The organism is Staphylococcus sp. GDY8P119P (assembly GCF_017892075.1).
In the GTDB taxonomy this organism is placed as follows: Bacteria; Bacillota; Bacilli; order Staphylococcales; family Staphylococcaceae; genus Staphylococcus; species Staphylococcus ureilyticus.
Window position 1 is genome coordinate 115,344 of sequence record NZ_JAESKJ010000004.1, and the last position, 57,671, is coordinate 173,014.

Genomic DNA, 57,671 nt, shown 5'->3' on the forward strand with positions numbered 1-57,671 from the left:
TTCTTTCTGCCTACGAACTCTGAATTTTTTCCTTTGGTAACTTTTAGCGCTCCATTTATAAAAACATTATAATTATGTGTAATATCGTTTCTATAATTATCTAGCAATTTGCTATTTTTTCCCAATGCTATAACTACATTTCTTCTTTTATACTCTTCTAATTTTTTCACTACATCATTTTTAAACGTAGATTTGGGGTTGATTTCAAACTGATTTACTAAGTTTATATATCTATATAAATAGTCATTTAAGGTACTAATTAGTCTAATTGCATACTGAGCGTTGTATTCAAACCAATATTTTTCAGCATTAAAATCATCAGTTAAATCATACATGCCATTTATATTATCTCTATGTACTAATATTTTGCAATATGTGTTGACTATATCTGCACATAACCTTTGTGCATTTCTTATAAAAACTACTTTTTCATCACCAATTTGAAATTTCAATGCTTTAAAAAAACTGGATTCATCATTATATTCTGTTTCTCTATCTAACCCCCATTCTTTTAAAACATCATTATTCATTAATTTTAAAACATCATATACTTCAAAAAACTTTTTATTAACTATTTGATGATAATAATCTAATTTATCTTCATCTAGATTCCCCCACAAATTCATAGCTTTTCCCCTTTCAATTTATGTACTTTTAATAATAACCTACATGCATTCTCAAAGGTAGTAGTCATATATTTATTCCCTACATAAAAACACCCACCAACACTTCTGCTGATGGGTGGAAATATAACTATTTGTACTCTTTTAGACATAAATTACATTACTATAAATTTTTAAAGTCTCTTATATTTATTTTTTTAACTTTGTCTGGGTATTCAGGAAAATACCATTTAAAATATTCAGTACCCGTTACAAAGGTCATGGTGCCATCACCTTCATTATCTGAATATAGGATATTGATTTTATTAACCAAAGCAGAGTCTAATCTATTCATAATTTCCAATACTCTATCTGAAGACGATAAAGCTCTTTTTATATCATTAAGCATTTTCTTATTATTAATTTTTTCACGGTTATAATGTTTCATTAACTGTATCTCAATAAAATCGTTCAAAAAATAAATTTCGTTAAAAGTACCTCCAATCAATGCGATTTCAGTATCATCCTTAGAATGCAAATACAAATGTGTTGTATCAGTTTTAAGTATCATCACATCTTTTTTTATATCAAAATGCTTTTGTAATAATTCTTCTATTTTAGAAATTTCAATATGCTCATTATTCTTAGGAAGGTTACTAACTACATATTCTAAGGTATATAAAAAACTAATTGAAGACATTACAGTGCTATAACCTAATTTAACAAAATTGTTTATAAAATCAGTTAATTCTTTTTTATTATTTAAATTCTTGATATAATTTTGATTTGCTTCTTCTATCTCTTTTTTATAATTATCCATTTGCTTTTGGTATTCAAAATTTCTTTTCTTCCATTTTCTAGCTGAAAAAGTATTGAAAATCGTTAAAATTGTACCTACTAAAGTTATGCTCACGCCAAATACAGTCATAAATATCCCCTCTGTTATATGTACATATCTTATACATAGGTTAAGTTATAATTAACTATAATTGCAAGCTTTCATCAAAATTTAATATCAATTAAATGATTTGGCACTTAATTCGCATATCCTTCAACGGAACATCATCAATAATTACTGTCCTACCTGTATACTTGTCAGTAGCTTGTTCTATTTCCTTATCCAATTATTCATCATCACTATCCCATTCACCTATTTCAATAACAAATGGTGTGTTTCCAGTCATTTCTTTTTTATCTGTAAATAAGACATGGTATTTACCTAACAAATCACGCGCTTTTAAACGATCACTTATCTTAATAGGTACTTCCACCATCTCAACACTCTCATTATAGATAATGTTGTATTTGCCTGTATCTGGATTTTTGACATATTCACCACGTTTAGTAACGACCTCTTTCATTTCCGTTTCTTCTCCTACTGCTGCATTAGATAATAGATGCAGTATTTCATTCGCAGAAAGCACGTTATCATCAATAACTTGGCTCTTAACTTCATTTATATAATTTGCTATCTTTTCATTCTTAAGTAGTCTATGACCTTGGGTATGAGCACTCTGTGTGCTATAGCCTGCTTTGATAGCCGATTGTGTTAAGTTTAGGGTCTTTAGATATTCAGTTACAAATTTCTCTTGTCTTGGGTTTAAATCACTCATATAATCACCTCTTATTTCAAGACTAGGTGTTACCCTAGCCTAATTTTAATATTATTAAATTTTTCTATTTCTCTTAGCAAGATCAAGTATTTTATCCCCTGAACTCTTTTCGTTTTTTGGCATATTCGCTTTAATATCTGCTACAACAGATTGTTCGATTGCTTCTATAAACTCATCATCTAACTCACAAGCTTTTTTCAATTTCCCTAAAGTATTTTCAGTATTATTTAATTTATAATGAATACTTCAATCATTCCTTGACTGATAAAGATAAGCAAATGATATATAATGTTGTAAAAAATATTCTTAAGAGAGTTTACGAAAATCAATAATTAAATCCTTGGAAGTTAAAAAGAATGTTGCATTTTAAATTCCACAAGACGCATCACAATCAGAAAATGAATAATCCCCCACACAAAGGAGCATTACTGTGGAGTATATTGTAGGTATAGTAATTAAAGTTATAAATTTCATATTAAGTACAATGCTCGATGGTTACTTGTATATTAAGGAGTTTGTTAAAGAGAAAAAGAAAAATAAGGAATAACAGCATCCACTACGTGTCTTTGTACACGTACGCCCTATTTTAAGGTTGTGAGATACACATTAAATTGAATTTTATATAGACTATTGAATCAAATGGAGTGATTTAGATGCAGACATTACAAGTTACTGTTCCAATACCAGAAGATTATGTATTAATTGAAAAATCACACTACCAAGAATTAGAAGAACTGACATTAGATCCTGTATGGGATATGAAAGATTTAAAGAGGAAAATAAAAATGTCATCAGATAGTACCGTAAAAGATAAATTACTTTATCATCCTAGACATGAAAAGACACTGAGAAAAAATGGGATAGTACATTATCCAGATAAAAATTTTAACCGTTGGAGATTCAACGCTAGAAAAATGAATCAATATATCAATGAACATTTTGAAGAGATACATGGAAAATCATATTAGCTATAGGTGACTATAAGATGAAATAAGTATATACTTTTAACGTCCCTACCAAAATTATTAGAATAAAGGTAATAATATAGTCTGATTTAATTAATTTTTTAATTAGTTAACACAAATGATTATTAGTAATACTTAATAATATACATCCTGAACTAAATTTGACGTTATCCGAACAAACTGTAATAAGTTTAAGTTTACCTATATCTTTATTTTTTAGCCGTATATTAGGAGATGATAGTATGAAGAAACTAACTAGCACTAAAGAATTACTAAACAGGGTAAGCCCCTTTGCCCCTATTAACTTATATTAATAGAAAATTGTGCTAATTGCTGAAAACCTATCATTATAACGATCAGCATCTACATTTTATGGTAGTTCAACGACTAAATGCATAATGCCTTAAGCAAGCTATTCTAATTATTTTGGAGGGACTTTTATATGTGGCATGAACAATTCACTAATAAGCATAATCAAACACAGTACCGTTTCTATGAGAAGTACAAAGACCCATACACAGATCAAATGGCTAAAGATATGATGAATAAATTGGAGAAGGTAGGATATTAATTTGAAAAAAATCAGTTCTATTCTTATAGTATTAGTTATAATAATAACAGCATTATTATATTTCACCTTACCGAAAGAACAAAATTTACTTTCATTAACATTAGGTGCCTCTTTGTTATTAGGAACCATTTCCATTATTACTACATTATATAATAACAATCAAATAGACCACCGAAATAGGATAAGCCAAATTGAATCTACACGTCCCAGATTTCTGATTACAGAGAAATCCACACAACAAGAGACTATTATTAAAATTAGTTACGATTGCCCTAAAATTTTAACTCTGGATAAGTTTCTTATAGAGATCGAAAATGGAGAAGATTGGGATGACACGAATATTGCCCTTAGTCGAGTTGAAAATGAGTTATCAAAACACAATGGTAAATTACTACCAAATAGAGTTCTTGAATTTAAATTCCCAAATTTCCCTAATAACAAAACTTTTCTTGATATAGTAAAAAATTCTAACAACGAAATGAAATTAAAAATATCATGTCTTACTTATTATGATGAAAAAATCTCCTATTATTTAGGTCACAATTTAGATCAACACTATGTAAAATTCAGTGATAACAAAGCCACTATAAAAACTCTTGAGAAAAACCTAAAACTCTCTTTTTATAAAAATGCAAATTTTTCAAAATAAAATTTCATGCCCTTTTTCTGCCCTTTTTTTAATTTCAAAAACACAAAAAATACCCCGCAAGCCTTAGCCTACGGGGGTTTCAGATACAATATCTATTATTGTTCTTCTTTAACATATGGTAATAATGCCATATGACGTGCACGTTTAATAGCTAAAGTCAACATACGTTGATATTTAGCTGAAGTACCTGTTACACGACGTGGTAAAATTTTACCGCGTTCTGAGATAAAACGTTTTAATAATTCTGTATCTTTATAGTCGATGTGTGTAATTCCGTTTGCTGTGAAATAACAAACTTTTTTACGACGACGTCCGCCTCTTCTTGGTCCACCTGCCATGGTAACTGCCTCCTTTTAAAATTTTTTTAGTTTTATACGTTCATTATAATTAGAATGGTAAATCATCATCACTAATATCAATAGGGCCGTTTGCATTTGCAAATGGGTTATCTGATTGATTATTGTTTGATGGATTATTGTTGTTATTGTTTTGATAAGAAGACGTATTTTGTCCGGATTGTTGTCCACCAAAATTTTGGAAATTATTATTTCCTTCTTGAGCATGACGCTGATTTTGGTTTTTAGGTTCAAGGAATTGAACGCTATCACAGACAACTTCAGTTACAAATATACGACGACCTTCTTGGTTTTCGTAGCTACGTGATTGAATGCGACCGTCAACGCCAGCTAGACTACCTTTGAATAAGTAGTTATTTACATTTTCTGCTTGTTTTCTAAAAACAACGCAGTTAATGAAATCAGCTTCGCGTTCCCCTTGCGCATTTGTAAACGTACGATTTACTGCTAGAGTAAAAGTCGCAACACTCACGCCTGAGGGTGTTGTTCTATATTCTGGATCTTTCGTTAAACGACCGACTAAAACAACTCTATTTATCATTTAAACGACCCCCATTTATTATTTTCTTGTCTTATCTTCGTCTTCACGAATTACGATATAACGGATGATATCGTCTGTGATTTTAGCTAAACGTTGGAATTCGTCAGTCGCTTCATTGTCTTCAGTTTGGATACGTACGATGTTGTAGTAACCTTCACTGAAATCATTAATTTCATAAGCTAAACGACGTTTGCCCCAATCTTTAGTTTCTAAAACCTCTGATCCGTGAGAAGCTAAGATACCGTTGAAACGTTCAACGACAGCTTTTTTAGCATCTTCTTCAATGTTCGGACGAACGATGTACATAACTTCATATGTTCTCATTTTATAATTGCACCTCCTTGTGGTCTATGCGGCTCACCATCTTTGTGGTAAGCAAGGAATAATTTTCATTACTCACAATCAAGAATTATAGCACAGAGCTTTACATTTTACAATGATTATCAGACGTTCAAAATGACATTTTTATCTCATGTTTCATATGAAACATTTCATTACCTCAGCATCCTACAACTTGGAAATTCACGCGACATTCCATATAACTCATAAAATATTATATTACTTTTTAAATGATTATAAATAAATTTAAAAGTTATTTCAGATAAACTTGATAAATCATTTTAATTCTAATAGCATATCATATACGTTCTTGATTTATATCATTAAAATCCAAGGACATGTTTACATAATTCAAAATTAATCAAAGGAGATTTATATGACTTCAGTTATTAAAAAAGGATTGCTGTCCATGAGTGTCCTGTTTGCAACTACAATAACATTTAATACTGTACATGCGGCTGAAAATACAGCAAGCGAAAAAGGAACCATGGGATATGGCTATCAAAAGTATATTGAAAAACACCCTGAAGAAAAAAATAATGAAACTCAAGAAAGTGCCTTTCGTTCAAACGCCAATACAACCGCTACTGGTGAAAGGGTCTTAGATATTTCCGAATGGCAAGGTAAGCTTTCAGCACAACAAGTCAAAGATTTAAAAGCAAATTATGATTTCATTATTATTCGTGCACAATATGGTTCTGAAAAAGTCGATGCAACATTAGAACATAACTCAAATTTATTAGATAAGTATAACTTGGACTTTGGCGTTTATTCTTATAGTATGTACGAAAATCCCGATGATGCCAGATATGAAGCGCAAACTTTATACAATCGTGCACCTAAAGCCAGTTTTTATATCAATGATTTTGAAGAAAATACTGTGACATCGGGTACCGCTGATGAAAGTACAACTGCCTGGTATGACAAAATGCGTAGCCTTGCTGGAGATAAAAAAATCTTATTTTATTCATATGAAAACTTTATGAAAGAACATGCTTCAGAATCAGTGGGACAATATGATGGTTATTGGCTCGCTAACTATAACCAAGAGCAACCAACACAAGAACATGTGTTATGGCAATATACAGATAGCTATGCTTCACCTGAATTAAACCAAAATGTCGATGCAAATTATACGGGACCTGGTGTAGACACATCATGGTTTACATCTTAAGTTTTTCATCGCAGCATTCATAATGCTATTTTGGTAAGTAAAACTTAGTACAACTAATGTCATGTCACTTTTACCTCTTTAACCAATATTCGTATCACCGTTTGTATTTATTCATACATCAAGGATTAAGAAGTATATATAGTTAAAATTTTAACCTACTACTAGTTAAGTTGAATGAAAATGTATCTATGAACAAAATGAACATTCAAGACTCCCGGCATACTTACTTTCCAAATTTCTGAAAAAAGCTTACGTGTTACCATATTAAGTAACACGTAAGCTTTTATTTTATACATTAAATCTAAAGTGAACGATGTCTCCATCTTTCATAATGTATTCTTTACCTTCTAATCTTTGTTTTCCAGCTTCTTTAGCACCATTTTCACCATTAAATTCTACATAATCATCATAGCTCGTTACTTCTGCACGAATGAAGCCACGTTCAAAGTCAGTATGAATAATCCCTGCACATTGTGGAGCTGTCATGCCTTTAATGAATGTCCATGCACGTACTTCTTGCACACCCGCTGTAAAATAAGTTGCCAAACCTAATAAGTCATAAGTTGTGCGAATTAAACGATCTAAACCAGGCTCTTCAATGCCTAAATCTTCTAAGAACATTGCTCTATCATCATCATCCAATGTAGCAATTTCTTCTTCAATCTTAGCACTGATAACAATGACTTCTGAGCTTTCTTTTTCAGCATATTCACGAATAGCTTGAACTTTTTCATTATCTTCATCGCCAATTTCGTCTTCTCCGACATTAGCAATATATAACATTTCTTTAGATGTTAATAATTGTGCTTGGTTTACATATTTTTGGTCTTCTTCCGTAAAATCTAAACTTCTTACTGGATTACCTTCTTCTAAAGCTTCTTTAATTCTTGATAAAATGCGAACTTCGTTAACCGCATCTTTATCTTTTTGTCTTGCCATTTTTTCTAATTTTGGTAGACGTTTCTCAACTGATTCCAAATCTGCCAATACAAGTTCCATATTGATAACTTCAATATCATCAATAGGATTAACGCGACCAGAAACATGCGTCACATTATCATCATCAAACGCACGTACGACTTGGCAAATCGCATCAACTTCACGAATATGTGATAAGAATTTATTTCCTAATCCTTCACCTTTTGAAGCCCCTTTAACAATACCGGCAATATCAGTAAATTCAAAAGTCGTTGGTATTGTTTTTTTGGGTTGTACCATATCTGTCAATACATCTAATCTATGATCTGGAACTTCAACAATCCCTACGTTAGGGTCAATCGTTGCGAATGGATAATTCGCTGCGAGCGCACCCGCTTTAGTAATTGCATTGAAAAGTGTTGACTTCCCTACGTTTGGAAGCCCAACGATACCTGCTGTTAGAGCCATTTATTCATTCTCCTTATTTTTCCGTATCTTGATGAGATACTAATATTTTTTTCATTTTTTTATTAAACGTTTGTCGTGGAATCATAATGCTTCTTTGACAATTTTCACATTTTATTCGGATATCTGCGCCTACACGAATGATTTTAAAGCGATTCGTACCACAGGCGTGTTGCTTTTTCATCTCTACAATGTCATTTAAACCGTAATTTGATGTCATTCTGTCACTCCTCCGAATATTTAAGCGTTATTTTGTTGATTAGGGTCATATTGTAACATCATCGGCTTAGGTGTTTTAATCTCTTTTTGCTTAAACAATTTCAATATCTCTTTTCTTAAAATACGTGCTCCGGAAGCACCCTCACCTGGTATTGTTTCAGCAGACACACTCAATACAATTTCATCTCGACTGATTGAATTGATACCAACGACTTGTGGTGTAGAGATAAACAAATAATAATTTGTTTGTATAGATTGAAAATAGTCTGTGAGTACATTTTCTACTTGATCAATATCTTCCTCTACCGAAACTGGTATTTCGACAATTGCTTCACCATTGGTCACTGAATAATTTGTAATCTCACCCATACTGCCGTTTGGTAATGTCGTTAATTCACCTGTAATTGTATTTATTTTTGTCGATCTTAAACCTATGACTTTAACTGTACCTTCTGCAACAGTTGTACCACCGTTATTTATTTTAACATAATCTCCTACATCAAATTGATTTTCGAATATAATGAAGAAACCAGTGATAATATCTTTAACAACGGTTTGTGCACCAAAACCAACTGCTAAACCAACAACCCCAGCACTTGCGATAATACCTTCAACACTGATACCAAACTTGCTTAAAATGGTTGTTAACACTATAAACCATACCACATACGATACGATATTTTGAACTAATGATATTAATGTTGCTGAACGTTTTTTATTCGCTTTTTTGCCTTTATTTTGTATTTTGAAAAATTGCTCTATTCCTTTATTAATAAAACGCAATACTATCCACGCTACAATGATATATATCACAATCATAATGAGATTTGAAAGTAGCGTTTGATATGTTTCCGGTTTAGTTAAAGGTTCTATTAAGGAATACATAATACTTTTTATTTGATCCAATCATATTTCCTCCCTTAGTCAAAGACTCTTCTCATTTTATTATAATTATTTAAACTGTTAAACACATCCAACTTCCGACTAAATATTAAAATTTGCAAAACAAATAAACAGATCATTTGAAGTGTATATCTGATTTCATTTACATAGAAAGCATACTACAACTTATAGGATGATAATCAGAAACCACCATACTATCATTACTCTCTTTATACTATCAATTTTTAAATATAGTTTATATAATTTTCATGTTTAATTAAATTTAAATTATGTAATTTAAAAAAGACAAAAGAAAAAGAACCATAATTTAAAATTATGATTCTCTATTTCTCAGTAAGTCATATTACTATAAATACACCTTGAAATAAAGGATTTTTCAGTTTTTAGTCATCACTTTCATCAATCATTTTCTTTATTCGGCTATTTTTTTCTCAAGATTATCGTATAGTTTAAATATCATAACACGTTCACCTGTTTTAGAACTCAAATCAGTATGAAAGCCTTTGACTGCTTCACCAGTAACTGAAAAAACAATTTCATCAAGTGCCTCTATACCAGATTCTACAAGCTTAGATCTGGTACGTTTAATTGTTAATAATCCTTCATGTGTCTCACAAACTTTATATTCAGCTTGTGTTAACACACCCTGCAAACTAACAATAATCATATCACGCAAAATATCAGTTTTCACAGACAGTGAACCACGACCAAGGAAGTCTTTTTCCCATTGTGTAATTGCTTTGCTGATTTCAGACTCATAGGTACCTTTAGTTGTTTTCATGTCGAATGCATCTCCCATAGAATCAAAATTAATTGTCGTATTATTTAATAATGCTAACATTATCATTTTTATATACTTTTCTCCATAGTTATGTGCAATTACCCAGAAAATAATATAACTATCGCTTATTTCTTCTGTCCTTTAAGAAATCAGAAAAACGTTTTTTAAGTTAATCAACTGACCAATGTTGCCAATCACCAAATTCATCAATACTTGCCAATTTAAGCCAACCATTGTGCACCTTTTGATAAAAATCATATTGCTCATTTAATAGCTGTTTAATATAAGCATTGGGCGCATGCACGACGATGAGTAGTCTAATCGGAGAATGATATATTTTATTGTCTGCCGACATTACAGATTGCCAAGGTAGACCCGTCAACAAATCGCTCGCATTACCTTGCATAACGCCTATACCTGCCGTAATAGTCTGTGTTGTTTTACTACCGCTACCATAATAATGAGGTGCAACAGTTGAGGCATAATACTGTAGATTAATCCATTGTGCCACGGTGGCTGGACCGCTAATGATATTCGCTAAAAGGCTCCCATCATCATCTTGTTTCCAATCATAATTGTGTAAAAAGGCACGCCCTTTTAAGTCGCTATTTTTTGTTAAATCACGTGAACCTATAATAAATGAAGCGTTTCTCGCTAAGCCCCATTCTGGTCTAATCTCGCTCCAATCATTTGTTAAGCGATGCACTTCTTTAATTGGGTCTTGTTTTAAGATGTGATTGTCTGGTAATGCTTTCAATCGTTGTTCATTTGCGCGATAAGTAATGTCAGGCATTGCGGCTTGAATTTGATTTAAAGCATTTTGTCCAGCTTTTGACATTGTTGGTACGTATATCCATTTTAATTCATCTGTAGATGTTTGGTGCTCCGCTGCCGCAAAGATAGTGTCTTCTGGAATGACAATACCTCGCTCATTTAATGCCGTTCTAACTTCAGTCGAGTTACAAAGCTGTGCTAATACCTTCGCGTTAAAACCACTGGCTGCACCACCACATGCACCACAATCAAGTGAAGAAGCATAAGGATTATTCGCACTTTGACTGCCGTGTCCACACAATACGATTAATGGGGCAAACTCTAATTCCAAACCCATTAAACGCAACGCTTGTTGGACATAGTCCACTTTTTCTTCATTTGTAAAACCAACTGGTATACCTTCTTCATTAATATTGCAATGATCTAATGATAACGTTGTATCATTCGGTTTTTGTAACCAACCATCATAAAATTTTCGTATCAATTTACCGATAGGTCTCGGTGCGAAACTTCTTGAAAACATTTGAAGCGTTAACCAAGGTCCACTTAGTTCTGGTAAAAGTAAGCTCGGTAAAGCATTTTGTTTCATCTTTTTAAATGTATACGTTATCGATTTGAGTATGTGTTGATGCTGGCGAAAAGATGTAGGTTCTTGCTCATGCGTGTATTCTTTAATTTTATGTTGCGGTTGATTCATCACAGGTAAAGATGGGTGACTGTGGGATTGTCCCAGTTCTTCTTTGACAATGGGGAGTCCAAAAAACCCAGCAACACCGATTGTCTCAAATGCACCAGCCGCTTCTATTTGTCGACGAAAAGGTTCCGAGCGTACATCTATACAAAACGCCATTTGTACTTGTGGCTTTTGGCTTTCTTGCTCATTATCTTGGTTTGTGGTCACGGTCGCTTCTAATTGATGCTCGTATGTTGCTTCCCAAGCCGTTAATAAAATTTGTCTGCGACCATGTTTTTCAAATTGTAATGCAAAATTTATATAAGCATTTTTTTCGGATTCAGATAATTGTTGCCATTGTTCACTGGTAAATATCCCAATAGCAAGCCAATGCTCTGCTAATTCATCGTATTCATATGTTATTGAATTTTCTGGTAAATTCACGGGTAAATATGGCTCAACAATTGCCCATTCTATACCAAGACGAATAGCTAAATATGACAATAACATTTGATCAGCATTAGACGTTTGTTCATCTTGCCATAGCATCATACCAGCCCATCCAGGTAACGATAGCAAATGATTTTCCAAATATGTTTGATACTGTGCTTCAGCAATGTCTAACTTTTGTAGGACCATATGAATGAGCGCTTCAGCTTGACTTGGCAGTGTTTTCAACCGTGCGCGTTGTTGCTTGGTCAATGCTGGATCATGTTGTGCCAAACGTTGCCATGCAAAGAATAGACCTTTTTCTCTGTTAGGCATCGTCCATCCGGATTGTGCATCATCTAAATATAATTTGCACCATTTAATAACGTGATAGTCTACAATATCTATCAATCGTCTACCATCTTTATCCATAAGATAGGTGCTCACTAATGGCACTGTATGAGTTTCATCATCTAAATTTATTGTTTCATTGTGTTGATTCACTTGTTTTTTGTTTTCAGAATAACGCGTTACGTCTACAATATTAGACAAATCTAACATTGCTCTAGCATATCTTTCAGCAAATTGTCTATCTATCGAGAGCATCGATTGATTTAGCCATGTTTGTAACTTAAATTCAATCATATCTTTATCAATTTCATCACGTTGATATGCTTGTTCAAACATATGCATTGTAGGATAGATATCTACGTCACGGACATTTGTTAACCATTGCGCCACATCTTGAAATGCATTCTGTTCTAAATTTGACCAAGGGTTTCTTGCGGCAAACACAGAAATAGGTGATAAAGGAACGATAACTCGGCTCGCTTTAGCAATTATTTGATCGATATTATCTTTATGTTGACTTTGGTTTGTCACTGCTTTATGTTTCCCCATTTTAGTGTCCTCCTTTTGACAAATAAGATTTTAAATAATTAGGATGACGTTCAACCGTTTCAATTTTTGCATCTCCTAAACGAACTATCCACATATACAAAATTGAAAATACGACAGAAGATCGGTGACGTGCTACCCACGTACTAATTAAGCTACCGAGCAATAAAATGAATGCTACGGCAATAACGATAAAAGCGGGTGGCTGCACGCTATGAATTGTCAAAGTATGTAATGCATCTGAAAAATAATGATGTACCACAAAATAAACTGCACCAACAACAATGAGTATCGACATACCCATGACACGCCCGAAATTACCTTCACCAAAAGCTACCAACTGTGTCCACGAGACAGATAAGGACCATGCTAAGATGAGACCACTTACCAGACGATAACTTTCTTCTGGTGCACTCAACCAAAAACCTAATCCAATTAGAAACGCTAAAATACGACCACTGACTATCCATACATAAGACATTCTTTCATTTGCACGACTCGGGACACTAAAATGACGCACTGCCGACCCAGAACGTAGAAACAAAGTCGCTTTAAATAAGCCATGTAAAATCAAGTGAATGATCGCAGGAATATATGCACCTAATGCACATTGAATTAGCATGAAGCCCATTTGGCCTATTGTAGAACCGACCAATAATCTTTTATAATCCACATGGACTAAACTAATACCTGCACCGAGTAATACTGAAATACTTGCGAAAATTAATAAAACAATAGATGCGATATCGCCGCTAAAGATACCTGAAAATCTGGTTAACATAATACCACCAGCATTAACGATACCAGCATGCATAATCGCAGAAACCGGTGTAGGTGCTGCTACAGATTCAATTAACCAACGTTGAAAAGGCCATTGTGCCGCTGGAATCATAACAGCTAGTACAATGAGTAAATTAATGCCAAATTGTGCCAAACCACTAATCATGGATAGATGTGCTTCATTTAAGGCTACAGAATAATGCCATTCACCTGTCGATAATCCAATCCACAAAACAGCACTGATTAACGCAACCCAACTTAACAAGAATAATTTTCCTGTAACTTTTGCTGCCTCACGTGTAACTTTCCAGGCACTTGTTAAACTGATTAAAATCGTAAGTCCTAATAGTGTACATCCCCAACTGATTACCATCATTCTCATATCCGCAGTTAACCAAGCAAATGATGCAAAGGTAGTCGTGAAAGTAAATAAAGTGAAGTATTTTTTATAGCTCTTATCACCAGCTAGATAACGAATACAGTAACGTTGGATAATCACACCAATAACGAGGACAAAACCAACCATGAGCCAAGATAATACGTCAGAACGCCATATACCTACCTCTATATTTTTCTGTGACAATATAAGACCTAAGCTAGCTACAATTGTTGGCAATGCTACAATATAAATATGTATTCGAGCATATTTAGACGGTACTTTTTTTATTAAGAAAAAGAGACTACTTAAAATTGAAATAGTTAAAGTTAGAAATAATAATGTTAGAAAAATATGCGCGTCAATCATGATCAATCACCTTACCTTCTGTAATACGACATTTAAATTTATAATAGTAATACAACACTTGATTTAAAATTACATTTTCCACGAAAAAAAGCCGACAATTAATAATAAATCCATACTGACTTATTATCATTGTCGGCTTCATTACAACGCACTTATGACGAGTGTTTTGCTTTGCTACCTATTATATATATATTCATTTATTTGAGAATTTGCTTATTCTACATTTTATGCAGTAAGACGTACAATTCCTTATATTCACCACTATTTATTCACTTTTTCAATTTGCCAATACTTTTATTAACAACTTGCTAAAGCTTTAATTATGTAGAAAAACATAGAAAAGTATGCCTAAATTTTTAACTTTTAATATTAATAAGATATAACGATTATTCGTGTTTGTCAAGATAGACAATAGGTTAAGCCGTGTTGTTTATAACTCTTTATACTTAAATGCTTGTTTCGAAGCAATAAATGAAAGCGCCATAACAATTAAGCCAATCACTGCAAAAATACCACCGTACCACAAGTTTTTACTTATTTCTTCTATAAGATTACCTGTCCCAGATAATATGGCCATACCTACAAAATAGTAAATAAAGAATAAAATGACTACGATAATGGATACAATCATAAATATGACATTTGATTTTTCTGCTCCCATTTTAAAAGTAAATGGGAAAATAAGCGAATACAACGCGATAAATCCTGTACCAAGTAACGCTGAATTCACACCACTTACTATACTCCCCGCAACAATTGCATTAATCACAAGTGATACCACCATACCTGTTAATGCTAATAAGCTATAAAATGCAAAATGACTACTCACATAAGTGTTTCTGCTATAGGGTAATGTAGAAACAAAATACATCCACTTTGAGTCTTTTTCATTTTTTAAATTATCTGTTGCTGGTGATACTAAAAATATCATAGGCATGAAACTAGCCATTATTGGATTTGTAAAAGAGAAAAACAAACAAATTGGAATACTTAACAATAAATATATGTAAATTGATTTTTGATTTGTAAAATAATAACTCATTAAGTAACCTTTCATGCTAATTCTCCTCTCATTAATATTTTTGTGGCATCATCAATATTTTTTAATGGCTGTGCTAAATCTATATCTTTGTTTTGATTTACAAGTGCTTTTCCTGTACCTTTATGTATGCGATACGCAACAACATTACTGTGATTAACATCGAATTCTCCTTCTTCAAATGAAACAATGCCATAATCATTTAATAATGTATCTTTGTGCTCTTGTAATAAAATACGCCCATTTTTCATAAATACTAATTTATCTGCAAGCGTCTCAATATCTTCCGAAATATGAGATGAAATTAAAATACCATTACCTTTATCAACAAAATCTTCAAGTATTTCTAACACTTCCTCACGTCCAGAAACATCCATTCCTGCCGTAGCCTCGTCTAAAATTAAAAGTTTACTATCATGAGATAGTGCAATAGATATTGAGATTTTCATGCTCATACCACGGGAAAAAGTTTTAATCTGACGTTCTTTCGGTAATTCAAAATTCTCCAGCATTTCAAAAAAATGCTGTTCATCCCATGTGCGATAAATATTAGAAAACACTTTACTAATTTGTTTTGCATTAAGTTTATTAGGCAGTCGAAGATCATCAAATACAACGCCTAGATGTTCTTTATACGCATAATCATCACGAGAAATTGGCGTATCAAAAAATTGAATGTCTCCAGCATCTGCAAATCTATTTCCCACCAATGTATTAATCAACGTAGATTTACCAGAACCATTTTTCCCAACAAGCCCTACCACTGTATTGGGTTCAATCGATAGATTAATCTGATTTAAATTAAAATCTGAATCAACGTAAGTCTTGTTTAAATTTTGTACATTGAGCAAATACTCCATAATAATCCCCCTTTTTTGATAAAAGCTTAACCTTTTACATGAAATCACTTTCTAAATTAACATAATACACCTAGCCAATTTACACAATACATTTCCTGAAAATATTTATTTTTATTATTTTTAATTAAATATATATCTAAATGCACAATTACTGGAAACATTAACTGATAATTATATTTAGATGGCAAAGCATCTCAAAAGCCGACACTAGCAAATATCGTAAATTTCATGTTTCCATCTGATAGACATAAATTTTGTTCCTGAATGAACATATTTTTAAAACAAGTAGTGAATCAAGATTGAAATCTGATGTATTTAAAATGACTGCAGACCCCTACTGCATCGAGAAGAACTAGGGATGAATGGGATAAAAGGCTGAGACTATTCTTTTGTCCCAGCCTTTTGCATGTCATATTTATACTTGAGCTATAAATGTTTATGTTTTTTGTATCCAACTTGTATCGCATAAAATGACGAAACCTTTTTATAAAAGCGAATGGCTCTTTTTATATCTTTTTTAAATACTACTTAATTATATCGATCAATTCTTTCTTCGCAGCTGAACGCGCTGGAATCCAACCAAATACGATACCGATCAATGTAGAAACACCTACAGCAATGAGCACTGAGCTTAGACTAACCGCACTCTTAATATAATCTGGTGTTACTGCATCTACTAGACTTGCGACAAGTATGCCTATGATTAGACCTATGATACCGCCAATCACACAAAGTACAACACTTTCTACCAAGAATTGGACTTCAATGTCTCGCGCTTTTGCACCAAATGCACGACGTATCGCAATTTCTTCTGTACGCTCAGTAACTGAAATGTACATCACATTCATAACTCCAATACCAGCGATAAATAGTGAAATACCTGCAACAGCAGCTACAAAGTAAGTAATACCATCAAATACTTTGTTGATATTTTTCATGAATTCTTCCATATCTGTATAACTATAGTTTCCATCGCCTGCGCCTGAACCTTTTTTATTCAATTCTTTAGCGACTTTGTTAGCGACTTCTTTCTTATCAGCGCCATCTACTAATGATAATTGAAGTGATGGAAAATCTTGCGTTAACTGCCCCATATACCTATTAAATGTATTGGAAGGCATATGAACAGCTGAAGGGTTCATCGCATCGTTTACAATGCCTACAACTTCGAAACCTTGATTATCAATGTATAATGTTTTACCTATAGCTTCATTATTGAATACATCTTTGGCAATTTTGTCATCAACGGTAACAACTTTTTTATTTAGTTCATTATCATCTTCATTAAAACCTTTGCCTTTTTCTGGGCTAGTCATTTCTTTTTTCTTTAAAATACTAACGTCGCCTTTTTTCTGGGCATTTGTCATTTTTGCAGAATAACCTTGATCGTCACTTTCTTTGATTTTTGCATCTGTAACACCATTCACTTGTTTAGCAATATCCAAATCTGACTGGCTAAAAGGATTATCTTTCGCACCTTCACCACTACTCGTCATATAGTTTACTGTAGCAGAATCTTTGCCTGCTCCTGTATCTTCAAATTGCTCTGACGCTGTTTGTTTAAACCCATTACCTAACGACATAATCGTAATAACAGCAGCAATACCAATGATGATACCAATCATAGTAAAAATATTACGTCGCTTATTCTTTAAAATGGATTTGAATGAAATGGCGATGATGTTCGATAAATTCTTCATTCAACCACCTCTTCTCTTTGTACACGACCATCTAGTATATGAATAATACGATCTGCCTTATCCGCTACTTTGCGATCATGTGTTACGAGAATCATCGTTGTGCGATGTTCTTTATTTAATTTCATAAACAAATCAATAATATCTTCAGACGTTTTTGAATCAAGTGCCCCTGTAGGTTCGTCAGCAATGATAAATTTCGGGTTATTGATGATTGCACGAGCAATGGCTACACGTTGTTGTTGCCCTCCTGATAATTTGTTAGGTACTAAATTTTCTTTATCATATAGTCCCACATCGTGTAATGTATTGATCACTTTTTCTTTACGTGCTTGAGACCCCAGTCCTGCATAAACTAAAGGAATACTTACATTTTCCAATATCGTATTGTTTTGAATTAATTTAAAGTTTTGGAAAACAAACCCTACTGTTTTATTTCTAATTTCTGCCAATTCGTTATCTGAACTTTTTTTATAATTCTCGCTATTAAACAAATAATCGCCTTCATAACCTCGGTCAATAAAACCTAATATGTTGATGAGTGTACTTTTACCAGAACCTGAAGGCCCCATAATTGCTATGAATTCTCCTTCTTTAATGTTGATATTGATGTCTTTCAAAATGTGATTTTCTTCATCACCGTTTTTGAAATGTCTATTGATATCTACAAGTTCTATCATGATGACACCTCAACTTTGTCTCCATCATTCATAGATTTTTTAGGGTTTTTAATTAGTTTGTCACCTTTTTTCAGACCCTCTTTTACAAATATTTCACCGTTGACTTTATCAATTTTAATATCACGTTTTTCAACTTTATTGTTTTTACCTAGTACAAAAACATTATTGTCTTTAGTTAACACTGATTTTGGTAACTTGATTGCATCTAATGGCACTTCAACTTCCATAGAATAACCTGCACGTACAGGAATATCTATATCGCTAATGACGATTGTATATTTAGATGAATCTGAGTCACTGCCACCGCTCGGGTCCGAAACTGGATTAGAAGCTTGAGCACCACCATCTTCTTCACTACCTGAACTAGCTGCTGCTCCGCCTCCAGATTTACTTAAACTTTCTTCATAACTTTTTGGCAACTCTGAAATTTTCTTGATTTCACCTTTACCTTTTTTACCAGTACTTGTTACTTTAACGTCTACTTTGTCGCCTTCTTTAATCTTTCCTAGATCAAATTCAGTCACTGTTGCTTTGATTTGTGGTTCATCTGCAACAAGTTGTAGAATAGGCTCTCCATCAGAGACATTTTCTCTATTTTGAATATCAATTTTACCGTCAAAAGCAGCATAAATACTGTCGTTCACTTGACGATCATACTGGTTAAGTTGTTGTTGTGCTTCCGCTCTTTCATTTTCATCTTTGGCGTTGTCCACTTTATCAACTAACTGCTGGCGTTTATTATTATTAATTTCATAATTGATGAGTGGGTCACCTTGTTTAACTGATTGACCATCATCAACTTGTGTACTTACGTACGTTCCCAATTGACTGTTATTATTATATGTTTTAACTGATTTAGGTGAAGCTTTACCTTCTAAATTGAGCGGACTTTCTTTCTCCACTTTATATGTATCATAACCATCCTTTTTATCTGAGCTACTATTTGCTTGCCTTAAAATTAATGCAATTGCAATTAATACGATAACGACAATAACACCGATAATCCACATCCACTTTTTCTTCAATGCTAAAACACTCCTTTAAATTATTATTCATTTTAGATACTATCATAATCACACAACAAAAAATATAATGCATAACATTATTTTATATACAATATTTTTTGATAAATATATACCTAACAATATTGTAATATCACCAATAGTAATCGAAAAGATTTTATTTTTTTAATTTTATTTAAAGTTTTTCTTAAAAGTGTTTTAAAATATTGTAGGTAATGTTATGCTTTGGAAAATAATATATATAGGGGGCAAGGGATTCATGGAAAATTCTAACTTACCATTCGCACAACATTTTTCAAAATTACGCGAACAACCTAAATGGGGACTCAAATTAATCATTGCAATCGTCGTCATTGCACTCTCAACAACTGTTGGTGCATTATCTATTGATTACAATGAAATTTATCAAGATGCAGGTGCAAGTGCTCAAGATATGGGCAATATGCAAACGATTGGCTTAATTACTGGCATCATCACTGGTTTAATTGGTGGTATTTTTGGTATTGGTATTACATTTTTAATCTTTTTAGTTATTTCTAAAATAATGAAATCTGATGCAACCGCAAAACCTATCTTTTCTGCAACATTAAGTTTTACTATAATTACTGGCATCGTAGGTTTAATTGTTGCATTAATCCAATGGATTGCTGGTTTATCTCCTACTGATTATAATATTGCAAGCTTAAATGTCTTTGATAAAGGCAACCAAATGTTAGGCGCATTTAACTTACAAACACTAATCAGCGCATATGTATTTGGCATTATGCTCTTTGCGACGAATCGTTTGTCTAAAAAAGCTTCAATTATTTGGGCAATTGCATACATCATTGTATCAATTGGATTTGCCTTAATAGGAGCAAGTTTCCAATAATACATATATTTGCTAAAAAACATGGAACACTCCGTTCCATGTTTTTATTTTGATATAACACTACTCACACACAAAACAAGCGCCCATCATTATTATTGTCAGTATGATAGGCGCTTGCTTTCAAATGAATCAACATTGATTTATAAATATTTTTCTTTTTCCGCTTCTCTTAATTCAATTCGTCTAATTTTACCTGAGTTAGTCTTAGGTAAATCATCTACAAATTCAATTGCTCTCGGATATTTATAAGGTGCTACGTCTTGTTTAACGAAATTTTGTAATTCCTTAACAACTGCTTCATCACCTGTAACGTTATCTTGTAAGATGACAAAAGCTTTGACGATATTCCCTCTGATTTCATGTGGACTCGCTACGACTGCACATTCTTTTACGTATGGATGTTTTGTCAATGAATCTTCTACTTCAAATGGTCCGATAGTATAGCCAGAACTAATGATAATATCATCTCTTCTACCTTCAAACCAGAAATAACCGTCCGCGTCCATTTTTGCTAAATCACCAGTAATAAAGTACTCGCCAATTTGTGGATTTGCAGTACGTGCTTCATCTTTATAATAGCCTTTAAATAAAGCAGGTAAGTCTAACGGCACTGCAATATTGCCTATTTCATTGGGTTGTGCAGGATTACCATCCTCATCGATAACCGTAACATAACTGCCTGGGATAGCTTTACCCATTGATCCAGGACGTCCTTCTGTATCCTTTAAGAAACCGATTAACAATGTACTTTCTGTCTGGCCATAGCCGTCTCTAACAGTTAAGTTAAAGTTTTGTTGAAATTTATCAACAACTTCTCTATTTAATGGTTCCCCAGCAGATACAGCACTATGTAAATGTGACAAATTATAATTTGTTAAATTAGGGGATTTTGCCATTAAACGATATTCAGTTGGCGTACAGCAAAGCACATTGATTTGATACATTTCTAGTAATTCGAGGTATTTCTCAGCATTAAATTTACCATTATAAACAAATGCCGTTGCGCCTGAACCCATGATTGATAAAAATGGACTCCATACCCATTTTTGCCAGCCCGGTGCTGCTGTCGCCCATACGATATCATCTTCAGTTATGCTTAACCAATGCTTCGGAGCCATCTGTAAATGTGCATAGCCCCAACCATGAGAATGTACCACTGCTTTCGGATTACCTGTTGTGCCTGATGTATATGATAATAAAGCAATATCTTCTCTTGAAGTTGCTTCTATATCAAGTGTATCTGAAGCATCAGTTTGCGCTTCTTCAACGTTAATCCAATGATCAACCTTACTGCCAACGATAAATTTAAGTAAGGAGTCATATTCTTGAACGCCTTTGAACTCTTCGATACTATCGCCTGTGGCTACAACTGCCTTAATTTCACCATGCGTTATACGATATTGTAAATCTTTAGTACGCAACATTTCAGAACTAGGTACAATGATAATACCTAATTTCCACGCGGCTAAATATACTTCATATGTCTCAATCGCACGAGGCATCATGATTAATAATTTATCACCTTTTTTCAGACCATATTTTAAAAATACATGGCCAATTTTGTTTGCATTTTTTATCAGTTGGTTATACGTTATATCTCGTTCTTTACCAGTTTGATCATTAAAAATAATCGCTTTTTTTGACGGATCATTTGCATATTTTTCAATTTCGCTAACTATATTATATGTTTCTGGAGCAATTAAATCTGCTTTATTCATTGGTTACTCTCCTTATTTCGGTAATTAATTTTACAATATACATGGCAATATCAAGTTGTATTTTGATTATTCAGAAAATAGCATTGCGTTCACATTCATTTTGTAATGAACTACAACTTAGCACATACTTGATTAGTTCATATATCTTTATCATTGTATCATTATAACAAATGATACTTTAATATACTTGATACAAGCATTTTTATATTGTGTTTCAACTTTAGTTTCTGTGGTATAAAATTTATAGCAAATAATATATGAGGTGGTATTCGTATTATGAATTTTAAAGATTGGGAAAATGAAAAAGACACACTACATTTATTATCACAAATATTAGGTAAATATAAATTAGAAGCAAGTTATCAAGAGCCCCAGTGGTCACACGTGACGCTAAATATAGATGTCCAAGGCTTTTCAACTGGTATGTTAAGTTATGAAACACATACATTTTCGCTAAGCGTTAACCTGATACAACACCACATTGAAGTCGTCGTTGATCAAAACGTGCATGACATTACCTTAAAAAATGGAAGAACTATACAATATTATTATAACGAAATTGAAAAACTGTTAAACCAGTCAGATATTCATTTAAAAATCAATACTTTACCACAGGAAGTAGCAAACCCGATACCATTTGAAAATGACATAGAACATCATCATTATGATGATAAAATTGCCAAAAAAGCATTAGCATTAATGAAATTCGCCTATCATGCTGAAGCAAACTTCGTTAATGGGCTAAGAGTTAGAAAATCTAAACCAGGTTTATTTTGGGGGACTTTTGATATTTCTTGTATGATCGTCAAAGACCAACCAGCACCATTTGAAGATGATAGCAAGGTTATTGAACGTGCAGCTTTTGATGAAGAAATGATTGAATTTGGCTTTTGGTTTGGTGATGATCAGTTTGAAGGACCAACCTTCTTTGTCTTGCCATATCCTTTTGCAGATCAGCCATTTGATACTGACGATCGATTTCCTAAAGATAGTTATTTCGATAAACAATTAATGGAATATCTGATTGAATACCAACAACATCATGACATTGATACAATCACTCAATTTTTCAAAGCATCTTATCTTAAATTCGCAGATTTTTTAAATTGGAATAATGTCGATTATGTTTTTTCTCCTTTAAAAATGAAACCAAACCATTTAAATAATAGATAATCATTTTTAACTAAATACAGTTACTTTTAATAAAATCGAGGGTATGAGACGTCAATCATGTCTCACCCTCATTTATATTTTTATACAACTTTTGATGTATAACAGAGTGGAATTAATATATACTCAACTTAAGAAATCCCTTTCATGACAATATTTCAAACTTATCACAGATAAATTTGAAAAAATAAGTTCAACTTTTAGATTTACGACGATTCGAGTGCTATAATAATTAGATGTGTAATTTGTTAAGAAAGAAGTGAGTATATTGACAGAAACTGGAAACTTCCATGTTGAAAAAAGAATACCTCTGTTTATCGTACTATTATCAGGGGCTTTTATAACAATTTTAAACCAAACTTTACTTGGAACGGCATTACCACCAATAATGAAAGATCTCCAGGTCTCAGAAAGTACAGTACAATGGTTACAATCTATATTTATGTTAGTAAACGGAATTATGATTCCTGTAACTGCATTTTTAATTGAACGCTTTACATCGAGGCAGTTATTCTTAACTGCAATGAGTATTTTTGCAGTCGGTACGTTGTTATGTGCAGTTGGTATTGACTTTTCAATGCTATTAATCGGACGTGTCCTACAAGCAGCAGGCGCAGGTATCATGATGCCACTAATGCAAACAATACTATTTTTAACTTTCCCTAAAGAAAAACGCGGTACAGCAATGGGTCTATTTGGACTTGTTATCGCATTTGCTCCAGCTATTGGACCTACTTTATCAGGTATCTTAGTCGAACACCTCACATGGAGAAGTGTCTTCTATGTTGTATTCCCTATCGCGATTATTATTATTATTGCTTCTATATTCCTATTGAAGAACGTTACAGAAACAACACATCCAAAACTAGATATTGCTTCAGTTATCTTATCTACACTCGGATTTGGTGGCTTACTATATAGTTTCAGTTCTGTTGGTGAAGCAGGTTGGACTAGTGTTCAATTTATTGCACCACTCATCGTTGGTATCGTTTCACTCGTTATATTTATTCGCCGTCAATTAAATTTAAAAGAACCTATGCTTGAGTTTAGAGTATTTAATTACGGAATTTATACGTTAGGTACGATACTAAGTATGTTTGTATTTGGTGTGCTGATTGCAACAAATATCATCTTGCCACTTTATATGCAAAATATGCTACAATACTCAGCCTTAAAATCTGGTTTAGTATTACTACCAGGTGCAATTATTATGGGTATGATGAACCCAATAACTGGTTACTTATTCGATAAATTTGGAGGTAAATGGCTCGCTCGAATCGGTTTATTCGTACTAGTTGTTTCAACATTACCATTTACAATGTTAACAGAGCATACAACATTTACGTATCTCACTACTTCAAATGCATTGAGAATGGTTTCAATTGCTATGGTTATGATGCCGATGACGACATTAGCAATAAACCAACTGCCAAATGAGCTAATCGCACATGGTACTGCCATGAATAACACTTTCAGACAAATGGCTGGTGCTATTGGTACTGCAGTCTTTATTACTTTAATGTCAGTTTCAGCAATACCTCAAGATGGTATTACCGGCATTATTCACGGTGTTAACGTAACATTTATCGTTGCTACAGTTATATCAGCTATTGGATTACTACTATCATTTAAACTTACGGACGATAGCAAACCAAAACGTCGTACCTTATAAACATGCGTAAATAACAATACAATGTTTAGACTATCGATATTATTGATAAAAAACGTCAATTTCTACCTTGATAGAAATTGACGTTTTTGTTTATGATAAATCTCAGCATTTAAGTTTTTCAAAACATGAGCTGCATTGCATTTTTGTTTGCTTACGACCTTAAATCAATGTCTTTCTCCTTCAAAATTTTACAATAGTCCTCTAACTCTTGAATCAGTAACAATTAAATACACTTTGCCGTCATCCATATCACTTTTAAAAGATGCGATTTCACCTTCATCTACGCCTAGCCCAATCAATTTTCTTTTCAATGCATCTCTTTCAGAATCATTTTCTTTTTTTATATCTATTCCTAAAATACTCGTATCTTCTACAATTTTATCAGTTCGAGATTTATCCAATGATAATACATAAATGTCCTGATTACCGATACCTTTATCCTGTAATGCTGCAACATCTACTTCTAATTCACTATCATTCTTATAAGCTTTAACTACTGGTTTCATAAGAAAGACCTCCTCTTAAAATGTCCTTCATCATCATTCACAAGTTCATATTAATTATTACGCTTTAGACTGAATCATTAACTGATCGAAACGTTCTTTTGTCATATAAAAATAGGTGTTCTCTAAAATTTTATCAAATAAGTCTTCTCTTTCATCCTCTTCTTTTAGGGTGAAGTTCGTCTCGACATCTTCCTGATTTGCTTCGTCGACAAAAATAACTTGTTCATTTTTTACATCTAACGTTTTACGATGATAAATTAGCTCTAAATGATCATTTTTCCGGTGAATTGCTTCAATATTTTCAATTTTATACGCACTATGAATAAAATCAATCACTCGTTTCTCTCTATAACGTTTATGCTTTTGATCTTTAAAATCTTTAGCAAAACGTTGTTTCACTAGTAAATAAATTATAATGATTACAGCTATAATTAATAGAAAAATTAACGTGCTCATCAGAATGTCCCCCTTATCACTAACCCCTTAGTTGTGTTATTACGATATTATGCATAATTTTCCCATTTTGCATATTCTTAAACATGCCAAAAGCTTTTATCACAGTCATTAAAGCTATTTTATTTTATAGACATTTAACGAAAAAGCAATGATAAAAATTACATACAATACAACGCAAACCAACACTTTACATCCATCTATAATTTTAAATGCCTTAGTGATAATTATAATGGAAAAGAAAAACATTTATTTATGCAAAAAAATATGAACCCCCTTCAGCTATTAATTACCAGAGAGGATTCATATTTTTATTTATTGTTGATGATAACGAAGATGTAGTGCTTCAATTTTAGGCGACAAGGCTTCGAAAGGCCCTTCAACATTCGCATCTCTAATTACGCTTTCAATAGGTAAATTTTTAAAAGGTGCCGGCGCAACATTGATAGCTTCCAACCATTGACTCAATTGTTTTGAGGAACTCACATATACAATTTTATCTAAATCAACGAGTGCATGTGCAGTCGCACACATCGGGCAATGCTCTCCTGATGTAAAAACAATTGTATGCTTTCTTTCTTCAGGCGTAAGATGAGTTGCTGCCCATTTTGCAATCGCAATTTCAGGGTGTTCAGTCGCATCTCCGCTACTGATTCTATTATAATCTTCAAATAAAACATTACCTTCAACATCCACTAATAGTGAGCCAAAGGGTTCATTACCATAGTTTAACGCTTCCTCGGCAAGCTCGATTGACCTATTTAAATATTTTTCATAATTCAATTAAATGCCCCCTCCTCCATCATCATATGTATTAATCAAAAATTAATTTATAGATTAGCATTTATCTTAACAAATTATTCGATTTTATCTAGTTTTCCGCTTACATGACTATTGTAATTAAGTGATTGAATCATAACTGAAATGACTAATAAACTCCCCATAGTATCAGTAAAATAATGGGCGCCCACGTAAATACGGGAAATTATGATTGAAGCTACTAAAATAATTGCTATACAATATAATATTTTATTCCTTTTTATTAATAATATTAGACTTACCAATATGCACACACTTAAAACATGCATACTGGGAAAACTATAACCTTCAAAATATGCGGTTGGTCTCGGTCGTTGAATGACATATTTCATAAACGTACCTATTAAAAATACTGAAAAGCACCAAAAGCCATACCACAAAAATTTAAATTTATGATAGAAAAACAAACCAGCTAAAACACATATTGTTAAAATCAAACAAATTTTAGGGTCAAAAATAACTGAAACAAAATAGAGATATCGTTTTATAATATCTGTGTTTAAATATGTATGTAACATATTATATACAGTTTGGTCTACGGGTTTTGCTATACCTATTGCAATACTAATCAATATAGCAATAAGCAAAATAACTGGCGATGTAATTTTTAAAATATGCTTCATTTTACAGTATCCTTTCTTTCGTTGTTAATTCTTCTAGCCACTGCTAAGAGTGCACCAAACGCTATGCTGATACTCAACATGGAAGAACCACCATAACTCAATAACGGCAAAGTCACACCAGTTAATGGAATAATACCAGACACACCAGCTAAATTAATAAAAACTTGCATAAATATGTAACTAACCACGCCAACACATATCAATTTATAAAACTGATTATTTGTTTTATTCGCATAAATAAGCCCTTTTACTAAGAGATAACCATAAATTGTAAGTGTGAATAGTACGCCAAGTAGTCCTAACTCTTCTGAAATAACAGTAAATATGAAATCAGTGTGCGGTTCTGGTAAATACCCTAACTTGGCTATCCCATTGCCTAAACCTTTACCCGTCAGTCCACCATTGCCAATCGAGGTTAAGGCACTCGTTAATTGATAACCATCATTATCTTCATATTTAAACGGATCTAACATCACTTTTATCCTTTTTAGTCTATATAAATTTTTAGAATCAAAAATCAGTGTATAAATTCCATAAATAACTAATGGCACGAGTGTAATTCCCATAATTTGAAATTTAATTTTATTTTTTATATCTGAGTATATTAATATACAACCAATAATAGCTACTGTTAGTAACGTTCCGCCTAGATCTCCTTGCATCAACACAAGCAATAAACCAATACCTAATATGGCAAGTGGTGGTAACATATGCTTTAATTGGTAATCTTTGTGACTCCTCACACGTTGATTAATAATGTAAGAAAGATAAAAAATCGAAGCTAATTTCAAAAATTCCGAGGATTGTAAACTAAATATTCCTAAATTAATCCAGTTTCTTGAACCATTAATCTCTTTCCCTATCAAAATTGTAATTAATAGCAAGCATAAGGTGCCAATAACCATCAATTTTTGTATATGAACACTTTTAAAGAAATTTATATTTATGCACAATGCAATAAATATAACGACTACAATACCCATAATCAAAAAGATAAATTGTCTTTTCATAAAATAATTACTTTCAATTGAAACGCCACCAGTTAAAGCGCCTTTAGATGCCGATACCATGCTCGCACTATATATCATGACGACACCTAAAATGCCTAGTATAATAAAACTAATTAGCATCCCATAATCTAGACCTTTTAACCGTTGCTTAATCATTCTTAAAATATTCTTCATTTCTGCACCTCATTATAAACGTCCACCACCTAGTAAACCAGATATAACAAGCATGCTCAATCAGACTTTAGGCTTACCTAATTTAATATGCTATTCGTATATTATGTATTTCTATTTAAATATTTTATCTATACATAAAATGAACAAATTTACTTTTTAAAAAGTATCAATTAATTATCTATAATTTTAAATTATACGAGATAACTGTAAACGTATTGATTTGAAAAGATTATGTCCATTATGCTAAACTCTATTATAGATTTTAAAAGTCTTTAATAACTTTAAAATCTATAATATGGAAATCTACATTAAAGGATGACAAATTTGAATCAATCTCAATTTAATCAAATAGCCCGAAATTATGACAATAACGAAAGAATAAAGCTCGCTAAAACGATCTCTTCCGAATTAAATTTATTATTTAACAAAGGTACGTATGATTCATTATTAGATTATGGTGGCGGCACTGGCCTTGTCACATTCGATATCGAACATCATTTCAATCACATCACTGTTTTAGATGCTTCACCGAAAATGGTTGGAATATGTAATACCAAAATTAAAACATTAAATAAAACTAACATTGCAGCCATTGAAGGTGACTTGCTCGCTTCGAACAATATACTGCTTCATCAAACTTATGATGTGATATTGCTTTCTCTTGTATTGCTTCATAGTGGGAATTACATGGCATTACTACAACAGTTAGTCACGCAATTAAATAGTAATGGCTTACTTATCATAGTAGACTTCGATAAAAACGAAAATGTTAATCATCCGAATATCTATAATGGGTTCGAACAAAAAGATATCCAAAAATCACTACACACAATAGGACTTTCAAATATAGACAGCCATACTTTTTATCAAGGCAAAAATATATTTATGAACAAAGATGCCAGTCTCTTTTTAGCTTCTGGACAGTTAACGTAATCTCCTCAAAATGTATAATCATACAAATTTAAATGTATAATTTTTGTATAGTTATGCATTGCAAACACGAATTTCCTTTCCAATGAATTGAACAACAAAAAACTACTGTTTTCTAACACTTTATGTGTGAAACAGTAGTTTTTCTTAAGTATATATTTAATTGAAAATATGTCTATTAACCAAAGAATCCAGCGATGAAGTCTGCACCTTTAGCTACTACATCTGCGATGCTAGTTCCCATATTTACCCAGTCGTGATCTAAACCTGATTTTACTGCATTTGAAATTGCTTCTACGATACCTGACATAATGTAAGCACTCCTTTAAATTGATTTAATTTGCTATTTAAAAATTACGCGAAAGTGTCAACTAAAGTTTTGATTAATTTAATGATACCACCGATAATATCTGCAATCATCATGTCAATACACCCCATTACTTGTTTGTGTAATTACATTGTATACTAATTAATAATTAAAATGTTAAATTTTTCTCAATTCGTTTAATTAAGTTCCTAACTGTCTTAATTTAATAATAAAAGTACAGTTAGGCAAAATACTTATGTGTATTGATATCACTTTTAGAGATATCAACCATCTCTTTTTGTAATTTTACACCTAGAACTATTGCTATTAGACTTGAAAGAAATACTTGCCAAATGATTAAATTTGTTTCAATTAAGGAGAGATGGAAATGGGAAAACATTACGATGTCATCGTTGTCGGAGCTGGCTCTATGGGTATGTCAGCTGGATACTATTTAGCAAAAAGTGGGTGGAATACACTAATGATAGATGCTTTTGATCCACCACATGAAAATGGAAGTCATAGTGGTGATACAAGATTAATAAGACATGCTTGTGGAGAAGGTTTATCGTATGTCCCCATTGCTTTGAGAGCACAAGAACTTTGGAATGAACTTCAAAAACAAACAAATGAACGTATATTTTTAAATACAGGTGTTATTACTTTTGGTCCTAGTGATTCATTATTTGTACAAACTGCAATCAATGGTGCTCGGCAATATAATCTAAATACTGAAACTTTATCTGCTAAACAAATTAACGAAACTTGGCCAGGTATTACAATACCTGATGGCCAAATTGGTTGCTATGAACCTGAAGCAGGTGTGCTATTTTCTCAAAATTGTATTCGCGCTTTTAAGCGACTCGCTCTAAATCATGGTGCCGAATTAAAAATCAATTCGCCAGTGATGCATATTGATATTCTTAATGACTCAGTAGAAGTTCAGACCCCCTCTGAAACAGTTACAGCAAATAAATTAATTATTACTGGTGGTGCTTGGAATAAAAAAATTCTAGATGATTTAGATTTAAAACTACAACTTCAACCTTCTAGACAAACGATAGCATGGTTTGATTCCAATGATATTTTATACAAGTCAGATGGATTTCCAGGCTTTTTTGCCGACGTTCCGAGTGGTGTATATTATGGATTCCCTTCTATTGATGGTACTGGTTTAAAAATAGGACGTTATGATAACGGAGATCCTATCGATCCAACTTATTACAATAAATCATTCGGGTCTTATGTAAAAGATGAAAAAGATATTAGTGGTTTTTTGAACGCATATATGCAACAAGCTAATGGAAATATCAATGTAGGTAAAACTTGCATGTTCACCAATACATTAGATGAGCATTTTGTGATAGACAAACATCCCAAATATGAACATATTGTCATTGCTGCTGGTTTTTCAGGACATGGCTATAAATTTTCAAGTGCCGTCGGAGAAATATTATATGAATTAGCCACTAAAGGTAAGTCCAAACAAGATATATCACTATTTAAAATAACACGTCCAAGTTTACAGCCTGAAAATAAAGAAAAAGTTTTTAATAAAGCAAGGGGGGTTTAAACATGACACAATCAAATTTAGAATTCTTACAATCGCTCATCAATGTCGATAGCACCAACCCACCTGCTAACGAAAATAACGTTGTACAAATTTTTAAACAACGATGTGCATCTCGTAATATTCCTTTTGACATTACACATTTAAGTGACAAAAGAAGTAATTTTTCAGTAACTTTAAAATCTGAGCATCCAAACGCTAGCAAACTCTTATTATCTGGCCATACCGACACTGTAAAGATAGGCGCACAAAAATGGGATTATGATCCTTTTAAAGGCGATATTGCTCATGGAAAATTATATGGAAGAGGAACAACAGATATGAAAAGTGGTTTAGCTGCTTTATATCTTGCTTTAGAATCTTTGATTGAGGAAAACTATGAATTCAAAAAAGATATTGAATTTTTAGCCACCGCAGGAGAGGAAGTAGATTCAATCGGTGCGGAACATTATGTCAAAAACGCAAATATGGATAATGTATCTGCTATCATCATAGCAGAACCCACGACTGAGAAAGTTGCAATTGGACATAAAGGAGCGTTATGGATAGAAGTCACTTTGACTGGAAAAACTGCACACGGCGCAATGCCAGAACAAGGTATTAATGCAGTTGAGGGCATAAACAAAGTCATTCAATTGGTAAATGACTTAAAAGACGAATGGTCAGAAGAAACAGCAGCTTTAGGTAAGAGTAGCATCTCAGCAAATATGGTTAACGGTGGCATTCAAACGAACGTGATACCCGACAAATGTACATTAAATGTTGATATACGAACAGTTACACCTAATATTCATGACAAACTGTACAAGCAATTTAATCAACGCTTAACTCAGATATTTGCTGATAGTAACTCTCCAAAAGTAAACACAAAAATATTGCTTGACCGGGCGACTGTTTTAACGGATGTCGATGCTGAAATTATTCAAAAAGCCTTAGATATTTCGGAAGAAAATGATATTACTGGAATGGCTTATTATACCGATGGATCCGTGCTAAATCCTAACAGTAACATTCCCACATTAATTTATGGGCCAGGAATAGAAACATTAGCACATCAACCCAACGAATATGTAGAAATAGCAGCTTTCGAACGATCTATAGACTTTTTCAAAGCATTAATTAAAAAATATGCAACATAATTAGACTGCCGTCATAGTGACGGCAGTACTTTTTTCTGCATAAAAGAAATTGTTTCATGTATAATAGCCTCAAACGAAAACTCAGGTGATATTATGGAAATCAAAGACTTTAAAATTTTTCAAAGCGTTAGTCAACATCAAAGTATCAGTAAGGCTGCTAAATCACTAAATTATGTTCAATCTCATGTTACATTTCGCATAAAACAACTAGAACAAGAACTCAACACACAACTTTTTTCACGTCATAATAAAGGTACAACTTTGACGAAAGATGGTGAAAAATTCCAAATATATGTTGAAAAAATTTTAGCCACATTAAATGAAATAGAACATGATTTTGATAAACAAGAAACATCTAGTGGCAAAATTGATATTGGGATTGTCGAAACTATTACTAAATTACCGATGTTATTATCTATGTTTCGGAAAAATTCGCCACACGTTTCTCTTTCACTACATACCGATGTTACTGCCAATATTTCTAAAAAAATAGTCAATCAAAACTTAGATTGTGGATTTGTCACTGGTTTCAAACATCATCATCATATAAATAAAGTGGAGTTATTTAAGGAAAAACTTGTATTAATCTCCAGTACAGAGATGACCCAATTAGAAGACATAACATCCGCAGTATTTTTGGTATTTAAAAATGGCTGTAATTATAGAAGAAATCTTGAAGCCTGGTTAAAATCCGAAAATACTAAAAAACCAACACTTATAGAATTCGGCACTATGGAAACAATTATCGGTAGTGTAAAATCAGGTATCGGCATTAGTTTAGTTCCGAAATCCTCGGTACAAAATGATTTGGAAAACGGCTCATTATATAGCTATGAATTGCCAGACAAATATAGTAATATCTCGACAGACTTTATTTGGAATAGAAATTATCATTTAAGTCTTGCTATGACTCATTTTATTCAAACTATCAAATCTTTTGCATATCAATACTAAAATAAACAGTAGTGTATACGCGTTATGACATTGACTGAAGCACTTGCCTTTTTTCTGCTTCAGTTAAAAAGGCATATTGAACGGCACGCTTATTAATATATTTAATCTGCTTTTTATTGATTAACTGATGTTTTAATAGCAACGTATATTCTTCATTTAATGAAGTTTGTGTCACCATACGATTGTCTGTATTGATAATAAAAGGTATATCATTTTTTAATAAGTAGGGAATATTGATTTGTGACAACGTCTCTATAGCTTTAGTTTGCAAATTACTTTTAGGACATATTTCTAATAATACATCCTTCGCTTTAACTTCATTTAATATTGCTTCATCTAAATTAGCAGCAACACCATGACCGATACGTTTAGCACCTATTTTGATTGACTCTAAAACATTATGTATACATCCACACTCACCTGCATGGAGTGTTAAATTCATACCTTTTTCTAACCCATATTGAATGGTATCTTGTATTTCATGTGGTGGAAATCCTACTTCAGGACCCGCAAAATCAATACCACATATTTTTTCACTGTTATATACAGACACATCATCAAATAATTGTTTATTCACAGACGCTGCATGTTGCCTCATTGCGCAAATCAGTAAATTCACTTTCATATGTAATGTATCTTGTACAATATTAATGCCCGCTTCTACTGCTTTTAGTACATCTAAAAGGGTCATCCCCTGTTCCATATGCAACAATGGTGCAAAGCGAATTTCTATATATTTAACATTATCCTCATAAGCTTGTTGCGCAACATCTACAATTGCACGCTTAAGACTATCTGCTGTTTGCAATACTTTTAATACTTCATCAAAACACTTCAAATACGACGCTAAACTTTCACAATCCTCTTGCACCGTGAGACGATCCTCGTTTAGATGTACGCCTTGTTCTTGAGCCAATTGTCGAATTAAATGTTTGCTGACTGAACCATCTAAATGACAATGTAATTCTATTTTAGGAATCTCCTTTATACTTTGATTCATTTTAGTAAACTTCCCTACCTTTATATTGTGTTCATTACTTTTAAAATGCTAATCAGATAAATTTGATTTATTTAATATAACACTTTAATTTTCACATTTCTATAAAATATATGAGTATGATTCAATACTGTTTACTTACCTACAAAACACCTTATAGTAAGCCTTTTTAAAAGTTGATACGCGCATTAACATTTAAAAACAGGGTGAAACCAAACTCGTGATTTGATTTCATAACCCTGTTTATCAATGCATTCATAATTTATAATTGGTTATAATGACCTAGTATTATCATTGATATACCTATGCCAATAAAGGATACTACCATAATTGAGATCATTATTTTTAATTCTATAAGAAAGTGTTTTCTATTTTGACCTAAACGCACAAGTAACAATCCACTCAACATTACTAAAATAAATATAATAAATAATATTATGGCAATGATATTTAATATCTCCATTCGATTGCCCCTTCAGTTTTTTATTATTAAAGTTAAATGCTATCGATATACTGATGTTGTTGTAAATAATCCATAATTTTAGATACTGATGCTTCAACAGAGAGGGTTTCTGTATCTAATACAATCTCTGGTTGTGTAGGCGCTTCATATGGCGCATTTACGCCAGTAAATTCTGCAATTTCACCATTTCTTACTTTTTTATATAAACCTTTAGGGTCTCTATTTTCACATTCTGATAGACTACATTGCGTATAAATTTCTATAAAATCATCTGTATCTAATAATTGGCGCACCGCTTCTCTATCTGATTTATAAGGAGAAATAAAAGCAGTAACTGTTATCAAACCTGCATCTACCATCAATTTACTAACTTCCCCTATACGCCGTATGTTTTCCTTACGATCTTCAGGTGAAAATCCTAGATTCCGATTCAATCCATGTCTAACATTATCTCCATCCAAACGATATGTATGGATTTGATGGTTAAATAGTGCTTTTTCGAGTTCTACGGATATCGTTGATTTTCCTGAGCCTGAAAGTCCTGTAAACCAAATGACTGCACTCTTATGTTGATTACGCTGTAACCTTTCATCTTTGGTAACCTCTGATGCGTGCCATGTTATATTTTTAGATTCTCCCATTACTACATCTACACTCCTTTTATTTCTGTTCTTTCAATCCATTTATAAGAACTTGAGCCACTTCAGGTCTTGAAAATTCTTTCGGTAACGTTTCTCCATTTTTCAATTTTTCACGAACTTTCGTACCACTTAAATGTAAATGTGCTGAAGCATCATGTGGGCACGTTTTTGCTGTAGCCATGTTTTCACATATTTTACAATAAAAGGCATGTTCAAATTTTAATATTTGTATACCCAATTCTGCTTCGTATTTAGCAATCAGTTCTTGCGCTTCATACGTGCCATAATAATCACCTACGCCTGCATGGTCACGCCCTACAATAAAGTGTGTACATCCATAGTTTTTACGTACTGTAGCATGTAATATCGCTTCTCTAGGCCCTGCATATCTCATTGCGGCAGGATAAATAACTAAACGCGTTTTATTTTCCGGGTAATAATTTTCCAATATAACCTGATAGCTTTCCATACGTACTGATGCTGGAATATCATCAGATTTTGTTTCACCTACTAAAGGATTCAACAACAAGCCATCTACTGCTTCTAGAGCAGCCTTTTGAATATACTCATGTGCGCGATGTACTGGGTTTCTAGTTTGAAAACCTACTACTGTTTGCCATCCTAAGTCTGTAAAGAGTTGTCTTGTTTCTTTAGGATCCAAATGATAATCTACAAATTCGTCGTGTTTAGGTCTATTTAATAAATAAATTGGGCCTGCGAGATAGACGTCCCCTTTTTCATAGACCTTTTTGACACCAGGATGATCAACATCCGTCGTTCCATATACAAGTTGCGCTTCTTTTTGTTTGTCATACGTGTACTTTTCTTCTAAGTCAATCACACCATATAAAACACCATCTTCCCCATACAAAGCCACACGAGAGCCAATATTCAAATTTTGAGATTGCGCTGTTGTCACAGGTAATGTAATCGGAATGCTCCAAACCAAACCATTATCTAAATGTAAGTGTTCTACCACGTTGGTATAATCGTTTTTATTCATAAAGCCTGTCAGTGGACTGAAGCCACCTATTGCAATTAATTCCAAGTCTGATAAACTCCACGGATTTAAAGTGATAGATGCGAGTGTTTCAACTTCTTTAAGCAATTGTTCTCGCTCTGCGCCGTAGACCTCCCTATTGATAAGTGCACCACCATGAGGTTGAATGGTAGATTGTTCTTTTTCGTTTATTAATGACATGTTGTCACACTCCTTAATGAATTAATCTAATTTATTTACATTGGTTTCATCTTTAAAAGTAGCAAACGGTAATTTATTATTTTGGTATAAAGCATATAAAATTAATCCGAACCAAATCACAATCAATGCAATTTTTATTGCGATTGATAAAGCGTGATTGATTTCAACAACACTAATCAGTGAATTTGTATTTGTGAAAATAATCAATCCACTCACACACACAGCTAATATATTCATCGGTAACAGTCTGACTAACCATGCTGCAAACGGTGCAGCAATCATACCACCGACACTTAATGACACGACAAGCCACCAATTAATTTGACTCCAACCAAGAAAAATAATAAAGCTTAGCGACGCAGATACTGTCACGAAAAACTCACTTGCCGATACTGTACCAATCGCATACCTAGGTTCCAATTTCTTTTGAGCAAGTATTAATGGCGTATTAACCGGTCCCCAGCCTCCACCACCAATTGAATCTAAAAATCCTGCCACGGCGCCTTGTGGTATTAATACAAAGCGGGATGTTTGTTCATTCGTTTTTGATAATGGTTTTTCTTTAGTAAATAAAAATTGGTATAAAATATAGAGTCCCATTGATAATAGAAATACAGCGATAAATGGTTTAATAAAGTCACTGTGTATATGACTTAATATAGCAGCACCAATAAAAGCTGTTATCGCTCCAGGAATCGCTAATTTAATCATAGTAGGTTTATGTACGTTTTCAAATTTCCAATGCGACGTTCCTGACGCTGCTGTAGTAGCAATTTCTGAAAAATGTATTGTAGCTGAGACTATTGCCGGTGCTACACCAAATGTCAATAATATTGAAGAAGATGATGCGCCAAATCCCATGCCTAATGAACCGTCAATTAATTGAGCGAGAAAACCAGCCAGTGCAAAAACAAATAACTTATACATATGATGTCCCCTTTCCTTTCAATTTACTTCAGCGCTGATAACCACTTTCTAACTTCATTTTGCTTACTTATTTTTAAATATTTATCATTTAAAATTTGCTTCAAAAACCGTTCTTTTTCCTCCGATGAAAGTGAGCTACGTTTAACTTGCTGTCTACATTCATATAGGAAATCTACATAATCACCATATGCGCTATTAAAATGTTGTTGTAACTCAGCTAAAATTTGACTGGCCAGCTTAGGACTGGCACCTTGTGTTGAAACGCTGATCGTTAACTTACCACGTCGCAATATACTTGGTATCAATACATCACCTGCTAACGCTTGACCTGCCATATTAATTAATGCCTTGTCTGGCTTTGCTTGTAATATAGACTGGTTTACATTTGTATCATTCGTCGCAGCAATAATTAAATCTGCATCTTGCACATCACTGCTTTCAAATATTTTATTCCGCCACTGAATCTCTTGTTTATCAACTAATTGTTTTAAGTTATTAGTGAGCGTGGGGCTAATAATTTGAATTAGTTTTGTATATGTTTTTAAAAGATTGATACGTCTTTCTGCTATTTTTCCGCCACCTATAACAACGATTTGTTTTTGCGAAATATCAACCATTAAAGGGATGTAAGACATAATGTCACTCCTCAGATAAGGTACTTTCAACTTTGATAAAATGACTAAACTGTATCAAATGTCTCTTCCACACGTTCTTTTAATGCAATTTGTAATGTCTCATGATGACTCAGATGCGCTGCTAAAATAATGTCACTTTTAAATTGGTAAGCACTCACAACATTAGCGATGTGTTGGTCTAAAATACCTGTAAACCAGATATACGGTAAAATAAATATTTGCGAATGACCTTCATTTACTAATCGGTCCAGTGCATCTTCAAATAACGGTTCACAAGCTGCTAAATAGCACACTTCTATACTTTTAGAGGGGAACATTTCTGATAATTGTGACTTTATTACCGAAAAATCTTGCTTTGTTTGCGGATTATAACTTCCTCTACCAATAACTAATAATTTAGCGTCAGCATTAGGTGTGATTTTACGTTCTTCTAAACGTTGTTTAAGCACTTCCGTTAATCGTTTTTGTACGCCTAAAGGTTTACCATAATTAATTTTCACATTGGGAAATTGTGCTTTCATACGTTCAATTTCTTCAGGTATATCTTTGTAGTAATGTCCTGCGCTAAGTAGCAATACAGGTACCACTGAAATTTCTGTTGCACCTTGGTGCACTAATTTCCTAAAACCTTCAGATATATCCGGGTCTACAAGTTCTAAAAAACATGTTTCTTGTAAAGGAATATTAATTTTTGTTTGTACACGCGCAATCAATGACGTTGCTTCTTCGACTGCTTCTGCTACACGACTACCATGACTGACATATAAAACGCCTTGCATATCATAACCCCTCCAACAACTATGATGTGAGTTGTGTTAATAATTCATTTTTATATGTTTCTTCAAACCAACTGATTCGGTTACGTAATTTCACGACTTCACCCACAATAATCATAGCTGGATTTTCAATCTCTTTTGCACCGTGGACAATGGTTTCTAATGTGCCTACAACGGTTTTTTGTAATTTAGATGTACCCATATGTACAAGTGCTACTGGCGTATTTTTATTACGTCCATTTTTAGTTAATAACTCAACAATTTCTGGCAGCTTTTTAACTCCCATATAGATACATAACGTTTCCGGCCCTAAAGCTAGATGTCTCCAGTATTCATCCTTGTCAATTTCTTTATTGATAACACCCGTAACAAATGCAACTGAAGAGCTATAGTCTCGATGCGTTACAGGGATACCTGCGTATGCAGGTGCTGCGATACCTGCAGTAATACCTGGTACGATTTCAAATGATATATCATTTGTGGCTAATACTTCTGCTTCCTCGCCACCTCTGCCATACACGAATGGGTCTCCACCTTTCAAACGTGTAATCGTGTGTCCTTCTAGTGCTAAATCGACAAGTAATTGGTTAGTATCTACTTGCGACACTGATTTATGGTTAGGATTTTTACCACAATATATTAACTTAGCAGTTATAGATGCATAATCTAATAACTCAGGGTTAACTAAACGGTCGTATAAAATAATGTCAGCCGTTTCAATCGCTTTTTTACCTTTAACTGTAATTAAATCCGGATCACCAGGGCCCGCACCTACTAAAAATACTTTTCCCATCCTAACACCACTTTCTTAATTGATTAACTGTGGAATAATTGACCGTCTGTAACTGCTTCAACAATACCTGCCCTGACGACAAAATCACCAAAACGTTCACCAACAGTTCTTTCTTGTGCATATTGCAATAAAATAGGCCTTAAACTTTCTAATATTTCCGCTTCATCAATATTTTCTTTATACAACTTATTTAAACGATCACCAGCGAAACCGCCACCTAGGTACATATTGTACTTACCTGGTGCTTTTCCAATAAATGCAATTTCAGCTAATGCTGGACGTGCACAACCGTTAGGACATCCCGTCATTCTAATGGTTATTTCTTCTTCGTTTAAGCCTGCTTCATCTAACAGACTTTCTATTTTCGTTATTAGCGAAGGTAGGTACCGTTCAGATTCTGCCATTGCTAAACCACAAGTAGGAAAAGCGACACAAGCCATAGAATTTTTCCGCAATCCCGTATAATGTTCGCCATCTGTTAAACCATATCGCTTTATCAGCGCTTCAATTTCTGGCTTTTTCTGTGTTTCAACATTCGCAATTACTAAATTTTGGTTAGGCGAAAGTCTAAAATCTCCAGTATGCACTTCAGCAATCGCTCTTAACGCTGTTTTCAATTGATATTCTTCTGTATCTTTAACACGGCCATTTTGAATAAATAATGTGAAATGATGTTTGCCACTGCCTTCAGTCCAACCATATCGATCACCATTATCTTCAAAGTGAAATGCACGCTTAGGCTCTAGTTCCCAACCTAACCGACGATTGAGCTCATCCGTAATCCATGTTACGCCTTTACGATCCACCGTATATTTAAAACGTGCATTTGTTCTCTCTTCACGATTTCCATGGTCTCTCTGAATTGTCAGGATTTTTTCACAAACATCGATGACCTGTGATTTTGGAAAATAGCCAATCAAACGTCCAACTTGTGGATATGTCGCAGTATTTCCATGTTTCATTCCCATGCCGCCACCAACCGTAAGATTAAATCCAACTAATTCACCATCTTCAATAATCGAAATTAACCCAATATCTTGAGAAAATACATCGATATCATTAGAAGGGGGGACTGCAATACCAATTTTAAATTTACGTGGTAAATAGGTTTTACCATACAGTGGCTCTGGTTCTTGATCACTTGTATCTAACACTTTTTCTCCGTCTAACCAAATTTCGTGATAAGCTTGTGTTTTAGGTGAAAGATGACGGCTAATATCACTTGCAATCTGATTAATTTCCGCATGCACATCAGATTGATAGGGGTTAGGGTTACACATTACATTTCTATTAACATCGCCACATGCTGCTAACGTGTCTAATAAAGATTGATTGATATCAAACATTGTTTGCTTTAAGTTTCTTTTCAAAACCCCATGGAATTGAAACGCTTGTCTTGTTGTTAATTTAATCGTTTGATTTGCATATTGGTTCGCAATATCATCCATCGCAATCCATTGTTCTGGAGTCGAAGCACCACCTGGCGCACGCACTCTTATCATGAAACTGTATGCAGGCTCTAATTTTTGTCTACGGCGTTCGTCGCGAAGATCTCTATCATCTTGCATATAACTTCCATGAAACTTTAATAATTTAGTATCTTCTTCTGAAATCGCACCTGTAATTCTATCTGCTAATCCTTCGACAATTGTGCCGCGAAGGTAATTACTATTAGCTTTGATACGTTCCATCTCATCAAGTTTTTGAGAAAAATTTAAATTTGATTCTGTCACGTGATCAACTCCTTTTTTAATAAACGTCTCTTTGATATCGTTTGTCTTGTTTCATCTGTGTCAAATAAGTCTCAGCTTCTTCATCTGACATATTACCTTCTTTAACTAAAACCTGATGTATCGCTTTGTGTACATCTTTAGCCATATTTTGTTCGTCACCACATACATATAATGCTGCACCGTTTTTCAACCATTCATAAAAAGTTTTACTTTGTTCTTCAATTTTGTGTTGAACATAAATTTTTTCTTCTGTATCCCTTGAAAATGCCAAGTCCAACTTACTAAGAACGCCTTCTTTAAGCCAATCTTGCCACTCTGTTTGATATAAAAAGTCTGTTGTAAAATGCTGTTCACCAAAGAATAACCATGTTTGTCCTGATAAATCTAATTCTTCACGTGCTTGTAAATAAGATCTAAAAGGCGCGACACCTGTGCCGGGTCCAATCATAATGACAGGTGTAGCTTCATCGAATGGAAATTTAAAATTCGGATTTTTCTTTAGATAGACAGATATAGATGTACCAGGTTCCATACGTTCAGCTAATTGAATTGAACAAACACCTTGACGTTCACGTTGATGCGCTTGATACCTTACAGCGCCCACGGTGATATGAACTTCATCAGGATTTGCTTCATAACTGCTTGCTATAGAATATTCTCTAGGAGGCAGTTTTCTTAAAAATTGGTACAACACTTCAGGCTCGAGTTTTTCAGGTCTAAAGTCTTGAATTAAGTCAATTAAATCTCGACCATATACATAAGATTTAATCCAATTTTGATCTATAACATTTTCTGCCAATGTTTTATTTCCAAACAGCTCAGCTGCTTTTTGTAATAACGGCTTTGTTAATTTAGTGATTTCAAAATGGTGCTGTAGTGCCTCTTTTACTGTAAGTACATCACCTTTGTCATTGATTGGTACTTCTGTTTGAGCATCCCAATCTAATTGATTCAGTAACGTTTCTACCAGTTTTTCATCATTTTCCGGAATCACTACCAAGCAATCACCTGGCTCGTAGTCTTCACCATAATCTTCAAATTGTAATTCAATATGTCTAACCTCTTTATTAGAACCTCTACCATTCAAGTTAATATTTTCTAATATTTCAGCTTCATATGGTTGTGTTTTTGAATACCTTTTGTCATTTGTCAATGGCACAGTGTTCGTTGTTGTCACTTTTTCCTCGCTCAATGAAGCATCACTTAACTGTTCGATAATGTGATCCATCCAGGATTCAGCCGTATCATCAAAATCCAAGTCACAATCTTGTCTATCCACCAAGCGAGAAGCACCTAAATCTTCTAGACGTGCATCAAAGTCTTTACCTGTTTGACAGAAGAACTCATACGACGCGTCCCCGAGTGATAAAACTGAATAGCGTACACCTTCCAATTGAGGCGCTTTTCTTCCATGTAAAAATTCATGAAAGCTAATGGCATTATCGGGTGGGTTTCCTTCCCCATGAGTAGAAGAAATAATAAATAAATCTTCTACTTTTTTTAAATCCTTAGTTTTGTAATCACCCATTGCACTCAATTTCACATTGAAATTAAGTTCGACAAGACGATCAGCTAATTTTTCAGCTAAACCTTGTGCATTACCAGTTTCTGAACCATATAAAACAGTGATATGTCTCTCACTATTTGAAGTAGATTCTTTATTCAATACAAACTGAGCTACTTCCGATGGTGTTTCTTGTTTTGTAGTAACACTCTGTAAATTTGCAGTTAAATAACCGCTTAACCAAACTTGCTGCTCAATCGTAAGATTTTGAATAATTTGGTTTAGTTGTGTAGCTTGATTTTCATCAAATGGACTATTTATTACAGATAAGTTCACAACCATTTCACCTCATTTTAATTTTTTATTTAACAATCATTTATCTAAAATCACTCAACAGTTGATTCCATAACTTTTCACGGGTAAAAGTAACTATCACTATAAGATTGATTTGATGACCAATCTTTAGTTATATCTATCCGATTGGAATACTAAGGATTAATAGCAAAAAAATTTTTTAACTATAAAGATGTTTAATCTGTAGTATGAAGACCGCATTCTGTTTTATTTGAATTTGTCCATCTGCCTGCTCTTGAATCTCCTGAGCCTTCAACAGCTGTAGTACATGGTATACACCCTATACTTGGATAGTTAAAATCGTGTAATTCGTTATAATGCAATTCATATTTTTTAATATATTGCCAAACATCTTCCCATGTCCAATGTATCAACGGACATATTTTTACTGACTGAAAGCGTTCGTCTTTATTTATAAACTGAGTATTTTCACGACTGGGCGATTGTGCTCTACGTAATCCAGAAATCCAAGCAGTAGCACCAGACAAAACATCTTCCAATGGTTTGATTTTTCTAATATAACAACATTGGTTTGGATTATTTTTCCAAAGTGCAGAATTATATTGTGATGCTTGTTCTTCCAAAGTTAATTCAGGTTTCTTAAGTTTAATTCGTAGTTCTGGATAACGTTTTTGAACACGATCAATTAGATCGTATGTTTCTTGAAAGTGAAGACCTGTGTCTAAAAATACAATTTGGGCATCTTTCTTAACACTATAAATCAAATCAATTAATATCATGCCTTCCGCACCAAAACTGCAAGCATAAATAACTGAATCACCATAGGTTTGATAAGCCCAAGCGACGATTTCACGCGCACCTTTTGTTTCATCATCAATATCAATTGACTCAAAGACGTTTGCGTTAAAATGCGCATATGTAACTTTTGGTTCAAACATTAATTTATTCGCCCCCTCATAACATTCATAAATATATTATAATTAGAGTTATTTTTAATTTAGAATAATTTGAAAATAATTATGATTTACACTTTACTCATTGTAAATTTTTATGTCAAGTGTATATTTGAACACACGAATTAGGTATATTTTTTATTAAATTTGTAAACAAAGTGCATAGCTATAGTGTTTTTAGCACTTCTGATTTTTAATTTAATTTATTTTTATAACAACCTTGTTATATTGGATTATCGCCTTTGCTATAACCTTTTCAAATTTTTCTGAAATTTTTTGCTTTTTTTATTCTTGATTGTATTTTAAAACAGTCCGAAACATAAATCCTAGAAAAATAGCACACAGATGATTTAATTTATACATCTGCGTGCCTCTTTGTTATTCAATACTTGTGGCATATTGTTGGTTCGTTTGCTTAGGGCACAGATTTAATCTGTAGTCTTCAGCCTGTTCTGATACCTCCAGCGTCTCACCAAAAATACAATATATTTATATGTAATTTTACATTAAATTATTTTTAAAAATAAGCCCTATATCAACTCAAGTAGTGAATCAATGAGATAACCATAACTAAAATAATATAGAAAAAGGCAATTTCTATATTGTTTCAATAGAAATTGCCCTTTTTTCACTTGTCCAAGAACTTTATGTCCCAGCGTCTCACTCATTTCTTTTTGTAAATATAAATAAAACTAAACGCGGGCAAACAAAACATACTCTATTTGATTAAGTCATATATTTTATAAAGCAAAGGTCTGATTGGTTTAATAAAATCTCCAATGTACTCTTCTACATGTGCATTAAAACCTGCTTTGAACTTTTGTACACCAGCATCTTCAGCATTTTCACTGAAATCTCCAGTTATGCCATAAAAGTTATAACGCTGGATATTATGCGCCTTCGCAAACTTGATCATTTCCCATTGCAATCTATAGGCACCCATATATGTATTGTATTTAGGGTTAGAGCCGCTTGAAAGATAATAAACTTCATAGTCGTTGTAAATATAAAGCGCTGCTGCTAAATCCAATATAGTGCCATCAGTTTTGATTAATGCTTCTGTTTCAGTTATTTTTCTTTTTTGTGCTTTTATTTGTTGTAAGCCTTGATCATATTTATTTTTACTTTTTTTCGAGTTAGGATTGTTTTCTAAGCTTTCTTTCGTATTTTCTAAGTCCTTATTCAACTTTTCTAATTGCTTATTTTGCTTTACTAATAATTCTGACAAATCGATATATGCTAATTTTAACATGCTATTATCATGATAAATATTTTGCATTTCTTCAAAATATTGCTGATCTCTAAACTTAAATCCATGTTTTTCTTCAGCCATTTTAAATAATTTAAAAAATCTACTTGTCTCCTCAATAGCCAGTGTACGTACGCGCACGTCCATTTCGTATGTTTTCTTAATATTTCTACGCGTTTGGTAATCCATTTCTTTAAGTAAGTCATCTTCTGTTTTATCTTTTAAATCCAAAACTGATAACCAACGAATTTGACTTATTTGAGAATATCCTACCGTATATCCTTGATGTTTATAACCTATATCTTCCATAGTCTTGATAAGTGGTTTATTGTTATAGCTTTCTAATATTTCGCCTTGCGCATTTCTTATATTTTCTAATATGTATGGATCGGTTAAAACATATAAGCATCGATGCTTTTTCAAATACTTCGTTAAACTTTTATAGAAAAATCTTACTAACTGATAATCAGAAAAGTCTAAAACAGGACCACGATGTGTATAAAAATATTTAAAAAATTTGAAGGAACGTGCTTCTGTTAAAAGGCATGCTGCTATGACGTTGTCTTCATTATCTTTAACACCTACAATATGCACATCATTTTTATGTTGGTTTCTGTAACGAAAATGGTTAGCACTTTGTGTATAATGCGCCGCATGGTTATGAATAAAGTTTTCAAATTCATCAATGTTTAAGTGAGTGAAATACATTGTAAACCTACTTTCTATTTAAATTTATAATGCATTGAACAATATATATCATAAAAAAAGCCAAGCTCTTGAAAGGCTTGGTAAAAGATTTAACGGAGGGAGAAGGATTCGAACCAACGCAAGCAAGATGCTTCTAATTAATATTAACTATTAATTTCCCTTAAGCCAGACTTGGGTATCCCTCCAAAATTTTATTTCTTTAATTATATTGTACTACTTCTTTATAATAATTAAAAGTATTGTCCAAAACATATTAAACATTTTTTCTCATTGTAGATATATATATAAAGTGCAATCTTTTCAAAACAACGTAAAAAAGAACAAGTAACGCCTCTTACGTTACTTGTTCCATCTTTAATATCATACATTATCATTTTCAACAAGTGTTATCAGTTTTTCTAAAAAATGAATTGTATTATTTGTTTTAGTGTTAAAATGATCCGACATAAAATTTAATAACCCTTCATTTTCAGTAGTTACCTGAATCTTATACTTTATCTCTTTTGATTGTATCAACATTTGTTTATAATCTTGAACTTTGCTTTCTAAGATATTAATTACTTTTTGCTTATCTACAAATTTGAGATAAGCAATACCAACATACATTTCATTAATTTCTTTAGCGTTCTCGAATAACTTATATATCAATTTAGGCAAAGTTTGTTTACCTTTTTCAGTAATTTGAAATACTTGTTTATCTGGACGATTTTCTTCTTTAATTGTCTCCACTATTTCTACAAGGCCTTTTTTGGATAATGCTTCAAAATTATAATAAAGCTTACTTTCTGTTAGTCCGCTCATTTTATCAAAAGGTATAGGTTCTGATAGCTGTTTTTTTAATAAATAAGGGTAACTGTTTTTTTCCATTAATTTCCCTAATATAAATATTTGGATAGACATTATTAAAGGCTCCTTTTTTCTTAATACCTTTATTTTAACAGAACTAAAGAAGGTGTTAATAGTTTGCAAGCGTTTCGTTAGTATTTTTATAATTCTCAAAAACGATATCGGATTCTTTTTTATAAAGAAACGTAACGATAACAATATTAACGAACATAGCAACGACACCTACAGCTGCCATAGATAAAATATAAGGTGTTTGTGGTATGCTTCCAAAAATGTTTGCAAAGTGACCCTGAACTGAATAATACATTGGGGAAATATGACTCATCCAGTTATAAACTGTAGGCATCATATCACGACTCATTGTTGCCCCATTAGCAATTGTTTGTATGAGTAAAATAGGAATATTTAAAATCATACCTGCCTGTCCTATTAAGAATACGACGATTGCTGTAAAGTTAAAGGAAACCCAATAATTCAATACTAATTGACCAAAAATACTTAAGAATTTATCAGCTTCTAAATCATTGACTAAATAAGCAATACCTAAAGAAATGACAGAAGAAGCTAATCCAATGATTAGAGCTGTTAGTTGCACATAGATAAACAACTTGGTTTTACTAGCTCTGTGTCTGTTTTCTTTAAATGCACTAACTAATTGCATCGCTCCAATCATTGCGCCTACATATCCAGCTAAAGTTAAAAACATAGGTAACATTTTAAAATTCATGCTTGATGGCATTTTATTTATATGATTAATGTTACCAGAATAAGAAGCGTTGATTTGCTTAATTAAACCGTCCATTTGTTCATCAGGTATTTTTGCTTGTTTTAATACACCTTCAGTTGTTTGATTAGAAAATTGCTTGCTAAGCTGACTATTAATTTCACTTCCAATTGAATCCATAGATTGACTAATCATTGTTGGAGAAGCATCATTTACTTTAAAATCTAGCCCTGGTGTACCCTTTTCAGATTTTAAATTACTTGAAAAATCTCGAGGTATATGAATTACAAGATTCAATTCATTATGCTCCAACTGATTATTTGCTTTCGAATTAGAAATATCTTTTTTTATATGATCGAACGGTAAACTGTTGTTCAATTGTTTTGATATTTGGTTACCATAATCTCCGTTGTCATCGTTAACGATTGCAATAGGTAATTTATCAATATTACCTGGCATCGCTTTGTAACCAGGTAAAAAGATGGCCAACATCACTAATCCATAAAAAATCCCCATAAATATTGCGCCAATTGCCCCTTTTGATTTTAAAAAATCACTAAATTTCATCTTAATTATCCTTTCTAACACGCATATATAGTTTTATAAAAGTACTTTTAACAAAGTACTTTGTTTATACTACTCTCTTGAATTAAATAGGTCAATAATATAAACCTAAAATTTTCATTATTTTTACAAAGCGTTATAAGGCGGCAACTTAATGACTGTTTTTATACATACAATTTATGCTCATATGGTTTTATGAATTGGGAAATTTTACTTAATTGGCAGCATGTCTTTGTATTTTTAATATATTTGAAAAATATTTGCGCAACATAAAATAAAAAACCCCCGACTAAACTATTAGTCGAGGTTATTATTTAAAAAATATGAAAAGTCTCCAGATAAATAAAATGAGCTATCTATTTTATGATTTATTTTTTAATTTATATAAAATGTGTAAAACGCGTTACACTATACTGAAAAACTCAATCTTGGAATGAATGTTTCGTAGTGAATTTGGTCCATTGGCACTTCTAATTTTTGTAATTCTTGAATCATAGCTTTTAAGAATGAATTACCACCACATACATAAACTTCTGTTTCACCATCAAGGTATTGTTTTAATTGTTCAGCGTCTATAAATCCGTCTTGATTACGGAAATGTTTATCAAATTGTGCTACTGAAGATTGTGCTGTGATTGCTTCTAAATTTTCTTCGAATGCTACGTTTTGAGCATCTGATGTTGATTGAAGGAATGTTGAAGTTAAATCAGCATCAACCGCTTCTTTATACATTGAAACAAGAGGTGTCACGCCTACACCAGAGCCTATGAATAATTGTTTATGATCTTTGTTTGCCAATCCAAATCCACCAACTGGCGCAGATAAAAATAGAGTATCTCCCACTTTGACTTCATCATGTAGTACTGTAGATACTTCACCTTCATGTTCTTCCGTAACGTCTCTACGTACACCGAATGTTAAGAAATCTTTGTCACCATCTACAATGGAATAATGTCTTTTAGCTCTGTAAGGCAACTTATCACTAGATATATCTACTGTAATATATTGTCCAGGTACAAATTGACTTAAATCAATGTCGTCTGATGTTACTGTGAAAGATTTAATGATTTCGGTTTCATCAGTGATATTGGTTACAGTAAATGGTTTAAAGCCATCCCAAGCCATTTTACTGTAAACTTCTTTTTCTAAACCAATAAATGCATCAGCAATTTCACCATATGCTTTAATCCAAGTTTGGATAATAGGATCTTCTTCTTTTAAGCCAGTCACTTGTTGAATTGCCCAAATCAAATTTTCACCAACGATTGGATAATGCTCAGCTTTTACTTGTAAAGCACAATGTTTGTAAACCACAGGCATAATTGCGGGAACAATTGGTGATAAGTCATCTATATTTTCTGCCGCCGCTAATACTGCCATCGCTAATGCAGAAGATTGTAATCCTCTTTTTTGATTGGTCTGGTTAAACATATTCTTCAATTCAGGATGTTGTTCGAATAATCTTTTATAGAAAGTTGATGTTATTGTCTGTCCTTTATCTTTCAATAATGGTATCGTTTCTCTTATTGTTTTTATTTCTTCGTGATTTAACATAAAACCCCTCCTAGTCATTCCTTCACTTCCATTATTGAACTACATTATTTTGCTTACAAGCAAATGTGTTTAATTTCACATAAATTTCACATTCGATATTCATTAATTTGTAACTATTTTTTGATTAATGATTTTTAAAAAAGATAATATATTGAAAAATATCGCTCATTTTTATTCACTATATAATCTAAAATAAAATATATTATATTGATAATTCATTTTTGCAAACTTAAAAACCACATGCACCTGGTGGTATATCAGTTCGCATGTGGTTTTAGGTTTGTTATTTATTATTATTACTTAATTCAAACGATGGGTAAAATTTCTTGTTTTAATTATATTTCTCGTTCAATTGGTGTATTAATCTTCTGAACTCAGTTTCAGATTTAAATTCAAAAGTGATGTAACCTTTTTTATTTTTGTTAGATATCGTTACAGCTGAACCATATTGTTCTTTTAGCTGTCGCTCTTGTTGTTGTATAAACTTAGGTTTTTTAGTTGTATGCGACTTATCTTTAATAGATTTTTTATTTTCAGTGTTTTCATTTACATATTGTTCTAATGTACGTACACTCCAAGACTCCCGGTAGGCTTGCTTAGCTATGCTTTTCATCTTTTGCTTATCTTTTATCGCTAATAGCGTGCGTCCATGTGCGCCTGATAGTTTGTTATCTTTGACCATTTGAGTAATGTCCTTAGGCAATTGTAGTAAACGCAACATGTTGGCAATATATGGTCTAGATTTACTTAATCGCTGTGCCACTTCTTGCTGTGTTAGCGCTAACTCATCCATTAATTTACGATAACTTTCTGCTTCCTCAATCGCATTTAAATCTTCGCGTTGTAGATTTTCAATCACAGCGAGTTCCATCATATCTTCATCAGATAGCACTTTAACGATGGCGGGTATTGTCGTTGAGCCTGCTAGTTTTGATGCTCGAAAACGTCGCTCACCTACTACAATGTTATAACCAGATATTGTTTTTCGTAACACGATAGGCTGTAAAATACCATGTAGTTTTATCGACTCAGCCAAATCTTCCAAACGTTCTTGATCAAATGATTTCCTAGGTTGATAAGGATTAGGTTTAATGCTATTGAGTGCTATTTCTTTTACGTGCGCATTGTGATCTACTTTGAGTCGTTCATCTATAGCATCATTCATTGTTTACACCTACTTTCTTAAATAAAAATGACCTTTTTAGTTAAACATAGTATATCATCACTACAGCAATGAAAAATATCATTTTAAATTATCGCTTAAATCAAAATTTTCAGATAAGTTATTGACAAAAGTTATTTTAATGTGTAATCTAAGTGATAACAAATTTGAAATAGCAACACACAGTAATAAGGAAAGTAGAACTTACACTGCTGACACAGAGAGTCTTCACTTGCTGAAAGGAGACACAGAAAGAAAGTTTGAAAATGGCCTTTGAGTGTTGATGCCAATATGAGGTGTCAACGGGATCGCCCGTTATAGCGATACAGTATTAACATTTTGCTTAATGGCGTACTGGATTATTCCAAGCGTTGTATATGTCGTTAATACTCATTTCACTTTCAGTGGCAGTGAGTTTTTTTATTTGATCATATTACGGTAGCGCACGTTCAGTACAAGTAATGAATGCAATTTGGCGTACTGGATAAGGTTACTTTAGTGATAAAGTAACAAACAAAGGTGGTACCGCGAGCTAAGCTTTCGTCCTTTACATCCGATTGATTCGGGTTTAAAGGACGGAAGCTTTTTTTATTTTTAAAGGAGGTTATCTGTATTATGAAAAATACTGAGTTATCACAAATCGCACTGACACAAGATGCAACAGGAGCGATTGCAAATCCAATTTATTTATCAACAGCATATCAGCACCCTCATTTAGGAACATCGACGGGTTTTGATTATACAAGAACTAAAAACCCAACACGTTCAGCTTTTGAAGAATCATTTGCTAAGTTAGAACGTGGTACTGCTTCATTTGCTACTGCAAGTGGCATGGCAGCCATACAATTAATATGTAATTTATTTAAAGCTGGCGATGAAATACTCGTTTCATTCGACCTTTATGGTGGCACATTTAGACTATTTGATTTTTATGAGCAACAATACGGTGTACATTTCAAATATGTTGATTTCTTAAACTATGAAACTGTTAAAGAAAGCATTACAGAAAATACTAAAGCGCTATTTATAGAAACGATTTCAAATCCACAAATGCAAGAAGTAGACGTTGATCCATATTATATTTTAAGCAAAAAGCATCACTTATTAACGATTATAGACAACACTTTTTTAACACCATATCTCTCAACACCACTTGAAGATGGTGCAGATATTGTACTACATTCTGCTACGAAATACATAGGTGGACATAATGATGTACTTGCTGGTGTCGTGACGGTTAAAGATGAAAATTTAGCTGAAAAATTAGGTGAATTTCATAACATGATTGGTGCAACTTTATCACCTTTTGATAGCTACTTACTACAACGTGGTTTAAAAACATTACATTTAAGAATGGACCGTTCAGAATATAATGCTCAATTATTAGCCAAACGATGTTGTAACTTAACAGGCATTGACCAGGTCTTATATTGCGGTCGAACGGGAATGATGAGTCTACGCTTAAATAAAAATTATAAAGCCGATAAATTTTTAGAAAACTTAAAAGTATGTATTTTTGCAGAAAGCTTAGGTGGAACAGAAACTTTTATCACATTTCCTTATACACAAACACACGTTGACATGCCAGACGAAGAAAAAGAAAAGCGAGGCATTGATGAACATTTACTGAGATTATCCATCGGCGTTGAAGATTACGCAGACATTGAACAAGACATTATACAAGCATTAGAAAAATCTAAAGAAAGTGTGATTATATGAGTTTATCTAAAGAAACAGAAGTAATATTTGATGCACAAAGAGGTGTTGATTACGATTCAGCTAATCCACCATTATATGCATCTTCGACATTTCATCAAAAAGTTTTAGGTGGTGACGCCAAATATGATTATGCGCGAAGTGGCAACCCTAATCGTGCTTTGTTAGAAGAAAAATTAGCAGCACTTGAAGGGGGCGATTACGCATTTGCTTATGCATCAGGTATTGCAGCCATTTCAGCTGTACTACTCACATTAAATGCAGGTGATCATGTCATTCTCCCAGATGATGTCTATGGTGGTACTTTTAGATTAACAGAACAAATTTTGACACGCTTTAATATTCAATTTACCACGGTAGACACAACACAGTTACAAGAAATTGAAGAAGCGATTCAATCAAATACAAAACTGGTTTATATTGAAACACCATCTAATCCATTATTTAAAATCACTGATATTAAAGGCGTCTCTCGTATCACACAACAACACGAACTATTACTCGCTGTTGACAATACATTTATGACACCACTTGGTCAGTCACCTTTAGCTTTAGGTGCAGATATCGTCGTACATAGTGCTACAAAATTCTTGGGTGGTCATAGTGATATCATTGCTGGCGCTGCTATCACAAATAATAAAACAGTAGCAGACGCACTTTATCTATTGCAAAACGGTACAGGAACTGCATTGTCTGCACATGATTGCTGGACGTTAGCACAGCATTTAAAAACGTTGTCTGTACGTTTCAATCAATCTGTTGAGAATGCACAAAAAGTTTATGATTTCTTAACGCAGCGCGAAGAAATTGCAGAAGTCTATTACCCAGGAAATGACAAGTTACATTTATCTCAAGCAAAACATGGTGGTGCTGTTTTAGGCTTAAGACTTAAAGATGAATCAAAAGCGCAAGCTTTTGTAGATGCGCTAACGCTACCACTTGTATCTGTCAGTTTAGGTGGCGTTGAGACGATTTTATCCCACCCTGCTACTATGTCTCATGCTGCTGTACCAAAAGAAGTTCGTGAAGCACGCAATATTACATTTGGATTATTTAGATTAAGTGTAGGCTTAGAAAATGCTGACGAATTAATTGCTGATTTAAACTACGCACTGAAGGAGGCCTTCAATGAGTCAACTCATCAACAAACTGAAACAGAACATTTTAGTCGCTGATGGTGCAATGGGAACCATTCTATATTCTGATGGTTTAGATACTTGTCCAGAAGCATATAATTTAACCCATCCTGACAAAATAGAACGGATTCATCGCTCCTACATTGAATCTGGTGCAGATATTATTCAGACCAATACTTATGGTGCAAATTTTGAAAAATTAAAAGTATTTGGTTTAGAACACAAGGTTAAAGAAATACACAAAGCCGCAGTACAAATTGCCAAAAGAGCAGCTAATGATGAAACATTTATATTAGGTACTGTAGGTGGATTCAGAGGTGTGAAACAGGAAGATTTAGGTTTAGAAACCATTCAATATCATACCGAGATCCAAGTAGATACTTTAGTTGAAGAAGGCGTCGACGGTTTACTTTTCGAAACCTATTATGATTTAGAAGAGCTGACCAACATTATTACAGCTACAAAACGCAAACATCATATTCCTATTATTGCTCAATTAACAGCATTAAACACAAATTACTTGAGAGATGGTACGGAAATTAATACAGCTTTACAACGCGTTGTCGACAGTGGTGCTGATATCGTTGGACTCAATTGTCACCATGGTCCTCACCACATGCAACAATCATTTTCACATATTGAATTACCTGACAATGCCTATTTATCTTGCTATCCCAATGCAAGTTTATTAGATATTGAAAATAGTCGATTTAAATATAGTGACAATGCCGAATACTTCGGTAAAGTGGCAGAGCAGTTGATCAAAGAAGGCGTTAGGATTATCGGGGGTTGTTGCGGGACTACACCAGAACATATTCAATACATTAAGTCCTCTGTAGCCAATCTCAAACCGGTATCCAGTAAAAATGTAATACCTATTAAAAAATATAATAGTCCTTCACATAACAATGTACAACAACAAAACTTAACAACGAAAGTCAAAGCACGTCCCACTATTATAGTAGAATTGGATACGCCAAAACACTTAGATACAGAAACATTTTTCAGAAATATCAAAAAACTTGATGATGCTCATATTGATGCGGTGACCTTAGCAGATAACTCTTTAGCTACTGTGCGTATCAGTAATGTCGCAGCAGCAAGTATCATCAAACAACAATATAATATTGAACCGCTCGTTCACATCACGTGTCGCGATCGTAACCTCATTGGACTACAATCACATTTATTAGGCCTATCCTTACTGAATGTAAATGAAATACTAGCCATTACAGGGGATCCATCAAAAATTGGTCATTTACCCGGCGCAACTAATGTTTACGATGTGAACTCCAAAGGATTAACAGAAATTGCATTACGCTTTAACGAAGGTATTAACACAGATGGTGATGCGCTGAAGACGAAAACGAACTTCAACATCGCAGGTGCTTTTGATCCAAATGTTCGAAAACTCGAAGGGTCAGTCAAACGTGCTGAGAAAAAGATAGAGAGTGGCACACACTACTTTATCACACAGCCAGTCTATAGCACCGAAAAAATCGAAGAAATATATGAAGCAACCAAACATTTAGACGTACCATTCTTTATTGGCATTATGCCAGTCACTAGCTATAATAACGCACTATTTTTACACAACGAAGTGCCTGGAATTAAACTATCCGAAGACATTTTAGAACAATTTGAAGCTGTTAAAGACGATAAAGAAAAAACGAAAGCATTAAGCCTTAAACTTTCTAAGGAACTTATAGATACCGTCCATAAATATTTTAACGGCTTATATTTAATTACACCGTTCCAGAAAGTCGATTACACTTTAGCACTCGCATCATATTCACAATCAATTACTTCAAGTAAACAGGAGGCAATATTATGACAATTCAAACATCAAATTTAGGTTTCCCAAGATTAGGCAGAAAAAGAGAGTGGAAAAAAGCAATAGAAAGTTACTGGGCTAATAAAATAGATGCCCCTACATTAAATCAACAATTAACAGACTTGCATAAAGAGAATTTATTACTACAAAAGAACTATAATCTAACGAGTGTCCCTGTCGGAGATTTCTCTCTTTATGACCATATTCTTGATACATCATTATTATTCAATATTATTCCAGAACGTTTCCAAGGCAGAGCATTAGACAACGATTTATTATTCGACATTGCTAGAGGTAATAAAGAACATGTTGCAAGCGCATTAATCAAATGGTTCAACACAAATTATCACTATATTGTACCTGAATGGGACAACGTAGAGCCAAAATTAAATGACAATGTATTATTAGAGCGCTTCAAATATGCACAATCCATTAATGTGAATGCGCACCCAGTAATCGTGGGTCCCATAACATTCGTAAAACTTTCTAAAGGCGGTTCGCAATCATTTGAAGAAAAAGTAAATACATTATTGCCTTTATATAAAGAAGTTTTACAGTCTTTAGTAGATGCAGGCGCGGAATACATTCAAATCGATGAACCTGTACTTGTGGAAGATGATAGTGCATCATTTGAAGATATTACACGTACTGCTTATAACTATTTTGACGAAGCAGGCGTAAGTAATCACCTTGTGATTCAAACTTATTTTGAACGTGTCAACTTAAAATTCCTCAACAGCTTACCTGTAAAAGGATTAGGTTTAGATTTTGTACATGATAACGGCTATAACTTAAAACAAATTAAAAATGGCGAACTAGACAAAAACAAAACACTTTATGCAGGTATTATAGATGGTCGTAATGTGTGGGCAGCAGACATTGAAGCTAAAAAATCATTAATCGACACACTACAAAGTGCTACAAATAACCTTGTTATTCAACCATCTTCTTCATTGTTACATGTACCAGTATCATTAGATGATGAAACATTAGACGAATCCATCGCAGAAGGTTTGAGTTTTGCCACTGAAAAATTAGATGAATTGGATGCTTTAAGACGATTATTTAATGACAATGACAGTCAGAAATTTGATGAATTGAAAGCACGTTATGAGCGCTTCCAAAATCAATCATTTAAAAATCTAGAGTATGATTTCGACAGTGTGCGTACTACACGTCAGTCACCTTTTAAAGTGCGTAAAAAAGCACAAGATGCACGTCTCAACTTACCTGATTTACCAACGACAACGATTGGATCATTCCCACAATCGCAAGAAGTAAGAAAATTCCGTGCAGATTGGAAAAATAATCGAATTACAGATGAAGATTATAAAACATTCTTAAAAAATGAAATTGCGCGCTGGATTAAAATCCAAGAAGATATCGGATTAGATGTCTTAGTCCATGGTGAATTTGAACGAAATGATATGGTAGAGTTCTTCGGCGAAAAATTACAAGGCTTCTTAGTGACGAAGTATGGATGGGTACAATCATACGGTTCACGTGCGGTAAAACCACCTATCATTTATGGTGATGTAAAATGGACAGAGCCTTTAACAGTTAAAGAGACACTTTATGCACAAAGTTTAACGGATAAACCAGTAAAAGGTATGCTTACAGGTCCAGTGACTA

The 57,671-nt window shown here is 33.1% G+C and carries 53 protein-coding genes, 1 tRNA gene, 2 pseudogenes and 1 other annotated feature (2 of these 57 cut by a window edge); of the genes and pseudogenes, 15 read left to right on the forward strand and 41 right to left on the reverse strand.

Annotated elements, in window-relative coordinates; translation table 11 throughout:
- The 4 genes and pseudogenes from KA830_RS03340 to KA830_RS03355 form a co-directional block, all read right to left on the reverse strand.
- Window positions 1–626 carry the 5' portion of a Cthe_2314 family HEPN domain-containing protein gene (locus tag KA830_RS03340; RefSeq protein ID WP_210123022.1) on the reverse strand. Its footprint begins 109 nt before the window's first position, so the window shows 626 of its 735 coding nt (coding positions 1–626); it begins with the start codon at window positions 624–626; its stop codon lies beyond the left edge, outside the window.
- Window positions 627–786: 160 nt separating this feature from the next.
- Window positions 787–1,530 carry a hypothetical protein gene (locus KA830_RS03345; RefSeq protein ID WP_210123020.1) on the reverse strand — a complete coding sequence of 248 codons (744 nt, stop codon included), beginning with the start codon at window positions 1,528–1,530 and terminating at the stop codon, window positions 787–789.
- A gap of 91 nt (window positions 1,531–1,621) precedes the next feature.
- Window positions 1,622–2,215, reverse strand: a pseudogene (locus tag KA830_RS03350) (terminase small subunit).
- 54 nt (window positions 2,216–2,269) lie between these two features.
- Entirely contained in the window at window positions 2,270–2,416 is a 147-nt protein-coding gene (locus KA830_RS03355) for a hypothetical protein (protein WP_210123019.1), read from the reverse strand.
- 452 nt (window positions 2,417–2,868) lie between these two features.
- Between KA830_RS03355 and KA830_RS03360 the strand changes: the two genes are divergently transcribed.
- The 3 genes and pseudogenes from KA830_RS03360 (at window position 2,869) to KA830_RS03365 (ending at window position 4,400) form a co-directional block, all read left to right on the forward strand.
- The gene (locus tag KA830_RS03360; protein WP_210123017.1) at window positions 2,869–3,183 is read left to right on the forward strand and encodes a DUF771 domain-containing protein; all 315 of its coding nucleotides are present in this window, start codon (window positions 2,869–2,871) and stop codon (window positions 3,181–3,183) included.
- Between the two features lie 439 nt (window positions 3,184–3,622).
- A pseudogene (locus tag KA830_RS13790) lies at window positions 3,623–3,706 on the forward strand (hypothetical protein); the annotation flags it as partial.
- A 46-nt stretch (window positions 3,707–3,752) separates the two neighbouring features.
- Entirely contained in the window at window positions 3,753–4,400 is a 648-nt protein-coding gene (locus KA830_RS03365; protein WP_210123015.1) for a hypothetical protein, read from the forward strand.
- A 95-nt stretch (window positions 4,401–4,495) separates the two neighbouring features.
- Here KA830_RS03365 and rpsR read toward each other — a convergent pair whose 3' ends face one another.
- The 3 genes from rpsR to rpsF are packed head-to-tail and all read right to left on the reverse strand — an operon-like array spanning window position 4,496 to window position 5,621.
- Entirely contained in the window at window positions 4,496–4,738 is a 243-nt protein-coding gene (gene rpsR / locus KA830_RS03370; protein ID WP_042737618.1) for a 30S ribosomal protein S18, read from the reverse strand.
- Window positions 4,739–4,787: 49 nt separating this feature from the next.
- Window positions 4,788–5,297, reverse strand: a complete 510-nt coding sequence (gene ssb / locus KA830_RS03375) for a single-stranded DNA-binding protein (RefSeq protein ID WP_046207091.1) — start codon at window positions 5,295–5,297, stop codon at window positions 4,788–4,790.
- An 18-nt stretch (window positions 5,298–5,315) separates the two neighbouring features.
- Window positions 5,316–5,621: a 30S ribosomal protein S6 gene (gene rpsF, locus KA830_RS03380; protein ID WP_019469843.1), complete on the reverse strand. Its 306-nt coding sequence runs from the start codon at window positions 5,619–5,621 to the stop codon at window positions 5,316–5,318.
- Window positions 5,622–6,012: 391 nt separating this feature from the next.
- On the opposite strand from rpsF, the gene KA830_RS03385 reads away from it, so the two are divergent.
- A complete protein-coding gene (locus KA830_RS03385; protein WP_046207092.1) occupies window positions 6,013–6,810 on the forward strand; it encodes a GH25 family lysozyme in 798 nt (265 codons plus the stop codon).
- Between the two features lie 288 nt (window positions 6,811–7,098).
- Here the strand turns inward: KA830_RS03385 and ychF are convergent, their stop codons facing one another.
- The 11 genes from ychF to KA830_RS03440 form a co-directional block, all read right to left on the reverse strand.
- Window positions 7,099–8,196: a redox-regulated ATPase YchF gene (gene ychF / locus KA830_RS03390; RefSeq protein ID WP_107525538.1), complete on the reverse strand. Its 1,098-nt coding sequence runs from the start codon at window positions 8,194–8,196 to the stop codon at window positions 7,099–7,101.
- 13 nt (window positions 8,197–8,209) lie between these two features.
- Window positions 8,210–8,413, reverse strand: a complete 204-nt coding sequence (locus KA830_RS03395) for a DUF951 domain-containing protein (protein WP_046207094.1) — start codon at window positions 8,411–8,413, stop codon at window positions 8,210–8,212.
- Window positions 8,414–8,433: 20 nt separating this feature from the next.
- Window positions 8,434–9,318, reverse strand: coding sequence for a mechanosensitive ion channel family protein (locus tag KA830_RS03400; RefSeq protein WP_046207095.1), 885 nt, complete (start codon window positions 9,316–9,318; stop codon window positions 8,434–8,436).
- Between the two features lie 409 nt (window positions 9,319–9,727).
- A complete protein-coding gene (locus KA830_RS03405; RefSeq protein ID WP_046207547.1) occupies window positions 9,728–10,096 on the reverse strand; it encodes a Na-translocating system protein MpsC family protein in 369 nt (122 codons plus the stop codon).
- A 169-nt stretch (window positions 10,097–10,265) separates the two neighbouring features.
- Window positions 10,266–12,872: a DUF2309 domain-containing protein gene (locus tag KA830_RS03410; protein ID WP_204180358.1), complete on the reverse strand. Its 2,607-nt coding sequence runs from the start codon at window positions 12,870–12,872 to the stop codon at window positions 10,266–10,268.
- A gap of 1 nt (window position 12,873) precedes the next feature.
- Complete coding sequence (locus KA830_RS03415) at window positions 12,874–14,394, reverse strand: NADH dehydrogenase subunit 5 (RefSeq protein ID WP_204180357.1); 1,521 nt, start codon at window positions 14,392–14,394, stop codon at window positions 12,874–12,876.
- Window positions 14,395–14,824: 430 nt separating this feature from the next.
- Complete coding sequence (locus KA830_RS03420; protein WP_046207098.1) at window positions 14,825–15,451, reverse strand: ABC-2 transporter permease; 627 nt, start codon at window positions 15,449–15,451, stop codon at window positions 14,825–14,827.
- A complete protein-coding gene (locus KA830_RS03425) occupies window positions 15,448–16,293 on the reverse strand; it encodes an ABC transporter ATP-binding protein (RefSeq protein ID WP_064209663.1) in 846 nt (281 codons plus the stop codon). Before KA830_RS03425 ends, KA830_RS03420 begins: the two co-directional genes overlap by 4 nt.
- A 524-nt stretch (window positions 16,294–16,817) precedes the next feature.
- A complete protein-coding gene (locus tag KA830_RS03430; protein WP_204180356.1) occupies window positions 16,818–17,993 on the reverse strand; it encodes an ABC transporter permease in 1,176 nt (391 codons plus the stop codon).
- On the reverse strand, window positions 17,990–18,670 hold the full coding sequence (locus KA830_RS03435; protein WP_046207101.1) for an ABC transporter ATP-binding protein: 681 nt from the start codon (window positions 18,668–18,670) through the stop codon (window positions 17,990–17,992). Before KA830_RS03435 ends, KA830_RS03430 begins: the two co-directional genes overlap by 4 nt.
- Window positions 18,667–19,695, reverse strand: a complete 1,029-nt coding sequence (locus KA830_RS03440; RefSeq protein WP_046207102.1) for an efflux RND transporter periplasmic adaptor subunit — start codon at window positions 19,693–19,695, stop codon at window positions 18,667–18,669. Before KA830_RS03440 ends, KA830_RS03435 begins: the two co-directional genes overlap by 4 nt.
- Window positions 19,696–19,951: 256 nt before the next feature.
- Here KA830_RS03440 and KA830_RS03445 point away from each other — a divergent pair, with 256 nt between their 5' ends.
- Window positions 19,952–20,563, forward strand: coding sequence for a YIP1 family protein (locus KA830_RS03445; protein ID WP_070038423.1), 612 nt, complete (start codon window positions 19,952–19,954; stop codon window positions 20,561–20,563).
- A gap of 140 nt (window positions 20,564–20,703) precedes the next feature.
- Here KA830_RS03445 and mbcS read toward each other — a convergent pair whose 3' ends face one another.
- The gene (gene mbcS, locus KA830_RS03450; protein WP_204180355.1) at window positions 20,704–22,281 is read right to left on the reverse strand and encodes an acyl-CoA synthetase MbcS; all 1,578 of its coding nucleotides are present in this window, start codon (window positions 22,279–22,281) and stop codon (window positions 20,704–20,706) included.
- A 276-nt stretch (window positions 22,282–22,557) separates the two neighbouring features.
- Between mbcS and KA830_RS03455 the strand changes: the two genes are divergently transcribed.
- Both KA830_RS03455 and KA830_RS03460 read left to right on the forward strand, forming a co-directional pair.
- Window positions 22,558–23,454: a DUF5996 family protein gene (locus tag KA830_RS03455; protein ID WP_052722063.1), complete on the forward strand. Its 897-nt coding sequence runs from the start codon at window positions 22,558–22,560 to the stop codon at window positions 23,452–23,454.
- Between the two features lie 265 nt (window positions 23,455–23,719).
- Window positions 23,720–25,123, forward strand: coding sequence for an MDR family MFS transporter (locus tag KA830_RS03460; RefSeq protein ID WP_210134071.1), 1,404 nt, complete (start codon window positions 23,720–23,722; stop codon window positions 25,121–25,123).
- 188 nt (window positions 25,124–25,311) lie between these two features.
- On the opposite strand, the gene KA830_RS03465 is transcribed toward KA830_RS03460, so the two are convergent.
- From KA830_RS03465 to KA830_RS03485, 5 genes are all read right to left on the reverse strand, one after another.
- On the reverse strand, window positions 25,312–25,629 hold the full coding sequence (locus KA830_RS03465) for a YflT domain-containing protein (protein ID WP_064209668.1): 318 nt from the start codon (window positions 25,627–25,629) through the stop codon (window positions 25,312–25,314).
- A 57-nt stretch (window positions 25,630–25,686) separates the two neighbouring features.
- Window positions 25,687–26,085, reverse strand: coding sequence for a hypothetical protein (locus KA830_RS03470; protein ID WP_046207108.1), 399 nt, complete (start codon window positions 26,083–26,085; stop codon window positions 25,687–25,689).
- 312 nt (window positions 26,086–26,397) lie between these two features.
- Window positions 26,398–26,865, reverse strand: coding sequence for a nucleoside deaminase (locus tag KA830_RS03475; RefSeq protein ID WP_210134072.1), 468 nt, complete (start codon window positions 26,863–26,865; stop codon window positions 26,398–26,400).
- 74 nt (window positions 26,866–26,939) lie between these two features.
- Complete coding sequence (locus KA830_RS03480; protein WP_064209669.1) at window positions 26,940–27,524, reverse strand: phosphatase PAP2 family protein; 585 nt, start codon at window positions 27,522–27,524, stop codon at window positions 26,940–26,942.
- On the reverse strand, window positions 27,521–28,708 hold the full coding sequence (locus KA830_RS03485) for an FtsW/RodA/SpoVE family cell cycle protein (protein ID WP_204180353.1): 1,188 nt from the start codon (window positions 28,706–28,708) through the stop codon (window positions 27,521–27,523). Before KA830_RS03485 ends, KA830_RS03480 begins: the two co-directional genes overlap by 4 nt.
- 324 nt (window positions 28,709–29,032) lie before the next feature.
- Between KA830_RS03485 and KA830_RS03490 the strand changes: the two genes are divergently transcribed.
- A complete protein-coding gene (locus KA830_RS03490; protein WP_046207112.1) occupies window positions 29,033–29,641 on the forward strand; it encodes a class I SAM-dependent methyltransferase in 609 nt (202 codons plus the stop codon).
- A 175-nt stretch (window positions 29,642–29,816) separates the two neighbouring features.
- On the opposite strand, the gene KA830_RS03495 is transcribed toward KA830_RS03490, so the two are convergent.
- Window positions 29,817–29,948 carry a beta-class phenol-soluble modulin gene (locus tag KA830_RS03495; protein WP_046207113.1) on the reverse strand — a complete coding sequence of 44 codons (132 nt, stop codon included), beginning with the start codon at window positions 29,946–29,948 and terminating at the stop codon, window positions 29,817–29,819.
- 385 nt (window positions 29,949–30,333) lie between these two features.
- On the opposite strand from KA830_RS03495, the gene solA reads away from it, so the two are divergent.
- The 3 genes from solA to KA830_RS03510 all read left to right on the forward strand — a co-directional run bounded on the left by solA (window position 30,334) and on the right by KA830_RS03510 (window position 33,608).
- Window positions 30,334–31,518 (forward strand): N-methyl-L-tryptophan oxidase, encoded by a 1,185-nt coding sequence (gene solA / locus KA830_RS03500; RefSeq protein WP_070657274.1) that lies wholly within the window; start codon window positions 30,334–30,336, stop codon window positions 31,516–31,518.
- A gap of 2 nt (window positions 31,519–31,520) precedes the next feature.
- The gene (locus KA830_RS03505) at window positions 31,521–32,654 is read left to right on the forward strand and encodes a M20 family metallopeptidase (RefSeq protein ID WP_210123007.1); all 1,134 of its coding nucleotides are present in this window, start codon (window positions 31,521–31,523) and stop codon (window positions 32,652–32,654) included.
- Between the two features lie 93 nt (window positions 32,655–32,747).
- Window positions 32,748–33,608 carry a LysR family transcriptional regulator gene (locus tag KA830_RS03510; protein ID WP_204180351.1) on the forward strand — a complete coding sequence of 287 codons (861 nt, stop codon included), beginning with the start codon at window positions 32,748–32,750 and terminating at the stop codon, window positions 33,606–33,608.
- A 22-nt stretch (window positions 33,609–33,630) separates the two neighbouring features.
- Here the strand turns inward: KA830_RS03510 and add are convergent, their stop codons facing one another.
- The 16 genes from add to KA830_RS03590 all read right to left on the reverse strand — a co-directional run bounded on the left by add (window position 33,631) and on the right by KA830_RS03590 (window position 51,356).
- Window positions 33,631–34,608, reverse strand: a complete 978-nt coding sequence (gene add / locus KA830_RS03515) for an adenosine deaminase (protein WP_204180350.1) — start codon at window positions 34,606–34,608, stop codon at window positions 33,631–33,633.
- Between the two features lie 492 nt (window positions 34,609–35,100).
- Window positions 35,101–35,709, reverse strand: coding sequence for an adenylyl-sulfate kinase (gene cysC / locus KA830_RS03520; protein WP_070038448.1), 609 nt, complete (start codon window positions 35,707–35,709; stop codon window positions 35,101–35,103).
- Window positions 35,710–35,728: 19 nt separating this feature from the next.
- Entirely contained in the window at window positions 35,729–36,910 is a 1,182-nt protein-coding gene (sat, locus tag KA830_RS03525) for a sulfate adenylyltransferase (RefSeq protein WP_204180349.1), read from the reverse strand.
- Between the two features lie 21 nt (window positions 36,911–36,931).
- Entirely contained in the window at window positions 36,932–37,837 is a 906-nt protein-coding gene (locus tag KA830_RS03530) for a sulfite exporter TauE/SafE family protein (protein WP_046207121.1), read from the reverse strand.
- Between the two features lie 23 nt (window positions 37,838–37,860).
- Window positions 37,861–38,472 carry an NAD(P)-binding protein gene (locus KA830_RS03535; RefSeq protein WP_070038454.1) on the reverse strand — a complete coding sequence of 204 codons (612 nt, stop codon included), beginning with the start codon at window positions 38,470–38,472 and terminating at the stop codon, window positions 37,861–37,863.
- 44 nt (window positions 38,473–38,516) lie between these two features.
- Entirely contained in the window at window positions 38,517–39,251 is a 735-nt protein-coding gene (locus tag KA830_RS03540) for a sirohydrochlorin chelatase (protein WP_046207123.1), read from the reverse strand.
- 19 nt (window positions 39,252–39,270) lie between these two features.
- Window positions 39,271–40,041, reverse strand: coding sequence for a uroporphyrinogen-III C-methyltransferase (gene cobA, locus KA830_RS03545; RefSeq protein ID WP_064209678.1), 771 nt, complete (start codon window positions 40,039–40,041; stop codon window positions 39,271–39,273).
- 23 nt (window positions 40,042–40,064) lie between these two features.
- Window positions 40,065–41,732: an NADPH-dependent assimilatory sulfite reductase hemoprotein subunit gene (locus KA830_RS03550; protein ID WP_226861048.1), complete on the reverse strand. Its 1,668-nt coding sequence runs from the start codon at window positions 41,730–41,732 to the stop codon at window positions 40,065–40,067.
- Window positions 41,733–41,790: 58 nt separating this feature from the next.
- Window positions 41,791–43,614 (reverse strand): assimilatory sulfite reductase (NADPH) flavoprotein subunit, encoded by a 1,824-nt coding sequence (locus tag KA830_RS03555; protein ID WP_204180348.1) that lies wholly within the window; start codon window positions 43,612–43,614, stop codon window positions 41,791–41,793.
- Window positions 43,615–43,808: 194 nt separating this feature from the next.
- Window positions 43,809–44,531, reverse strand: coding sequence for a phosphoadenylyl-sulfate reductase (locus KA830_RS03560; protein WP_204180347.1), 723 nt, complete (start codon window positions 44,529–44,531; stop codon window positions 43,809–43,811).
- 733 nt (window positions 44,532–45,264) lie between these two features.
- On the reverse strand, window positions 45,265–46,503 hold the full coding sequence (locus KA830_RS03565; protein WP_064209680.1) for an aminoacyltransferase: 1,239 nt from the start codon (window positions 46,501–46,503) through the stop codon (window positions 45,265–45,267).
- Window positions 46,504–46,596: 93 nt separating this feature from the next.
- Window positions 46,597–46,688, reverse strand: a tRNA-OTHER gene (locus tag KA830_RS03570).
- 175 nt (window positions 46,689–46,863) lie between these two features.
- Window positions 46,864–47,403 carry a PadR family transcriptional regulator gene (locus KA830_RS03575; protein ID WP_204180346.1) on the reverse strand — a complete coding sequence of 180 codons (540 nt, stop codon included), beginning with the start codon at window positions 47,401–47,403 and terminating at the stop codon, window positions 46,864–46,866.
- A gap of 55 nt (window positions 47,404–47,458) precedes the next feature.
- Complete coding sequence (locus tag KA830_RS03580) at window positions 47,459–48,640, reverse strand: YhgE/Pip domain-containing protein (protein WP_107359937.1); 1,182 nt, start codon at window positions 48,638–48,640, stop codon at window positions 47,459–47,461.
- A 405-nt stretch (window positions 48,641–49,045) separates the two neighbouring features.
- Window positions 49,046–50,191, reverse strand: a complete 1,146-nt coding sequence (locus KA830_RS03585; RefSeq protein ID WP_204180345.1) for a globin domain-containing protein — start codon at window positions 50,189–50,191, stop codon at window positions 49,046–49,048.
- A 331-nt stretch (window positions 50,192–50,522) separates the two neighbouring features.
- A complete protein-coding gene (locus KA830_RS03590) occupies window positions 50,523–51,356 on the reverse strand; it encodes a ParB/RepB/Spo0J family partition protein (RefSeq protein ID WP_064209683.1) in 834 nt (277 codons plus the stop codon).
- 173 nt (window positions 51,357–51,529) lie between these two features.
- Window positions 51,530–51,904 (forward strand) — a binding site (T-box leader).
- 64 nt (window positions 51,905–51,968) lie between these two features.
- On the opposite strand from KA830_RS03590, the gene KA830_RS03595 reads away from it, so the two are divergent.
- The 4 genes in view from KA830_RS03595 to metE are tightly spaced (each overlapping or abutting the next) and all read left to right on the forward strand, a layout consistent with a single transcriptional unit that may run on beyond the window.
- A complete protein-coding gene (locus tag KA830_RS03595) occupies window positions 51,969–53,072 on the forward strand; it encodes a PLP-dependent transferase (RefSeq protein ID WP_064209684.1) in 1,104 nt (367 codons plus the stop codon).
- Entirely contained in the window at window positions 53,069–54,244 is a 1,176-nt protein-coding gene (gene metC, locus KA830_RS03600) for a cystathionine beta-lyase MetC (RefSeq protein ID WP_204180344.1), read from the forward strand. The genes KA830_RS03595 and metC overlap by 4 nt, the downstream gene beginning before the upstream one ends.
- A complete protein-coding gene (locus KA830_RS03605) occupies window positions 54,198–56,039 on the forward strand; it encodes a bifunctional homocysteine S-methyltransferase/methylenetetrahydrofolate reductase (protein ID WP_070038481.1) in 1,842 nt (613 codons plus the stop codon). The genes metC and KA830_RS03605 overlap by 47 nt, the downstream gene beginning before the upstream one ends.
- Window positions 56,033–57,671, forward strand: partial view of a 5-methyltetrahydropteroyltriglutamate--homocysteine S-methyltransferase gene (metE, locus tag KA830_RS03610; protein WP_107520574.1) — the 5' portion only. The gene runs 608 nt beyond the window's last position; the window shows 1,639 of its 2,247 coding nt (coding positions 1–1,639); the start codon lies at window positions 56,033–56,035; its stop codon lies beyond the right edge, outside the window. The genes KA830_RS03605 and metE overlap by 7 nt, the downstream gene beginning before the upstream one ends.

Excerpts from the sequence above, each read along its gene's own strand:
- KA830_RS03345 (WP_210123020.1), bottom strand. The coding sequence starts at position 1,530 with ATGACTGTATTTGGCGTGAGCATAACTTTAGTAGGTACAATTTTAACG.
- KA830_RS03360 (WP_210123017.1), top strand. The coding sequence starts at position 2,869 with ATGCAGACATTACAAGTTACTGTTCCAATACCAGAAGATTATGTATTA.
- rpsR (WP_042737618.1), bottom strand. The coding sequence starts at position 4,738 with ATGGCAGGTGGACCAAGAAGAGGCGGACGTCGTCGTAAAAAAGTTTGT.
- ssb (WP_046207091.1), bottom strand. The coding sequence starts at position 5,297 with ATGATAAATAGAGTTGTTTTAGTCGGTCGTTTAACGAAAGATCCAGAA.
- rpsF (WP_019469843.1), bottom strand. The coding sequence starts at position 5,621 with ATGAGAACATATGAAGTTATGTACATCGTTCGTCCGAACATTGAAGAA.
- KA830_RS03385 (WP_046207092.1), top strand. The coding sequence starts at position 6,013 with ATGACTTCAGTTATTAAAAAAGGATTGCTGTCCATGAGTGTCCTGTTT.
- ychF (WP_107525538.1), bottom strand. The coding sequence starts at position 8,196 with ATGGCTCTAACAGCAGGTATCGTTGGGCTTCCAAACGTAGGGAAGTCA.
- KA830_RS03395 (WP_046207094.1), bottom strand. The coding sequence starts at position 8,413 with ATGACATCAAATTACGGTTTAAATGACATTGTAGAGATGAAAAAGCAA.
- KA830_RS03405 (WP_046207547.1), bottom strand. The coding sequence starts at position 10,096 with ATGAAAACAACTAAAGGTACCTATGAGTCTGAAATCAGCAAAGCAATT.
- KA830_RS03410 (WP_204180358.1), bottom strand. The coding sequence starts at position 12,872 with ATGGGGAAACATAAAGCAGTGACAAACCAAAGTCAACATAAAGATAAT.
- KA830_RS03415 (WP_204180357.1), bottom strand. The coding sequence starts at position 14,394 with ATGATTGACGCGCATATTTTTCTAACATTATTATTTCTAACTTTAACT.
- KA830_RS03420 (WP_046207098.1), bottom strand. The coding sequence starts at position 15,451 with ATGAAAGGTTACTTAATGAGTTATTATTTTACAAATCAAAAATCAATT.
- KA830_RS03425 (WP_064209663.1), bottom strand. The coding sequence starts at position 16,293 with ATGGAGTATTTGCTCAATGTACAAAATTTAAACAAGACTTACGTTGAT.
- KA830_RS03430 (WP_204180356.1), bottom strand. The coding sequence starts at position 17,993 with ATGAAGAATTTATCGAACATCATCGCCATTTCATTCAAATCCATTTTA.
- KA830_RS03435 (WP_046207101.1), bottom strand. The coding sequence starts at position 18,670 with ATGATAGAACTTGTAGATATCAATAGACATTTCAAAAACGGTGATGAA.
- KA830_RS03445 (WP_070038423.1), top strand. The coding sequence starts at position 19,952 with ATGGAAAATTCTAACTTACCATTCGCACAACATTTTTCAAAATTACGC.
- mbcS (WP_204180355.1), bottom strand. The coding sequence starts at position 22,281 with ATGAATAAAGCAGATTTAATTGCTCCAGAAACATATAATATAGTTAGC.
- KA830_RS03455 (WP_052722063.1), top strand. The coding sequence starts at position 22,558 with ATGAATTTTAAAGATTGGGAAAATGAAAAAGACACACTACATTTATTA.
- KA830_RS03465 (WP_064209668.1), bottom strand. The coding sequence starts at position 25,629 with ATGAAACCAGTAGTTAAAGCTTATAAGAATGATAGTGAATTAGAAGTA.
- KA830_RS03470 (WP_046207108.1), bottom strand. The coding sequence starts at position 26,085 with ATGAGCACGTTAATTTTTCTATTAATTATAGCTGTAATCATTATAATT.
- KA830_RS03480 (WP_064209669.1), bottom strand. The coding sequence starts at position 27,524 with ATGAAGCATATTTTAAAAATTACATCGCCAGTTATTTTGCTTATTGCT.
- KA830_RS03485 (WP_204180353.1), bottom strand. The coding sequence starts at position 28,708 with ATGAAGAATATTTTAAGAATGATTAAGCAACGGTTAAAAGGTCTAGAT.
- KA830_RS03495 (WP_046207113.1), bottom strand. The coding sequence starts at position 29,948 with ATGTCAGGTATCGTAGAAGCAATTTCAAATGCAGTAAAATCAGGTTTA.
- solA (WP_070657274.1), top strand. The coding sequence starts at position 30,334 with ATGGGAAAACATTACGATGTCATCGTTGTCGGAGCTGGCTCTATGGGT.
- KA830_RS03505 (WP_210123007.1), top strand. The coding sequence starts at position 31,521 with ATGACACAATCAAATTTAGAATTCTTACAATCGCTCATCAATGTCGAT.
- KA830_RS03510 (WP_204180351.1), top strand. The coding sequence starts at position 32,748 with ATGGAAATCAAAGACTTTAAAATTTTTCAAAGCGTTAGTCAACATCAA.
- add (WP_204180350.1), bottom strand. The coding sequence starts at position 34,608 with ATGAATCAAAGTATAAAGGAGATTCCTAAAATAGAATTACATTGTCAT.
- cysC (WP_070038448.1), bottom strand. The coding sequence starts at position 35,709 with ATGGGAGAATCTAAAAATATAACATGGCACGCATCAGAGGTTACCAAA.
- sat (WP_204180349.1), bottom strand. The coding sequence starts at position 36,910 with ATGTCATTAATAAACGAAAAAGAACAATCTACCATTCAACCTCATGGT.
- KA830_RS03530 (WP_046207121.1), bottom strand. The coding sequence starts at position 37,837 with ATGTATAAGTTATTTGTTTTTGCACTGGCTGGTTTTCTCGCTCAATTA.
- KA830_RS03535 (WP_070038454.1), bottom strand. The coding sequence starts at position 38,472 with ATGTCTTACATCCCTTTAATGGTTGATATTTCGCAAAAACAAATCGTT.
- KA830_RS03540 (WP_046207123.1), bottom strand. The coding sequence starts at position 39,251 with ATGCAAGGCGTTTTATATGTCAGTCATGGTAGTCGTGTAGCAGAAGCA.
- cobA (WP_064209678.1), bottom strand. The coding sequence starts at position 40,041 with ATGGGAAAAGTATTTTTAGTAGGTGCGGGCCCTGGTGATCCGGATTTA.
- KA830_RS03550 (WP_226861048.1), bottom strand. The coding sequence starts at position 41,732 with ATGGAACGTATCAAAGCTAATAGTAATTACCTTCGCGGCACAATTGTC.
- KA830_RS03560 (WP_204180347.1), bottom strand. The coding sequence starts at position 44,531 with ATGTTTGAACCAAAAGTTACATATGCGCATTTTAACGCAAACGTCTTT.
- KA830_RS03565 (WP_064209680.1), bottom strand. The coding sequence starts at position 46,503 with ATGTATTTCACTCACTTAAACATTGATGAATTTGAAAACTTTATTCAT.
- KA830_RS03575 (WP_204180346.1), bottom strand. The coding sequence starts at position 47,403 with ATGTCTATCCAAATATTTATATTAGGGAAATTAATGGAAAAAAACAGT.
- KA830_RS03580 (WP_107359937.1), bottom strand. The coding sequence starts at position 48,640 with ATGAAATTTAGTGATTTTTTAAAATCAAAAGGGGCAATTGGCGCAATA.
- KA830_RS03585 (WP_204180345.1), bottom strand. The coding sequence starts at position 50,191 with ATGTTAAATCACGAAGAAATAAAAACAATAAGAGAAACGATACCATTA.
- KA830_RS03590 (WP_064209683.1), bottom strand. The coding sequence starts at position 51,356 with ATGAATGATGCTATAGATGAACGACTCAAAGTAGATCACAATGCGCAC.
- KA830_RS03595 (WP_064209684.1), top strand. The coding sequence starts at position 51,969 with ATGAAAAATACTGAGTTATCACAAATCGCACTGACACAAGATGCAACA.
- metC (WP_204180344.1), top strand. The coding sequence starts at position 53,069 with ATGAGTTTATCTAAAGAAACAGAAGTAATATTTGATGCACAAAGAGGT.
- KA830_RS03605 (WP_070038481.1), top strand. The coding sequence starts at position 54,198 with ATGAGTCAACTCATCAACAAACTGAAACAGAACATTTTAGTCGCTGAT.